Raw genomic sequence first — 43,615 nt, 5'->3', positions numbered from 1 at the left:
ATCACATGCGTAATGGCGTGACGATCATTAATCCTGAGCAAACCTACATCAGTGTAGATGCTGAAATCGGCCGCGATACAATCTTACAGCCAGGCGTCATGATTGAAGGACGCACAATTATCGGTGAGAGATGTACAATCGGTCCAAACAGCCATATAGACAATAGCATAATCGGCAACGAAACAACGATTCATTCGTCAGTCGTGCGAGATAGCAAAATTGGTTCCCATACAACAGTTGGGCCGTTTGCTCATATCCGTCCGGATTCCAATCTCAGCGACAATGTTAAAATTGGCAATTTCGTCGAAGTGAAAAAATCGACACTCGGTGAAGGCAGTAAAGTATCCCACTTAAGTTATATCGGCGATGCGCAAGTTGGTTCCCATGTAAATGTTGGCTGCGGGTCGATCACAGTCAATTACGATGGAAAAAACAAGTTCCAAACGATAATTGAAGATGATGCTTTCATCGGCTGCAATTCCAATTTGGTAGCACCTGTTACCATTGGAAAAGGCTCATTTATCGCGGCTGGATCGACTATAACAAAAAATGTACCAGAATCTTCACTTGCAATTGCACGCACTCGACAGGAGAATAAAGAAGGCTACATCTCTAAATTAAATCTTAAAAAACCATAGGGGGACCATGATGGCTAATCATTATCCTAATGATAAACTCAAAATCTTTTCGTTAAATTCCAACCAATCGCTTGCGCAACAGGTAGCGGATGAAATCGGGCGTCCGCTCGGTAAATGTTCTGTAAAACGATTCAGCGACGGAGAAATTCAAATCAATATTGAAGAGAGCATTCGGGGATGTGATGTATTCGTAATTCAATCTACATCCAACCCAGTAAACGATAATCTCATGGAACTTCTCATCATGATTGATGCGCTTCGACGTGCATCAGCTCGGACAATTAATGTCGTTATGCCTTACTACGGCTACGCACGCCAAGATCGTAAAGCTCGTTCCCGCGAACCGATTACGGCTAAGCTAGTTGCAAATATTTTGGAGACGGCAGGTGCGAATCGTGTGATCGGTCTCGATCTACACGCACCACAAATCCAAGGTTTCTTCGATATTCCAATCGATCACCTTGTCGCAGAACCGATTTTAACAGAGTACTTCAAGAGCAAAGGGTTGGAAGGTGATGATCTTGTCATCGTATCTCCTGACCATGGTGGAGTGACACGTGCCCGCAAAATGGCGGATCGCATGAAAGCGCCGATTGCGATCATTGATAAACGCCGTCCGCGTCCGAACGTGGCGGAAGTCATGAACATCGTCGGTAAAGTAAGAGGGAAAACGGCTATCCTAATCGATGATATTATCGATACAGCCGGTACAATTACAATTGCTGCCAACGCGATTATCGAAAGTGGAGCGAAGGAAGTGTATGCTTGCTGTACACACCCTGTCCTATCCGGTCCTGCAATTGAACGGATCGATAATTCACAGATCAAAGAATTGGTTGTTACCAATTCGATCGACTTGCCTGAATCTAAAAAATCACCTAAGATCAAACAATTATCGATTGCGAAGCTGCTTGGAGATGCAATTATCCGGGTGTTCGAAGAAAAATCGGTCAGCACATTGTTTGAATAATAGTCCTTATCCGCAAAGTTAAGGGGAATGTTTCTGTTTAATGTCGTCTGATGTTGGGTATTTCAATAGTTAGAATACTTTTTTTCAGGAAAGGTGACTACGCATATGAGTACAGCAATACAGTCGAAATTAAGAGAAGTTAAACCAAAATCTACATTAACTAAGCTTCGAAATGAAGGGTTCATCCCTTCCGTGGTGTATGGATACCAAATCGAATCCATGCCTATCGCAGTGAAAGAAAGAGATTTGATGAGCACATTGCGTGAGGTCGGCCGAAATGGCGTACTTAAAATAAACGTAGATGGAAAAGACCTGAATGTCGTACTAGGGGATTATCAAGAGAACGCGCTGAATGGCGAAATCTTTCATGCCGACTTTCTCGCCATCAATATGACAGAGGAATTGGAAGTCAACGTGACGGTACACCTTGTAGGAGATGCGCCTGGTGAAAAAGAGGGCGGCGTCCTGCAACAGCCGATCCGGGAAGTAACTATCAAAGTAAAACCTTCCGACATTCCGGAATCATTTGTTGTTGATATTTCGAACCTGCAAATCGGCGAGTCGATTACAGTTAAAGAGATCCGGGAGTCGTCCAATTTTGAACTTCTCAACGACGATGAAGAAGCGCTTGTCGTCATCTCGGCTCCACGTGCTGAGACGGATGAGGATGCAGATGAATCGGAAGAAGCAGCTGCACCTGTAGAAGAAGTGAACGACGCGGAATAATGAACTGAGCAGGCATTGAATCCTTTCATGCTTCCCGGTTCCAAGGAATAAACAGAAAAGCTATAAGGCGTACGGTTGTTGCCGTGCGCCTCTTTTCTGCATTATGGGTTTGAAACGAGCTATAGGAGAGAACGTTTATGAAAATGATTGTGGGGCTCGGAAATCCGGGTAAACAATATGAACACACTCGGCACAATATCGGATTTCTCGTTATCGATGAATTGGCACGTCGGTGGGATGCTCCTCCGGCCCAGTCGAAATTCAACGGGGCCTATTCGGTGATCCATCGTCCGGAAGGCAAGGTCATTCTGGTAAAACCGTTGACCTATATGAATCTTTCGGGAGAATGTGTCGGTCCACTAATGGATTACTATGGCGTGGAAGACGATGAAATTGTCGTATTATATGATGATCTCGATCTGGCGCCAGGAAAACTCCGGCTCCGTCAAAAGGGTAGCGCGGGTGGCCATAATGGCATGAAATCGCTGATTGCCCATATGGGAACAGATCAGTTCAATCGCATCCGCATCGGCATCGGACGTCCAACAGGCGGCATGAAGGTACCCGACTATGTGTTATCCAATTTCGGCAAAGAGGAAATACCGGTCATGGAAGATATGATCAAGAAAAGTGCGGACGCTTGCGAGGCCTGGCTTAAAGCGCCTTTCTTGGAAGTCATGAATGATTACAATGGATCCTAAGGAATAAACCCCTGTGATTCCGCCTATACTTTCATAAAAAGGGGCGGATCATCATGATGGTCGTACGATATACATGTAAGCATTGCAATACGGAAATTGGAAGTATTCCGTTCGATTCGGCAAGAGATGTCATTCGACAGCTTCAGGAAAACGATGAGAAAGAGAAGGAACGATTTCTGGATACCGATGATAAAGGTGCGATGACGATCCGTTGCATTTGTGAGCAATGTGAGCAATCATTGCGGATGTTCCCGGACTTATATCATCTTGAAAATTGGAAACAGTGACATCTGCTTTGGCGTAGCATTACGCACAAAGCTTTTTGCACTTTTCTACGAAGGAGGAGCTTGCCATCTGTGCAAGCCCTCTCTAAAATATTTAATCGGCTTTATGAAAATGAAACCAAAGACTCGATGATGAGGTTATTATATAAAAAAGCGTACCTGATGCCTGAAACCGCGTAGAAAGGAAATGGATGAGTGGAAACACTAATAAAATTGCTTTTACAAGAAAAAGAGATTGCTAATGTGATGGAGGAGCTAAAGGGTGGACAGGACCGTCAATTGATCACGGGTCTTTCGGGCGGAGCAAAACCGATGTTCTTCCATGCACTTCAACGCTCCATCGATCAACCGATCATGATTGTAACCCCCAATATGCTTCAAGCGCAGCGTGCATATGATGATCTTGTGAAAATGGCCGAAGATCCATCCCTTGTCCATCTATATCCTGCGGAGGAGTTGATCGCAGCCGATTTTTCCGTATCCAGCTATGAATTGAGAGCATTGCGGATTGATACACTCGATCATATGGCAAGGGTCGGGAAGGGCATTTACATTACTCCGCTAGCCGGCATGAAAAAGTTGTTGCCCGCAAAGGAGAAGTGGAAATCCGCCATCCTCACGGCCCAAGTAGGTGACAGCATTCAAATCGAGGACTGGCTGAATAAGCTCGTTCTCATGGGATACTCAAGACAGGATATGGTAACAACGCCGGGCGATTTTGCATTGCGTGGCGGTATTTTTGATATTTATCCCCTGACGGAGGATGATCCAATCCGAATTGAGTTATTTGATACGGATATTGATTCCATCCGTACGTTCTCGGCAGAAGATCAAAGGTCGACCGGCAAATTGGACACGGTAACGATTTTGCCTGCGACAGAGTTTGTCTGGAGCCGCCTCGATCTCATGCAAGTCGCTGAGCATCTGGAAGTCGCACTTAGTACCAGCTTGAAGCGAATGAAGAATGACGAGGCAAAAGAGGCCCTGACAGCTTATATAAGCCAAGACATCGGGTTGTTACGGGACGGCATTGTGCCGGAAGGTATGATGAAATACATTTCATTCTCAGAAGAGCCGCCATCGTTTCTCGGTGATTATTTTCCATCCAATGGACTCGTGCTGCTTGATGAAATCGGAAGAATCCATGAAGTGTCCACCTCTCTGGAAGCAGAAGAGAAAGAATGGTTCCTGTCCTTGCTGGAGGAAGGAAAGATTGTCCATGATGCCAAAATCACTTTCTCCTTCGAAGAGGTGCAAGGCATGATGGAGCAAAAAAGGGCGTACTTCTCCCTGTTCACAAGAGCAGTTCCGGGCATTACGTTAAAGAAAACCGTTTCGTTTTCCTGTAAGCCCATGCAGGAATTCCACGGGCAAATGAACGTGCTGAAGCATGAGATGGAACGCTGGAAGCAAGGGAATTTCGACGTCTTTGTGGTTGCAGACGGCAATGAAAGAATGAAAAAAGTGCAAGGTATATTGCAAGACTACGAGATAAGCGGAACCGTAAACGGCACGCCGACGGGCAAGGGGAATGTCATCATTGTCGATGGCGATCTGTCCGCCGGATTTGAGCTGCCGTTCCAGCGTCTAGCCGTCATTACGGATGCCGAATTGTTCAAAGGGAAGGCCAAGCGGAAAACACGTGCGAAGAAGATGACGAATGCCGAGCGGATCAAGAGCTACTCGGAGATCAAACCCGGTGACTATATCGTCCATGTCCACCACGGAATCGGGAAGTATTATGGTGTTGTGACGCTCGAAGTGAACGGCGTTCATAAAGATTATTTGGATATTCGATATCGAGCCGAGGATAAGCTATTTGTCCCGGCAGATCAGATTGATTTGATCCAAAAATATGTGGCATCGGGTGAAAAAGAGCCGAAACTGCATAAACTAGGCGGAGCAGAATGGAAGAAGACCAAATCGAAGGTTTCCGCGGCCGTTAAAGATATCGCAGATGATCTGATCAAACTGTATGCCAAGCGTGAATCGGAAAAAGGTTATGCTTTTTCTCCTGATGATGATCTGCAGCGTTCTTTTGAAAATGCATTCCCATATGATGAGACAGAAGATCAGCTCCGTTCGATCACCGAAGTGAAGCAGGACATGGAGCGGGAGCGGCCGATGGACCGGTTGCTTTGCGGGGATGTCGGATATGGAAAAACCGAAGTTGCGATACGTGCGGCATTCAAAGCAGTTGCGGACGGTAAACAAGTAGCCTTCCTCGTCCCGACGACCATTTTGGCCCAACAACATTATGAAACAATGAAGGAACGGTTCTCTGGCTTCCCTGTCGAGGTCTCCTTATTAAATCGATTCCGTTCTAAGAAAGAGCAGACAGAAACATTGAAGGGCTTGAAAGTGGGTACGGTTGACGTTGTCGTCGGCACACATCGTCTTCTCTCGAAGGATGTGATATATAAAGATCTAGGGCTTTTAATTGTCGATGAAGAGCAGCGGTTCGGCGTGACGCATAAAGAGAAGATCAAGCAGCTGAAAACGAACGTGGACGTGTTGACGTTGACGGCGACACCAATTCCGCGGACATTGCATATGTCCATGCTTGGAGTCCGGGACTTGTCCGTCATTGAAACACCGCCGGCAAACCGTTTTCCTGTACAAACCTATGTGATGGAACATAATTTTGGACTCGTCAAAGAAGCGATTGAACGCGAGTTGGGACGCGGCGGCCAAGTATTTTACCTATACAATCGCGTGGAAGACATGACGAAAAAAGTGGAAGAGATTAAACAGCTCGTACCAGAGGCGAGAGTGGCGTTTGCCCATGGGCAAATGTCAGAATCGACGCTGGAGGCTGTCATCCTAAGCTTCTTGGAAGGCGAATACGATGTCCTCGTAACGACTACAATAATCGAAACGGGCATTGATATCCCAAATGTGAACACATTAATCGTTCATGATGCCGATCGGATGGGCTTGTCCCAGTTGTATCAGCTCCGTGGGCGTGTTGGCCGTTCCAACCGGGTGGCCTATGGCTATTTCTTGTACCAACGGGATAAGGTGCTCACGGAAGTGGCGGAAAACCGTTTGCAGGCAATCAAGGAGTTCACGGAATTAGGATCTGGATTCAAAATCGCGATGCGTGACTTATCCATTCGCGGCGCGGGGAACTTGCTCGGTGCCCAGCAGCATGGATTCATCGACTCGGTCGGATTCGATTTGTACTCCCAGATGCTCCAAGATGCAATTGAGGAGAAACAAACAGGTATATCGAAGGCGGATATCATCGACGTTGAAATTTCATTGCCGATCAATGCCTACTTACCTGACACATATATTAAAGACGGCTTCCAAAAGATTCAAATGTACAAACGAGTGAAAGCGATCGAATCCGAAGAGGATTACGCGGAGTTGTTCGATGAAATGACGGACCGCTTTGGCGATCTGCCGTTAGAGGCCGATTTGTTGCTACGGGTAGGCCGCATCAAAGCGTGGGGCCGCCACGCGGGAGTCGAATCCATTAAGAAACAACGAAATGTCATCGAGATCCGCCTATCCAAAGAAGGAACCGAAAATATGGACGGCGCAAAAATTGTGGCAGACACGATGAAATTTGGCCGGGCTGTCGGTTTTACTATGGAGGACGGCCAGCTCATTCTAACTGTGGATGACCGCCATACCGGTAAAATGACGGAATTTGATGTACTGGAACAAGTGATGGAACTGCTGAGCCAATCGATAAAAGAAAAAGCAGAAGTCGATGCCGGCTAAAGGGTCTATTGCATAAAATGTCCATCCATGATGCATACTAAGTCCGAACGGAAGACGGTTATCAATTTTGGAAAGTGAGGCATCATGGATGAAAGCAACAGGTATCGTGCGTAGAATTGACGATTTAGGCAGGGTCGTTATCCCGAAGGAAATCAGAAGAACACTACGCATCCGCGAAGGAGATCCGCTAGAAATTTTCACAGATCGGGATGGGGAAGTCATCTTAAAGAAGTATTCCCCGATATCCGAATTAGGGCAGTTTGCAAAAGAGTATGCGGAAACGTTATACGAGACACTTGGCACCCCGGCCCTTATCAGCGATCGGGACGAAATGATCGCCGTATCCGGAGTATCGAAAAAAGACTATTTGAACCGCCAGCTATCACCAGACGTCGAGGATGTTTTGGCAGGCCGTACGATGGTGATGGAAAAGATGGAGAAATCCGTCGAATGGGTTCCTGGACAAGTCGAGCAGGTGAAATCGTATTGCATCATGCCAATCGTGGCAGGCGGCGATACAATCGGCGCCGTCTATTTGCTCTCCAAAGTCCATTTCCTCGGCGATGCCGAACAAAAAGCTGCCGAAACGGCCGCCCATTTCCTTGCGAAGCAAATGGAGCAATAAAAAACAGCCTACAAGTACCGGAAGTGACGGTGCGTGTGGGCTGTTTTCAATGAGAGGGATCTAATTCTTTTACATCATGGCTCCCTGGGAATTTACTTAAGTGATCGAGCAGATCGGTCGGATGATGAGAACCGAATTAGGTGTTAGTACATTTAAATATTCATCCCAGTTTAGCGATATTTTCTAAAAGTAACTGTCGTAAATACGATAAGTAAGTAAATGATGCTCGATGTGGCAATCCCAATTGCAACGCCAACCAATGAAGTGTCTAACATAATTGAAATAATCGTGCTTACGATAATACCACTGACTAAAGACAAAGTTGCCCATATCGCAACTTCTTTTAGAAATTGAATTCTTATCATTTTTTCAGTCCATCCAATAACATGGTACATCTTAAATTCTTCCCGTCGTGCAAAAAGAATTCCACCAATGGCTTCTACCAACACGGATACACTTAAAAGGATGGTGGCAATAACGATGAGGAACCGAATCGATAACCCTTCATGTAAGATAAATATGCCTAATGTAGTTTCTGATGATTTGGTCCATAGTTCATAAATGGATGATATTTGTAGTTGGCTAATACAAACGGCTAAGAGTAATACAAGCATCGTAGGGATCAATAATGATTTATAATGTTGAATGCTTGCAAAAAATCGATATCTGGTTGAACGAGTGCTTTGTCTGGGATTTACGTAAAATACAATAGCGATTAGGAAGATACTTATAAGCATGAAACAGCCTATTACAATAAAAGCTAATGAACTTAACCTCAAAATAAGTGCTAGGACCGCGCTGAACAGGCTTGAAATGAATACGAGAATCAGTTGCTCGGTCATATTTTTAACACGGATACTTCTTTTTTGCCAGCCAAGAAAAGTTAATATTTCATTTTCAGCATCTAAACGATTGCGTTCAAAACTGAGATGGCTGAAAAACCAAAACACACCAAAAAGAATAAATAAACGTATACTTAGAGTCGTATCTAAATTCCAAGCGTTCGATAATAATTGCGAAACGCCTAATGTTGTCCAAGGTGAAGTAACTTCTCCGATACCTTCAACAAACATATTTACATTTTTAAAGGAGGACCCGGCAACGATATCGACTACATACCCTTCATTGGACAATTCGGTTGCTAACGCTTCAATTCGTTTTTGTGCTTCCTCATCATATGCTGTAATATTATTCAACTTAATTCTAATGGCATCAATGGGGTGATCCCCTTTTATTAGACTGGCAGCTTCTAAAGTGGTCATACCGGCAGTAGGTGCTGCTATAAAGCTTCCCGGGGTAATGGTTGGAGTTATATTCGTATCATCTAAGGTCTTTACTTTATTGGTACTGTATATTCCTAAAGGACTTGAAGTAAGCGAGCTATCAATAGCCTCTGCTGTAAATTTCCCCATTTGCCATATCATAAAAGGAGCTTCCCAATTATTTAAATAGCTATTTCCTGCTTCTTTAACCTCCTTATAGGCAGGTGGGGGACCATCTTCAACTAAATTTACGTACATTTTGTTATCTTTAAACGAGTAATCGATTTTTGAAGCAGTAAAGTACTTTCCTGAATCGTTGTATAAAGTACCACCTTCATTTTGACCTATTCGTTTTAAATTAAAATCTTGGTCAAGAGATAAATGCTGAGCGTCAAAAGGGCTTTGATAATTCGTTAAGTCAATATTATAAGTATTTTGATTCAGAGTTTGTAGTTCCGTTAAATCATTTTCAAATTCCTTTCTTTTTTGATCATCAAAAAATTGCACCTCATAAATAATGGATTCATTACTTGGAATACCATATCTTTTATAGAGATCATCAAGGGACAAGTCCAATTTTTTCACAGTTACCTGTAAAGACAGAGGAACTTGAAAATTATTTCGTTGTAAAATAGGAACTACAGGGGCATTTCCTCTAAATTGAGAAAAAGTTTCTATTGTCTTTTTTTCTTCTTCTGTGAGCTCCCTAAACAGTTCTGAAAAATCTATTCCGGTAAGTAAACTCTCGCTTTCTGCATCGATTGCAGTTAGTAAGTTGTAACTCTGAGGAAAAGAAATATCTAGACCACTGTCGAATGGATTGTGATCTTTACTGATATCAGGATAAGTGTCAATTGCATATAAATTTTGGTTGTTGATGAACTGTAAATAGTAGACGCCATGGCTGGGAGTCACAGGGTATTTATTTATACCATCGCTAGTAAAAAATTCGTACTCAAACTTTACAGGGGAGTCAAAAGCAGGCAAGCGTATGGAGGCTGTGTTGCTTGTGAAATATCCTAAAGATGCAACCGGTGCTGCAATTTCTATTTCTGGGTGTTCTTTAATACGCTCCCATTCCAAAATAGAGATGCCACCTGATCCATCCCCTATGTAATTTTCTTCAACCGTTTTTAACTTCTTTTCTATATTAGTTCTGGCACCTTCCGGACGAACTAATATATCATAACTACCTCTACTGTAATTCTCTAAGTTGTGGGAAACAATCAATTTCGTTTCATTGGAAATTTGTATACCGAATGATGTTAGGAGAATAATTGCGGTGATAGAAATAATGGTCATTGCTGACTTAGATTTTTGATTACGAATTCTCCTCCAGCTTAAAGAGATCATAATTTACTCTCCACAACCTTTAACGAATAATTCTTTAATTCGTATATTTTATCTCCCTCATTCGCAACTTCATCATCATGAGTAACAACAATAATAGAATGCCCCTTCTTTTTCAACGTTGTTAAAATATGAAGCACTTGTTTTTTATTCTCATTATCTAAATTGCCGGTTGGTTCATCACATATAATTAACTTTGGATCATTTATCAATGCCCTTGCAATAGCCACTCTTTGTTTTTCACCTCCGGATAAGCTCGATGGCAAGCGATGAAAATAATTTTTAGTAATCCCCACTTGATCTAATAAAAGCTCAGCTTTTTGTTTTAACTGATCGATTTTTTTATCTTTTGTGAGCGGTAAAATGACATTTTCCAAAATACTAAAATACGGCAGTAACTTGAAATCCTGAAATACAAATCCGATTTGCAGTCTTCTAATGTCTGATCTATGACGTTCCGTCAACTGATGTATTGGAACACCGTCCAATTCTATTGAACCACCATCAACTGTATAAATACCGGCGATACAGTTTAATAATGTTGTCTTTCCCGTGCCCGAGGGACCTATGATACTGATCCATTCTCCTGGGTATACAGATAAACAAACATCTTGAAATAAAAAACTCCTGCTATTATTCAATACATTTTTATTAATATTATTCACTTTTAGCAATTAACCTTTACCTCCTAACTAAGTTATATCCGCGGTTGAGGAATTTTTTTATTACTTCTCAACTAATTAAATTTTTTCTCCATATACCTTCAGGAAGCTCATACTGCAAGGGATTGTTCTAATTTTCGTTTTCCAGCACATATAAACTATAACACTATTTACCATTCTTTTGCATTGCGATATTATACATTAAATTAATTCAACGTCTTATGCATGTAACTCCCTGAAATAATTTCCCTAGTTTTGATAACTCCCTAAAAATTTGAGAAAAAAGAACAAAACTTATTTTCAGTTGAACTTTTAAAAAAGTAATGATAATAGGGAAATTGAGATATATCTTGTTTCCAACAGTAGTATAGAGAAGGCGAGGTGAGAATAATTAGCTATTGGAAATAGATTTAAAAGGTTTGAGGGAAGTCGGTGGACTTACCCAAGTGGAAGTGAGTGAGGGGATTCTTTCTAATTCGTATTACTCTTATATAGAGCGCGGGCGATTTAAACCTTTGAACAGTACACTCGAACTCCTTGCGAACAGGTTAAAGGATTATACATATTAGTCATATCAAATATGTATAATCCTTTTTTCTTTAATTAAAGCACCCGTTCAGTTAAAAAAAGAACTGTACTATAAACATTACTGTTCAAAATTTGCACGTAACTTGGAATACAGTTCACCATCTTATAATAGTTAGGGTGACTATACTTTTTTTGTTAACGGAAATAAAACACAATCTTTACCTTTAGCCCTCCAAGACTCGCCACGAGTGAATGGCTAGTTCTTTCTCGACGGGAATCCCACTCATGGTAAGAAAGAGCACCAATAGATGTCTTTGGGTTTTCGCATCGTATTTCATGGTTTCATCTCAATATGGCCTCTTTCTACATGATCTTTCGTTTTACGTTCACTCTCAATAAATAAACTCAGCTGATGTGCACCTTGCTTTGTTGCACATCAGCTGAGTTTTTATTTTTATCACATGTAGAATCAAGAATTCACCCTTAAAGGACAATACGGACACATATCCGTGTCAGGCAATTCCTTATAAAGACAGCAAGTGGACCGCTTGTAGTGCTGGGAAGCTTCCTCTACCGATTCGCCTTGCAAGTAACGTTGAAAAGGGGAGCGGCGCATCGCAGGTTTCCAGCTATCATCTTGCAAGAGTAGGTTTAGATCGGCGTCTTTGTAGGGAGAGTCCAGATTGGCATACATCCAGATGACATAGCCCCAAACGTTTTCCCACAGTATCCATTTTGAAATCTTCGCCCGTTTGCTCAATTCTTCAACGAATGGATGGCCCCATTGGTCGAGTACGGACCGCAGGGCTTCCTCCCGATTTGTTACAGGCTGGCTGGCTGTTTCGGGGATAGTATAGTGAATGAGTCCATCTTTTAGGAATAGTCCTACTTCATCCACGCTTCTATGCCACAAGATTTGATGCTGGCTGATCGATAAAAAAAGGCCAGCCATGAAAAAGCCATGCCGCCTCATGTAAACGGAAGCGGCGACTGCTTCGGTCGGTGCTCCCGACAATTCCGTCGTCAGTTCCAGTATCCGATCGATTCCTGATTCCTTCAGCAAATCGTCCAACAAGAGCAAGGGAGCCGTATCGTTGTTTACATGAAGAGCAAAGCGTTCCAAGTCTTGCTGTTGTACGTCGGTTACCATCACGCGCCCGTCTCCGCCTTTAATTGCTGGATAATGCAGCGGCCCCGTCCGTACGGCACGCAAAACGGAGTTCCGAACAAAGGATCCGTCGTTACTTGGCATTCCATCCCGAAAACGTTACGCACTACATCACAAGTGATGATATCTTCTGGCTTCCCTTGTGCGTAAACAGCCCCGTCCTTGATGGCGACAATATTATGGGCATAACGGGAGGCGAGATTTAGATCATGCAATACCATTACGATCGTTCTGTTTTTTTGCTCGTTCAATTCAAATAGCAAATCCAATATTTCAATTTGGTGAGTCATATCCAAATAGGTCGTAGGCTCATCCAGCAAAATGACATCTGTATCCTGAGCAAGCGTCATGGCAATCCACGCGCGTTGTCGCTGGCCGCCTGACAATGAATCGATGGCTCGGTCGCGCAAGTCGCTGATCTTCGTCGCTTCCATTGCAGCTTCCGTCTTTTCCGTGTCTTCCTTTGTCCAGCGGGTGAGCCAGGAATGGTGTGGATAGCGCCCTTGTTTTACGAGGTCATGAACAGTCAATCCTTCCGGGGATACAGGTCCTTGCGGCAGGATGCCCATCTTCTTTGCCACGTTGCGTGCTGACATGGAATGAATGTCTTTCCCTTCGAGGAGTATGCCGCCTTCAGAAGGTTTCAATAGACGGGCGATCGATCGCAATAATGTCGATTTACCACAGCCGTTGCTTCCGACAAATACAGTAATCTCTCCGCGAGGCAAAGATAGATGTAAATCCTCGAAAAGAATTCGGTCATCATAGCCGATCTTCAAACCGTCCGTCCTAATTACAGGTTGCATATCCATATGACTTCCTTTCTGCTCGTTCTCAGTTTTCGTTACCGCTAGCATAACATAGATACAATCAATTGAGAATGATAATCACTAATTTGACAAAAACGCTTTACAAACTATATAGCTTACATATACACTACTAATTGATAATGATTATCAGTATTTAAGACGGAGGCATGCGAAATGAAGAAAACAATAAAACCGCTTTTTATAGTTATGATGTTATTTGCAATTGTACTTGCAGGGTGCTCAGCCAAAAAAACAGATGATAACGCGGGTGGCGAGAAGGACAAGGCAAATGAGAGCATTACAATTACAGGTTCTAATGGGGACGTTACGTTAAAAGAACCGGCAAAGAAAGTAGTAGTTCTGGAATGGACGTATGCAGAAGACCTTCTGGCACTCGGAATGCAACCAGCCGGAATGGCGGATATCCAAGAGTATCATAACTGGGTAAACATCGACGCGGAACTTAGTAAAGATGTAGCAGATGTCGGCGGTCGCCAAGAACCGAACTTAGAGGCAATTGCGGCACTGGAACCAGATTTAATTATCGGCGTGAGCTTCCGGCACGACAATATGATCGCGGAACTTGAAAAAATCGCACCGACCGTCATTTTCAACCCATATCCAGAAGACGAATCAATTGATCTATATAAAGAAATGACAACAACTTTCCATGAAATCGCGAAAGCAGTTGGTAAAACGGATAAAGCTGACGAAGTAATGAGCGACTTGGATAAAAAATATGAAGAAGCAAAGGCGAAAATCGACGGAGCTGACTTGAAGACGAAAGACGTCATTCTGACTCTTGCTTATTCAGGACCACAGGCACCGGAAATCCGCGTCTTCACACCGAACTCGATGGCGTCTCAAATCATTGAGAAAATCGGTTTGAAGAATGTCCATGTGCCAGATCAGTTCGAAGTATTCGGCTCCAGTACATTCAATGTGGAAGGCTTGACGAAATATGAGGACGCGAATTACCTCTATATTGTACAAGACAACGACAATGTTTATGAAAAACAATTGAATGGAAATCCGGTTTGGCAAAACTTGAACTTTGTCAAAGAAGGACGTCTATATGAATTAGGCGGAGATACATGGCCTTATGGCGGTCCACTTTCCGCTGAAACGCTGCTCAATAAAATCGTGGACACTATGGTAGCCAAATAATGCACGCCAATACGAAAGGAACAAGGTCGCTGATAGTCGCTATCGTCGGCCTTTTCCTGTTACTTGTCCTATCATTTATTCATTTAACACAGGGCCAGGCGGATTATACAGTTTCTCAGCTGCTGGAAGAAGTGTGGTTTGAAGGCAGGGTGCAGGACATTGTGATGTCTCTTCGGTTGCCGCGCCTCGCCATCGGAATTATAGCAGGAGGGGCCTTGGCGGTTGCAGGGACGTTATTGCAGACATTGACAAAAAACCCGCTTGCATCAGCGAGCACACTCGGTATTAATGCCGGGGCCTACTTCTTTGTCGTGTTGTCCATGATCTTTTTTCCATCCGTCCTCGGGCAATTCCCATTTTTCGTCGCACTCGCCGGGGCGATTCTCTCCTCGGCACTCGTCGTGTTACTGGCAGGGAAGCAGATGGAGCCGGTTCGGGTTGCACTGACAGGGATGATCATTTCGTTGCTGTTCTCCTCCATAACAGGATCCCTCCAGCTCCTTTTTGAAAACCAGACGAACGGACTGTTTCTCTGGGGAGCGGGAACCTTGGTCCAACTCAATTGGAATGGGGTCGCGTTTGCGGCACCGATGATTGCTGTTCTATTCATTGTGGCGATTTTTTTAGCCAAACCAATGGACGTCCTTTCGTTAGGAGAAGATACTGCCTCCTCACTTGGACAAAATGTCCGTGTTGTTAAAATAGCTGCATGGGCGGTTGCGATTCTGCTCGCAGCGACGACTGTCAGCGTCATCGGGCCGATTGGTTTTGTCGGCTTGATGGCCCCGCATATTGTTCGCATGCTCGGAATCCGGGGGCATCTGCAAGTCATCCTGCAATCATTCTTATGGGGGAGCGTCATTCTCATCGGAGCGGATGTGCTTGGGCGATTGATTGAGCCAGGACAGGAAGTTCCTGTCGGGGCGATGACCGCATTGATAGGCGGTCCTTGGCTCTTGTATCTGGCATGGAAAACAGCCAAAACCCATTCAAAAGGCGATCGGCAAATGGGCGGCGCCTTAAAGCCAAAAAAACTGCCCGTTGTCGTGCCTGTCGTCCTTGCATTGATTGCGGTTGTCGTAGTGGTCGCCTTATCATTTAACGGATCCGCATGGTCAATGGAATGGACGAAGCCTGTCATTTGGAATTTCCGCGTGCCGCGTGTATTGACCGCTTTTGTCATCGGCGTGTTACTAGCAATTGCGGGGGTTTTATTGCAAGGCGTCCTGCGGAATCCGCTTGCAGATGCCAGTGTGCTTGGCGTTACTTCGATGGGAGGGGCTGGCGCTATGTTGCTATTAGTCATGATTCCATCCATCCCGGTTGCCTATATGCCGCTCGGAGCGGTAGTGGGTTCGGCAATTGCGCTGGGGATCATTGTCGGAACGTCTTGGAAAAATAACTTCCAGCCCATGCTCGTCGCCTTAATGGGGATTGCCATATCGGCATTCGGCTCCGCAGCGACTCAGGTGTTCGTCGTGAAAGCAAAATTGGCGGTAGCTGCGGCGCTCGTCTGGTTATCCGGCAGCACATACGCGAAAGGTTGGGATGATTTCCAGCTGGCGGTCATTTTCTTCCTCATCTTAATCGGTCCAGCCATCTATTTAACAAGAAGCCTGGATGCCTTGTCATTTGGGGACGATATCGCAGCAGGTCACGGAACGTCGGTGAAGTCTGTGCGTGTTTGGGCACTAATCATTGGTGTTGCCATCAGCACGGGTGCGGTTGCCATTGTAGGAACAATCGGCTTTATCGGCCTCGTCGCACCGCACATCGCCCGCCGTCTCGTCGGGTTCCGCCACTTGCCGTTACTGATCGTTTCCGGTCTACTTGGCGGTCTCCTGCTCATAACAGCCGATTTCGTAGGGCGGATTGTCATTGCTCCAAAGGATATTCCGAGTGGGCTGATTGTTGCGTTGATTGGTACGCCGTATTTGTTGTATTTATTGAGGAAGCTGAAGTAGTTCGAAATAAGCTTACCTTTTATGACCTCTTCTCTGTATGTTCGGAGAAGAGGTTTTAATTTGCGAATAAAGCATAAGAGTATTGAAGTGAAATGTACCGTTTCCAATCAAAGATAAGTACAACTGTTTGACCTCTTTTGGTTACCTCCATGTTAATGCGAAAGCTCTCAAGCCATTCCGATTATGGACACGGACTGCGCCCCAAAGAATGAATATAACAATTGAGATAACGAAGAAAATATAATAGAGATAGCCATTTTGCATATAATCATACGTTTTATACTCCCACTCCACGTACCCATGATCCTTGTAATTTATTTTCATCAGACGTGATTCCCCGATACCTTCTGTTCCTTGGCTTAATAATTTTCCAATCTTACCCTCTGCCTCGCTTTCCTTAATCAATGCGAAGTAACTAATATTCTCAAACCACTTTGAATTCCGATGAATTCCTTCTTGTAAGGCAAATTCATCTTCAAAAGTAAAGTCATCCTTTGTTAGATATATTTGTCCCAAATGTTCCATTAAAGCTGTGGTTTCACTGTACGATTTGTCCCTCATAAATAAGTTAGCTGCAAAAAATAAACCTACCAACACTAATAGGATGGCTGAGGATAAAAGCCATTTAGCAACCCTTTTTTGTAACTGAAACTTTTCTAATGGACCTTTGTTTTCTGCTCTGAACCTATCTATAGCAATCGTAAATGCTTCTTGCTCCGATTTTCCTTCTTCTTTTAACTCTCGAACAGTCACTAATAAATGTGAACGCATTTCTTGTTTCAGCTCTTTTGCTTCTTTCCTGCTCAAATGGGAAAATATCGAATTCCCAAGTTGCTCAATTTGCTTCATTACTGTACTCCTCCTTTGAGAAAAGAGTTTCGAATCTCCTCGAACAATTAAGTATGATAACTAAGTAAAGACTGTAAGTTCTTCCGGTATTTTCATTTAATAATAGCATTGTGAAGGTGGCGAGGCTACTGAACAGAAGGGGCTGATGATGTATTTACGAGTATTGAATGTAATGTATTTAGATTAAGCAATAGGGTACTTTAGATTCGGGTTGTTAGCCAAGGAAGTAATTATAGATTAACGGTACTCAGAGAAATTTCTTTTCTTTAAAATTCAAAAACAGACAGATCTGTGTCAGGTCTGTCTGTTTCTATCCTTAAAATGAATAAGATTCTCCATCGTTTGGTACGAACACGTTAGTTTCGATGCCTATATCAATTGTAAATTTTTTTAAGTCCTCCCTGGACAAGGCCCAATGATTTACAGCTTCCATATGCACAGCTATAATTTTGGCATTAGGAGCGGCTTTGTACACTTCATAGACGTCATTAATGCCCATTACGAGAGATCCGCCTTCAAAGAATTGGTTATCTCCTGCATTCACAACAATGATTTCTGGCTCATGTGTATGGATAGTGTCCTGAACTGCGTTGTACCAAACTGTGTCCCCAGCTACATACAATGTTTTTTCTGATGGATGCTTAAAGACTATGCCGCACACGAGACCTGCAAGTTGTAAAATTTCACCCCTTCCATGCTCTCCTTTTGTTTTAATTAATTGAATCCCTTCGAAGACAGTATTTTCTTGTAAAACCTCAACATCTTGGAATCCAGCATGTCGAATTTCCGTTGCATCCTCTTCATTTTGGGCAAAGAGTTTAATGTCTTTCGGCAATGCATCTGCAGCAGCCTCGTCCCAATGATCATAGTGCAGGTGGGTAACAATAACCGCATCAATCCCGTTAATAATTTGATCTACGGATATTGGCAGGTCTACTAAGGGATTTTTTTTATCTTGTCTTGGTGAATTGGGGAAAGGTGGGTAAACCCCTTTTTCGGCTAACATGGGATCAATTAAAAACTTTTTTCCAGCGTATTCGAGAACAACGGTTGCATTCCGAATTTGGTGTATCTTCATGTATAGTAACTCTCCTTTTGTTTAGATTTTCTTAGAACAATGTATAGTTTATACTGGGGGCTACTGACCGATACATGGATTAAATAAAGTGTTTTAGTCGTTTAACTTTAATAATGAAGGAGTTCTATACATGTTAGATAACACGGATAAGGAAATCTTAGAAGAACTGTCCAAGAATAGCCGGATTACAATGAAAGATTTAGGTAAGAAAGTTCATTTGACTGGACCCGCCACCTCAGCTAGAGTGGCGAAATTAGAGGAAAGTGGAGTGATTGAAGCATATACAATTCAAGTGAATCGGGTTAAATTGGGCTGTTACTTACATGCTTTTATTACCATTATTACAGAAAGTATTTTTCACCAACCTTACCTGTCGTTCATAAAAACGCAAGAGAACTATCTAATCAATCATTATAAGATTAGCGGCGATGGTTGTTACATTCTCGAATGTAAATTTCCTTCTACAGAAGTAATGAATCAATTTCTGGTGGAACTAAACAAGCATGCCAACTATAAATTATCCATTGTGATTGATAAGCAGTAACCTATGTTGTTGCAGCTAGTCTTATCCTAGGTAAAATCCTCTTTTAAAATTCAATACTCAAATTTGATCATTACCACTCACTCCTCAATCATTCAATATCTTGATTGTTAGAGCAGTCGTGGCCAACATTCTAAAAAAAACCTTAAGTTATTAAACGATAAATAAGTTATATAGCCACATACGGTAACTTACCTCACCGATATCCGTCTAACGATAGAGGAGGGATAAAAGTGAGTAATTAAAAAGGTGAAGAAAGACGAGGCCACTTCGATGAACACCTTTTGGTTAACGGTATCCTTTGCTTTAATCGTTTGGAGTATTGCAATTACAGCGATGACAGGCGGTGCAGGTTGAGAGTTTTTTAGGGGGGACTGTTGGAGTTAATTCATAAAATCAGGAGCAATAGTTGAACAAAGAATTACAAACGATACGGGAGATCATTCTCGTGTCATTTTTTATTGGGTGGTTTTTTCATCAAATGCCAATAGCAATTATATTTTAGTGTCTTGCTGACTTCACTTCGTGTAGCCTGTTTTTTGTGTTCTAGTACCCCGTTACATGGCTTGTTTTTCTAAGACACAGGCATTAATAATGCTATACTAATGATATTACACAACGAAAGAGGCTCAACTATGGCTAGTACGGATTGGAATATGAAGACGTTCACGAAGGGGGCATCGATCCTTGCGATTTCGGCGATTGTTGTCAAATTGCTTTCCGCGGTGTACCGGGTTCCATTCCAGAATCTTGTAGGGGATAAGGGCTTTTATATATACCAGCAGGTCTACCCATTCATCGGTATTTTCATTATATGGACTTCCTACGGTTTCGCGGTGGCTGTTTCTAAATTGCTCGCGGAGGAAAGGACGCCGGGAGAATCGAAGGCGATTATGCGGATTGCGTTTCTCTATTTGGCTTGTTTATCGGTTGCCGTTTTCTTCATTCTTATGGCGGGAGCGCCGTTTTTTGCAAATGCCATGGGTGATCCGAAACTGGTTTCTTTACTACGGGCAGGTGCGTATATTGTGCTGCTCATGCCGATGCTGGCCACGTTGAAAGGCACTTTTCAATCATCAGGCCGGATGACACCGGTAGCTATGTCCAATGTCGGCGAACAGGCCATCCGTGTAACTGTCATTTTAATTGGCACATGGCTTGCGATCCGTGCAGGGGCTTCTTTATATAAAGCAGGAGAAATTGCGATGTGGGGAGCGGTCATCGGACAGGCGGCAGGTGTCCTCATTTTGGCTTTTTATTATCGGAGTGCCTTCAAAGGGCCGATTGTTCAGATTGATCGTTTTCGGGTTGTGAAGGAGCTGACGGTTGTCAGTTTGAGCGTCAGCGCCAGTTCCCTCATTCTCTTGCTGTTTCAGCTGGTCGATTCGTTTACGATCTTTAATCTGCTTGTTTCGCAAGGGACTCTAGTAGAACGTGCCATGGAAATGAAAGGTGTCTACGACCGGGGCCAGCCGCTTGTGCAAATGGGCATCCTGATTGCTTCCACCCTTGCGCTTGCTATTGTGCCGCTAATAGCACATCATGCGTCAAAACAGGACGGACGAGGAGCAGTTCCCTTCATTCAGTTGACGTTCCGCACAGCATTCCTGTTCGGAACCGCGGCAACAGTCGGACTGGGCCTCGTGCTGCCGTTTATGAATGAAATGCTGTTCGAAACACGAGACGGCTCTGTCGCCTTGATTGTTTTCGTTATGCAAGTGTTCTGGCTCTCTCTCATCCTGCTGTTGACGGCTATTTTACAAGGGGCAGGGAAAGTGAAAATCCCGACACTGTTCCTGCTGGGCGGACTCGTTGTTAAAGCCATCGCGAATCAATGGCTCATTCCCCTATGGGGCATAACCGGAGCGTCGATAGCTGGAAATATTGGATTTGGGGCAATCTCCATCGCTTTGCTTCTTTACTTTAAGCGGGTATGGCCAGTGCGGCTTGCGCCTTCCCGCTTTTATGGCTGGACTTTTGCAGCAACGATATCGATGGTCGTTCTTGTCGTAGCCTGGTCGATCGTTGCAGATGTCTTCTTATTTGACGATTTGCCTTCACGCATTGGGGCAACACTGACAGCGTTGACATCTGTTATGATGGGAGCAGCTGTTTTCCTGCTCATCGTCATGAAGTCCAGAATCATGGTGGAGAAAGAGTGGTATTTATTGCCGTTTGGAAAACGATTGGCGAGATTACAATTACAACTTACGCGAAATAGAAGGTGAAACCATGCAGACGATTACCATTATCGGGCTTGGCGCAGGCGATTTGGAACAGCTGTCGCTCGGCGTCTATCGAAAAATAAAATCATTGGGGACCATTTTTGCACGTACCGAGATGCATCCGGTCGTACAGGAATTAAGAGAAGAAGGCGTTTCGATTGAAAGCTTTGATTCCATTTATGAGAAACATGATTCGTTTGAACAAGTGTATGAGGAAATTACGGAGCGGCTGCTGGCCATGGCGGCTGACGGACCGGTTGCGTACGCTGTCCCGGGACACCCGCTTGTCGCGGAGAGAACCGTGCAGTTATTGATTGAAAAAGAACGGGAAGGACTTGCGACCCTTCAAATCGTTGGCGGCAACAGCTTTCTTGACCCGATTTTCTCCGCTTTGCGGATTGACCCGATCGATGGCTTTCAGCTGCTTGACGGAACCGATATGGAGCGGGACGATGTGAATATGAAGCAGCATGTGCTCATTGGACAAGTGTATGACGCTTTCATTGCCTCGGAAGTAAAGCTGTCCCTCATGGAAAAGTATGCGTATGACCACCCCGTGACAATCGTGACGGCTGCTGGCTCCAAAGAAGAGAGAGTACGTACCGTGCCGCTTTTTGAATTGGATAGGGAAACAGAAATCGATAACCTGACAACAGTATACGTACCGCCTGTCACGGAGCGCGAAGGACGATTGAAGGAATGGTCGGCATTCCGGGAGATTATCGCGGCGCTGCGCGCGCCTGATGGCTGTCCGTGGGATCGGGAACAGACGCATGAGTCGCTCAAGCGGTATTTGATTGAAGAAGCACATGAGTTGATTCAAGCGATTGACGAGGAAGACGACGAAGGCATCATTGAAGAGCTGGGGGATGTATTGCTGCAAGTGTTCCTCCATGCCCAAATTGGCGAGGATGATGGATACTTTGCGCTGGAAGACATCCTGCAATCTGTTGGCGACAAGATGATTCGCCGTCATCCGCATGTTTTCGGCGAAATCGATGTGAAGAACTCGGACGAAGTGCTTGCCAATTGGCAGGACATTAAGCAGGCGGAGAAACCGCAGAAGACATCGCAATTGGATGGGCAGGACCGTTTCTCTTCATCGTTGCTCACCTCGTGTAATTACCAAAAAGCCGCGGCGAAGGTTGGATTTGACTGGCCCGATATCGACGGGGCATTCGAGAAGTTCGCGGAAGAATGGGAAGAGTTCCAAGTCGAGGTGCGCGGGGGCTCGAAAGAAGCGCAGCTAGATGAACTCGGTGATGTGCTGTTTACCATTGTGAATGTAGCACGCTTCCTGAAATTATCGCCGGAAGAAGCGATGGTGCATGCAAATCATAAATTCAAACAGCGATTTACATTCGTCGAGAAAAGTGTAAAAGAGGGTCGGGGTTCATTCGCCGACTATACGCTCGATGAACTAGAAGCATTTTGGCAACAGGCCAAGGGAAAGGGAGATGGACATGAGACTTGATAAATTTTTGAAAGTATCACGATTGATCAAACGGCGGACGTTGGCAAAACAGGTGGCCGACCAAGGACGGATTACAATTAACAGCAAGGTGGCAAAAGCATCTTCAGTTGTGAAAGAAGGGGACGAGCTCGCCATCCGCTTCGGACAGAAGATCGTCACTGCAAAAGTCGACCAATTGAAGGAATCAACAAAGAAGGAAGACGCCGCTTCTATGTATACGATTTTGAAGGAAGAGAAGCTTGCGAAGGTCGAACCGGAATTTATTGATGATGAAGATTGAGTAAGGTCCAGATTAATTGAAAAGAGCGACGCAGTTCGATGCTGCGTCGCTCTTTCCTATTTTACAAAGACGGGTTATTTCATAATTGAGAGATCAGATGGACTAATTTTATTTAAATCTGTGTCTTTAACTACGTTCAAAAAATCACCGTTTCGATCTTCTCTATAGATATGATTCGGCGACACCGGCGTAAATTGATTTCGATCGACCGGACTGCCATTTAAAAACAATAGATATGTCCCTGGTTTTAGCGACTCGGGCTCATCTACCAAGGCATACGTTGAATTTCCCGTTTTGAAAAATAAAGCACGGCTAACAGTCAGCTCGTCACCGATCGTAATCTCCTCAGTCAAATTATTGTGTAGCACGTCAGACACCCTCACTTGATAAAGATGCTCAGTAACTACTTTATCAGTAAGCTGTCTTTCGTATTCAGCAGGCTCCTCAAAAATCTCCCCTGTTATGACTAATTGTGAGGAGCCGGTCATCTCTTCAATACTGTCAAACATAATTGCTAAAGCTGTATTGGTGAACTGTTTTTCTTTAGTTGAACTGGATATTTTGTAACCAATGATGCCGATTGCCAAAGTAAATGAAAGAATTAGGAGTATTACTGGTCTTTTCATATTGTAAAGCCTCCTCAAAATTCCTTAATGAATTTTATTTTACATCCATTTTGGTGTTTAGCGGAGAAATTATAAATTCTTTGCTGTCCTATATGCACGGAGCAAAGCTGTCCCAGTCTTGCTTTAAAAAACAAAGCGTTTGGGGTAAAAGGAAAGGGGCTGCCTTCATTTCTATTAAATCTCAGAAATACGGCAAATTGAACCCTTCGTTGTTCGATTGGCTCAAGCCATGCCCGCGGAAAGCGAGCGCCGGAACGGAAAGTAACAATATGTTGAAATGAATATATATTTCTACTTAATTAGAAGTCACATAGAAAGTAATAAAACACTTTACTACAGGTAAGAAAGCGTCCGTCCGAAACGGAAATCAACTTGACCAGCAACAGATCATTATTAACAACCAACCGTTTATTATTTTTCTTTCGTTCAACAGCTCAGCATGTCAGTTTATTTCCCTGTCATGTTTTTAATTCTGCTGCATAAGATGGCAGTGAACGTACAAGCAAAGGAGGAATACAATGCAAATTCAAACAGACAGTCCAACGTACGCCATCCCTTCCGGCGATCATGTGGTAACAATGCGAAACCGGAAGCGGATGGATATCACATCTGTGAAAACAATCGACCGGTTTGACCAAGAAGAATTTATCGTAAGAACCTCACAAGGCATGCTGCAAATACGGGGGGAGGAGCTGCGTATCGTTCATCTCGACGTAGATAAGGGGCTGCTCACATTGGAAGGAACCATTGGCACTCTCCAATACGACGAAGAAGAATCAGGGTCTCGAAATTTCCTCCATAAATTGTTTGGATGAGTCTCTCCGTCCAGTTTCTTAGTTTGCTTGCCATGATTGGGACAGGCATTGGGGCCGGAGCCATTATGGATATGGTCGGCACCGGCGTTTCCCAGACAGGAAAGACATCCTGGATACGAAGATATGCCGCCTGGCTGGAAATTATTTGTTGGATATTGATCGGTTGCGGCGCCTTTTATGTTCTTTTCCTAGTCCGTGACGGTGCGTGGCGAATGTATGACCCCGTTGCGCAAGTGAGCGGGCTGCTCTTATATGCTGCTATTTTTCACAAGCCGTTTCGTTTTTTCGGACGGATGATTATCTTGCTGATCTTGAAGCCAATTTGGTTTATCCTGCGGCTGATCGCAAGGATCATTCAATTCTTTGTCCGGGTCATTATTCGAATTTTGACAGTCCTCGCATTTCCGTTCACGACTCTCTTCTTTTTCGTCAAGAAAAGACTCTTCAAAAATAGTGCTGAATAAGCTATAATTGATAGACTATTGAAGAGAACGGAAAGTAATGAGAGGAAGTGCAGGACATGGAGCAAAGGAAGAGCAAAGCAGCCGCAACCGTTGCATCGATTGAAACTGAATATGTCCGCTCGTTGCGCAAGAAAGAGGATTGGCGAAATAAGCAGAGGAAGCGGCTGAAGAGAAAGCTTACTATCTACGCTATTTTGGCGCTGCTCATTTTTGGTGCACTGACGAACACGTTTGTGCAGCAAAAAAAGGCGTTGGCAAAGAAAGAGGCAGAGAAGGCGGAAGTGCTGGCGGATCTGAAGGAAGTAACGGAAGAGCAAGAATCCTTGAAGCAACAGCTCGTCAAGCTCGATGATGATGAATATATTGCCAAGCTCGCGAGGAAACATTATTTCTTATCTGAAAAGAATGAGATCATTTTCTCGGTCCCTGAACATACCAAGAAAAAGGGAAAAAAAGAGTCCGGAAAAGAGTAGTCTTATTGACACTCTTTTTTTGTTGGCTATAATGAGAGTAAGGATCTTGCGCAAGCAAGTGTCGCCGATGTGATAAATAGGCTTCCGGCGAGAGCCGCTTAAATTTTTAAGGAGGAGCAATTTTTTTATGTCAATTGAAGTAGGCAGCAAGTTACAGGGGAAAGTTACAGGGATCACAAACTTCGGAGCATTTGTTGAGCTGCCGAACGGTTCAACTGGTCTAGTCCATATTAGTGAAGTCGCGGATAATTATGTAAAGGACATTAACGACCATTTAAAAGTGGGAGACATGGTTGAAGTTAAAGTGATGAACGTCGGAACAGACGGTAAAATCGGGCTCTCCATCAGGAAAGCAAAGCCTGAAGCAGAACGTCCTCAACGCCCTCAACGTCCTCGTCATGGTGGAGGCCGTCCTCAAACAGAACGACCTGAAAATTTCGAACAAAAAATGGCAAAGTTCATGAAAGATAGCGAAGAACGTCTTTCCACTTTGAAAAGAGCAACAGAGTCTAAACGCGGTGGCCGTGGCGCAAGAAGAGGGTAACTTGCTGGCTGTTTCAATTTAGGTCCATATATGTAATGTGAATTAAGCAATTTTGGTGGAATCGTCCACTGAGATTGCTTTTTTTATTTGGAAAAAAGGATTCCGTCTTCCTAGAAGCGAAGGAAAGGGAGAAAAGGGGGAATGACAATGGCTGAACACGTAATGAAAGGATTGCAGCAGTACATCGAGTGGGTGGAAGCGCTTCACACCCTGCCGGAAAAGAAGGCGGCCATGCCGTATGCGGACGGGAAATGGTCGCCCAAAGAGATTCTTATGCATATGGCGGAATGGGACCGTTACACGTTGGAAGAGAGACTGCCTTATATGAAAGAAAGCTCCAGCGTTCAGGAAGTCCTTTCGGATATTCCGTTCGACGAGTTCAATGCGGAAGCCGCACGACAGGCGAAGGACAAAACGTTTGAGGAGATTAGGGCGTATGCGGTTGACATGAGAGGCCGTTTGCTTAGCGAGCTTGCGCAGGTGAAGGAAGAGCGATGGGACGAGCCGATTCGTATTGGAGAGTTTACTATTACAATGCGTCAGTATTTTACCGATTTCATCGAACATGACCAGCATCATAAGAAGCAGATTGACTCGTTACGCGTAGCAGGATGAAAAAAGCGGCTCCCGGTAAGGGGAGCCGCTTTCGTCTCTTTCAGTATAGCGGCGGAGGGAGTCGAACCCACGACCTCACGGGTATGAACCGTACGCTCTAGCCAGCTGAGCTACACCGCCATGAATGTTCATGAAGTTTGCTTGCGCTACCTTTTTGAACAACAATCAACATATTACATGCGTTTGTGATACATGTCAACTACTCTTCAAGAAAAAGTAGAGAAATTGTCCGTAACAAGTCGAAAGATTTTTAGGCACCCTTGTCATGAACAGACAAAATCTGTTCCAAGTCCTATGTATACTTTGAGAAAAGCAGACATAGGGGGAATATGGAAATGAAGATGATAGGTAATTTGGAGAGACCGGTCAGTCAACAAATCCGCCATGCGGTCGAGTCGGTAATGAAGCGAAAACTGTATATTGCGCTGGCGGCTTTGTTCTTAGTAGGATCCTTTTTCTTATCACAAGCAATTTTATTCGACTCCGCAGTTCCTTTCTTTTTGCCGATTTGGGCATTGGCGCAGCTCCGTTTCCGTAAGCATCTCCTTTGGGCGTTCATTGGAGGCATGGCAGGGAGTGCTTTATTAGGGGTAGGACAAGCCGTCATTCATTTGCTGGAGCTGTTGCTTTTCAGTGTCGTTGTAAAGCAGCCGCTGCTACGCAAGTCCATCCCGCTCACAGTGGCCGGTTGTATTATTGTCGTCCAAGTCGTATGGCAATTTATTATGTTTGGCGGAAATCCTCCGGTGATTGTCCAGCTGACGATCGGGTTTGAGGCGGTGATCGCCCTTTTCATGACATTCTTCCTTCTTGTCGCCTTTCCTCATACGGAACGGATTTTGTTTGGCCAATGGTCTCCTGAGAGGCTGGGCGCCATTTGCATAGTCGGAACGATGGCGACAACCGGGATGGGCGGCCTGATGATTGGACCGGTGTCCATACCAGGAGTTCTCCTGCATTTAACTATTCTTCTTGCAGCTTTAGCGGGTGGTTTGCCGTTTTCTACGACAATCGCGATGATGATTGCGGCCATTGCTGGCATAGCGGAGCTTTCGTTTACAGGCATGATGGCGGTTTATGGAATGACCGGCTTTTTTGCGGGTGCCTTTCGCAGGCTCGGTAAGCTCGGAATTGCGACGGGAGGATTGGCCGTTTCCGTCTTCTTTCTGCTCTATGATTTAACATTGCCATTGGATGCGTCCCATTTTTATACTATCGCTGCCGCCTCGTTCTTATTTTTCCTTGTGCCTGCGAAAAAAATGGAACCGATCCGCAATATTTTTGTTACGGACAATCCGGATATGTCGGTTAAGCGGCAAAAATGGTTGACCGATCGGATGAACGAGCAATTAAAGGACTTTCAGCAATTTGCCAATTTCATGTCCACTTTAGTTAATGACCGCTTTTCGGATGATCAGGAGGAGCCGGATCGAGCGATTCCAACGATCTGCCAGTCGTGCTTCAGGTATTCAAAATGCTGGGAAAATAAGGATGAAGGGATGGCGAGGCTTCTTTACGAATGGGAATCAACGTATTCTGCAACGAAAAAAGCGGCCCGGCACCGGGTGGAGGAGAGAATTAAACAGAAATGCATCCGGTCCAACGGGCTGATTACTGAAATGGAAGAGCAGTCGACGAACCGGCTGCTGATGGGGCAATTGCAACACGGCAGAAAGATGCTCGCCCTTCAGCTTCGAGATATGAGCAGCCATTTGGAAAAAATCATGAGTGAAATAAAGGAGGATTTATCTGTTCATAAAGTGGCAGAGGAGGAACTGGCCAAACGAATGGAGCGGCAAGGTATCGAATTCTATCAAATTGATATCTTATCGGAGGTGAGAGGAGCCTATCAAATTGTCTGTTCAGTTCCGGAGAAACGGTCGGCATTTGAAACGGATACGACAGTTGCTGAAAGGTTGATTGTGCCCATTTTAGAAGAGATGTACGGAGAACCGTTCAAAGTGGCAAAATCTGTTGCGGAACAGCTTCCTTTTCCGCATCTTCAATTAACGTTCAGCTCGGCCGTCCGTTTCTCCATGGAATATGGCGTCGTTGCGACGGCGGGCACAGGAACTTTCTTTGCGGGAGATGCTTATGAAATTTTTCCGATTCATGACGGCTTGACGGCCGTCCTGCTCTCAGACGGAATGGGCCAGGATGTAAACGCTTACCGGGAGAGCCGAAAAGTGATCCGCCTGATGCGGGAATGCCTGGATCGGAAAATGGATCCCGAAACAGCAATGCATACGCTGCATTATATGATGTCGTTAAATGGGTTAGATGATATGTATGCGACGCTTGACTTGGCATTGCTCGATTTGCAGGATGGCAAGCTGTGGTCGTGGAAGGCCGGTTCCATGAGTACGTATATTAAGAGAGGTCAAGAATTCATTCGCCTCGATAGCAAATCGGTGCCCGTTGGCTTCCTTCCATCCTTCTCGGTAGAAGCCAAACATGAAGAATTGAAGTCGGGTGATTTGATTGTCATGTTGACGGATGGAATGTTTCATCCGAATGTTTCTATCGAAAAGCAGGAGCAGGCACTCTACCGGATTCTGGATACGCATGGGGATTTAAGTGCCGAAGTTGTGTCGGATAAAATCATGGCGGAAATGGAGAGGAAGTTTGGGATGGTGGCGGATGACAGGACGGTTCTAGTTATGAAAATCGATCATATTTTGCCGAAGTGGCAAACAATCCGTCCGCATGAACGAATTATTTCCCGGGAAAGGGTGGTAGTATAGAAGCAACAACTTGACGTAATGGAGGGTCCTAAATGGACAAGTTTGAACGAAAAGTGATGGACTATATAGAAAGGAGAGCTTTGATTGGAAGAGGGGACCGGATCCTCGTTGCTTGTTCAGGCGGCGTTGATTCGGTCGGCCTGCTTCTATTTCTCGCCAGGCAGCGTGAATACTTGGACATCGAACTCGCGGCAGTTCATGTTGATCATATGTTGCGAGGCGAAGAATCAAAAGAGGATGGGGTGTATGTAAGGAAACTTTGCACAAGGACTGATATTCCGTTTTACGGTGGCGAGGTGCCAGTGCCCGAACTGATAGAAAAGGACGGCGGCAATGTACAGGATATTTGCAGAAAGGAGAGATATGGCTACTTTGCAAAAGTGATGGAGGAAGGAGGTTATACGAAACTGGCGGTAGCGCATCATGCGGAGGATCAATTGGAAACGGTTCTCATGCAGCTGTCCAAAGGAAGTGTTCCTGTCGGGATGCGTGATGCAAGAAAGGTTGAAGGAGGAATGCTCATCAGGCCATTTATGGCGGTAAATAAATTCGAAATCCGTTCATTTATTGAAAAGCTGGGCGTTGCGCATCGTGAAGACCCGAGCAACGCCAGTGACAAGTATACCCGCAATTATCTCAGGCATCATGTGGTGCCTCCAATCCTAAAAACGAATCATATGGCAGCTGTCAACTCGGTCCGGATGGCGGAAAGTCTCCAGGAGGATGATGCATTACTGAATGGCATGGCAAGTGAGGCGCTTTCCGGGGTGCTTACATTGACAGCTGAGTGTCTTCCGTCCATTGAAATAAAGCGGTTTGCGCATATGCACCCTGCTTTACAAAAAAGGATGATTCCTCTACTATTAAATTATCTTTATCGTGGGGAAAAAATACCTGTCGAGTACAGTGCGGCACTTATCGAGCAGCTCCTGCGCCAAATGCAGACGGATGCTGGAAATGCGGCACTCCATTTGCCTGGCGGGTATCTTTGCATAAGGGAATATGGAGTTTTGCGGTTCGAAAAAAGCATTCAACAGCCGGAGCCCGATCCACCAAAGGAACTGCTGAAAGGCGTCTGGACAAGGTGGGGGGAGCAGTGCTTCTACTGGAATGCTGCTTCTGCGGAAAGCCTGCCGCCTTCCAGTGAATGCGAGGAGCGCATGTATTTTACGCTGCCTGCAGGGGAGTTGCCGCTTTTTGTAAGAGCAAGGAAAGACGGTGACCGGATTTGGCTGAAGGGAATGGCCGAACCGAAGCGGTTATCCCGCCTGTTCATTGATGAAAAGGTTGCTTCGCAGAAAAGGGAGAGACTCCCGATCATTGTAACTGCAAATGACGAAGTTTGCGCAGTGCCGAGCATTCGTTATGGAAAGTTGTTTTCCAGGCAGGCAAGTGGGGAAGAGTATGTATTCATGGTGAAATCAGTTGGCAAATGTTATGGTCCCGATCAGGAGTTGGCGGGTACATAAGTCCCTTCACTTCAATCAGTGGAGACGTATTTGTTTGTCCATCACATCATTTGGAAAGAGGAGGACTTTCGATGTTAGAGAAAGATATCGAAGAAGTATTGATTACTGAAGAACAACTTCAAGAAAAGATAGCGGAGCTTGGAGCTGTCCTGTCTGAGGAGTATAAGGATAAATTCCCGCTAGCCATCGGAGTCCTCAAAGGCGCTCTTCCGTTTATGAGCGATTTGATTAAAAGGATCGATGCATACATAGAATTGGATTTCATGGATGTGTCCAGCTATGGAAACGCGACAGTTTCTTCGGGAGAAGTAAAAATCGTCAAGGATTTGAATACGAGTGTCGAGGGAAGAGATGTCTTAATCATCGAAGACATCATCGACAGCGGGAAAACATTAAATTACCTTGTCGATCTGTTCAAATATCGCAAAGCAAAATCCATTAAAATTGTCACGCTGCTTGATAAACCGACTGGCCGGAAGGTGGACTTAAGTGCTGACCATGTTGGTTTCCTCGTTCCGGATGCGTTCGTTGTTGGATACGGACTGGACTACGCGGAAAAATATCGCAACTTGCCCTATATCGGTGTTCTGAAAAAGGAAATCTACTCTTTTTGAAAGCTTTCCGACAAGTCCTCCTCAAGGGCGACGGAAAGCTTTTTCCATAAGTCGTTTTCATTGTAGATTGGTTCCTATCTGTGTTAAGATTTACAATAGTTTTCTGTTGAAGAAATGAGGAGGCTTGGGATGAATCGAATACTTCGATACTTTCTATTATACGGACTGATTTTTCTTGCCATCATGGGGATTTTCAGTTCACTAAATAATCCGAATCCAAAGATGGAAGATATCACCACTGACAAATTTTATAGTGAGTTGGAAAAAGGCAATGTTGAGTCTATCACACTTCAACCGGTCAATTCCGTCGTGAACATCGTCGGGACGATGAAAGGGTATGAAGAAGGCAAGAAATTTACGACCAACATCCTGTCTAGTGATACAACAGTGATGAACCAGTATATGGATAAGGGTAAGGCGAAAAATCCAGAGCTGATTATCAAGCAAGCTCCTGAAACGAGCGCGTGGGTATCCTTCTTTACAGGACTTGTTCCATTCATCATCATTATCATCCTGTTCTTCTTCTTGCTGAACCAAGCGCAAGGAGGCGGCGGTGGCCGTGTCATGAACTTTGGTAAGAGCAAGGCAAAGCTTCATACGGATGAACGCAAGAAAGTGCGTTTTTCGGATGTTGCGGGTGCGGATGAAGAGAAGCAGGAATTGGAAGAGGTTGTTGACTTCCTGAAAGACTCCAGGAAGTTTGCCGAGCTTGGTGCTCGCATTCCGAAAGGGATCTTGTTAGTAGGACCACCGGGAACAGGTAAGACATTGTTGGCCCGTGCGGTAGCAGGAGAAGCGGGCGTGCCGTTCTTCTCGATTTCCGGTTCTGACTTTGTTGAGATGTTTGTCGGTGTCGGTGCATCCCGTGTTCGTGACCTATTCGAGAATGCAAAGAAAAATGCGCCTTGTATTATCTTTATCGATGAAATTGACGCGGTTGGCCGTCAGCGTGGCGCCGGTCTTGGCGGTGGCCATGATGAGCGTGAGCAGACTTTGAACCAGTTGCTCGTTGAAATGGATGGTTTCGACGGTAACGAAGGAATTATCATTGTCGCTGCGACGAACCGTCCAGATATTTTGGACCCGGCTCTTCTTCGTCCGGGACGCTTTGACCGTCAGATCACGGTTGGCCGTCCGGATGTAAAAGGCCGCGAAGCAGTGCTTAAAGTGCATGCGCGCAATAAGCCGCTTGATGAATCAGTTAACATGAAAGCTCTTGCGCAGCGGACACCAGGTTTCTCCGGTGCTGATCTTGAGAACTTGTTAAATGAGGCTGCACTTGTTGCTGCCCGCAGAGGAAAAGCGAAAATTGATATGGCGGATATTGATGAAGCGACAGACCGCGTTATTGCAGGTCCAGCTAAAACAAGCCGCGTCATTTCCGAAAAGGAAAAGAATATCGTCGCCTTCCACGAAGCAGGACACGTTGTTGTCGGCCTCAAGTTGGATGACGCTGAAATCGTCCATAAAGTAACCATCGTTCCACGCGGCCAGGCAGGCGGATACGCAGTTATGCTGCCGAAGGAAGATCGTTATTTCATGACGAAGCCAGAGCTTCTGGACAAAATCGCGGGTCTATTAGGCGGCCGCGTCGCGGAAGAAATCGTGCTTGGCGAAGTTTCGACAGGCGCGCACAATGACTTCCAGCGTGCCACGGGAATTGCGCGTTCTATGGTGACTGAATACGGAATGAGCGACAAGCTCGGACCGATGCAATTCGGCCAGGCGCAAGGCGGTAACGTGTTCCTTGGCAGGGATTTCAATTCCGAGCAGAACTATTCCGACTCGATCGCATATGAGATTGATCAGGAAATGCAAAGAATTATTAAAGAACAATACAATCGGACTAAACAGATCCTTACAGAGAATCGTTCACTTCTCGATTTGATTGCGACGACACTTCTCGACGTGGAAACACTTGATGCCGAGCAGATCAATCATTTGAAAGATCACGGTACATTGCCGGAGCGTTCGTATGAGCGGAATGGCAAAGAAGAACAAGCCGATGCGTCGAAAGATGATGCCGAATCAAAGGATGAAGTGAATCCGGATGTTACAGGTGCACCGAACGATCCATCTGTTGCGGATTTGCCGAAAGAAGCTGGCCCAGAACGTCCTCTTCCATCAATCGAAGAAGAACGCAGGGACTGATAGGAAACAGTCGACTGACTTTTATAAAAGCAGTCGACTGTTTTTCATTCCATCGATTATGGTATGATGTTCTGGAAAACCCGATGTTAGTGAGGAAACGATTATGATCTTAGTGTTGGATACAGGTAATACAAATATCGTGCTAGGCGTTTATGAGCAAGGCGTATTGAAATATCATTGGCGGATGGAGACCTATCGCCATAAAACGGAAGATGAATATGCGATGTCAGTAAAAGCATTATTCTCCCATGTCGGATTGGAGTTTAGCGACATCACAGGAATCATCATCTCTTCCGTCGTTCCGCCGGTCATGTTCCCGCTTGAACAAATGTGCCGGAAATACTTTGATATCCGTCCGTTGATTGTCGGTCCTGGCGTCAAAACGGGATTGAATATTAAATATGAAAATCCGCGTGAAGTTGGGGCGGACCGGATTGTCAATGCGGTTGCGGCGATCCATGAGTATGGAGATCCGCTCATCATCGTTGATTTTGGAACAGCGACGACGTATTGCTATGTCAATGAGAAGGGCGAGTACATGGGAGGCGCTATTGCTCCTGGTGTGGGCATTTCAATGGAAGCTCTTTTTGACCGGGCATCCAAACTGCCTCGCGTCGAACTGGTACGTCCGGAACAGGTGATTGGGAAGAATACAGTTGCTGCCATGCAGGCGGGGATTGTCTATGGCTATGTAGGACAAGTTGAGGGTATCGTCGGCCGGATTAAGGCGCAAAGTAAAGTAGAACCAAAAGTCATTGCAACAGGCGGGCTGGCAGATTTAATTGCAAGCGAGACGGATGTCATCGATGTTGTCGACAGCTTTTTGACGTTAAAGGGACTTCATTTGATTTATGAACGAAATGTGTAAGAGGAGTGTAAATGATGAGTGATTATTTGATCAGAGCGCTAGCGTTCGATAATACAATCCGGGCCTATGCGGTTCGTTCGACTGAGACGGTAAGCGAGGCGCAGCGGCGCCATTATACTTGGCCGACTGCAACCGCTGCATTAGGTCGATCCATGACAGCTACTGTCATGATGGGTGCCATGCTGAAAGGTGAAGAGAAACTGACGGTTAAAATTGAGGGGAATGGCCCTCTTGGCCCGATTGTCGCCGATGCGAATGCAAAGGGTGAAGTGCGCGGGTATGCGACACACCCGCAGACTCATTTCGATTTGAATGAAAAGGGCAAACTTGATGTCCGCCGGGCTGTTGGGACCGAAGGAATGCTCACTGTCGTGAAGGATTTGGGGCTTCGCGATTATTTTACAGGACAGGTGCCGCTCGTTTCTGGTGAAGTTGCGGAAGATTTTACGCAGTATTTTGTCGTATCTGAACAAGTGCCATCCGCAGTTGGGTTAGGTGTGCTTGTGAATCCGGATAATACTGTGAAAGCAGCAGGTGGATTTGTTATTCAAGTCATGCCGGGTGCAACAGATGAAACAATTACAGAGCTCGAGAAGCGTATTTCTACCGTAGAGCCGATCTCAAAATTGATCGACCGCGGATTGACACCAGAAGAAATTTTGGAGGAAGTGCTCGGTCGTGATAATGTACAAGTAATTGACCGGATGCCGGTAACCTTCAGTTGTAATTGTTCGAGAGAGCGTTTTGGCAATGCGATTATCGGTCTCGGAGAAAAAGAGATCCGCGACATGATTGAGGAAGATGGCCAAGCGGAGGCGGAATGCCACTTCTGTTTAGAAAAGTATGTGTATACGAAAGAAGATCTGGAAGGTTTTATTGATGAAATACGGTCACAGGCGTGAAGCGCAGGATGCGACCCATCCGGCTAAGCGTCGGCTGAAGACAAAGCCCTTGCTTATCTTAATCGGCGTTTTGCTGTTCACGAACTTGCTTTGGTTCATCGGGTGGCTGATTCCTGATAAACGGCCAATCGAAGCGACAGAAGAAGTCGCTTCGATCGCCGGCAAGCCGATCACGCGGGCAGACTGGCTGCGGGCGATGGAGAAGAAAGTGGGCCGTGATGTGTTGCTGGAGCTGGTGAATGAACGGGTCATGGAAGAAGCGGCAAAAAAGTATGGAATTAAAGTGACCGACGATGAAATCAATCTCGAGTTGGCACTTATTTCAGCAGTAGACGGGCAAACCCATTCGGGCCTGGATGCTGAGGAGACGAGGCAGAAAATTCGCTCCAATCTCATCCTGGAAAAAGTATTGACGAATGATGTCGTGATTACGGATAAAACGGTCAAGGCTTACTATAAGAAAAACGAATCCTTGTATAATATCCAAACGGCTTATCGGACGGCCGCCATCTTCTTGCCGACAGAGGAAGAAGCGAAGAAGACTGTCGAGGAATTGGAAAAGGGATCTGATTTCAATGCCCTTGCCAAAGAACGTTCCACAGATTTGGCGTCTGCCAGCCTGGGCGGGGATTTAGGCTACTTGAACGCATCTTCAGAAACGGTAGATGGAGCAATCGTAAAAGCCATTCCTACAGTAAAAGAAGGCGGTACAAGTGATGTCATCCGTTTGCAATCTGGTACATATGCAGTCATTCAAGTGAAGGAAGTCATCGAAGGCCGTTCTTTCTCTTATAATGAAGTGGAAGATCATATTCGGAGGGAACTTGCGCTTGAACAATTATCTCAATCTGTGACACCGGAAGCGTTCTGGAAGGAGTTTGACGCGGAATGGTTTTACGGAAAGTGACAGATAGCTCGTTTGAATAGAAGCAAAAGCGACGGAGGGGCGGCAGGCTCGGGCGTCGCTTTTTTATGTTTGGACGACACTTGGTGAGGGGATAGGGAAAAGTAATGGCATAAGAAGACGAGTGGATCCATAACTTGTATGGTCAGCGGTTGTTTTCATCGCATTTGGCTCCGAGTTGACAATTGGAACGAATAGGGCGTATTATTAATACTATAAAACATATGAAAGTAGTAGGGATTAGGAGAGGATACGATATGACAAAAGTGGGGAATTCTGTTGCGGACTTGGTAGGACAAACGCCGTTAGTTCGTGTAAACAAATTGACAGGTCCTGATGATGCAGAAATTTATTTGAAATTAGAGTATTTTAACCCGGGTTCCAGTGTAAAAGACCGGATTGCCCTTGCAATGATTGAAGCGGCAGAAAAATCCGGTGAATTGAAGGAAGACAGCACGATTATCGAACCGACTAGCGGCAATACGGGGATTGGTTTAGCGATGATTGCGGCGGCAAAAGGATATCGTTCTGTCCTTGTCATGCCTGACACGATGAGCTTGGAGCGGAGAAACCTATTGCGGGCGTATGGCGCTGACTTGGTGTTGACCCCGGGAGCCGAAGGAATGAAAGGTGCCATTGCAAAAGCGGAAGAGTTGGCAAAGGAGAATGGCTGGTTCATGCCACAGCAGTTCAATAACGAAGCGAACCCCGAAGTGCACCGTCTGACAACAGGTCCGGAGATTGCGAATGCGCTGGATCGTGTGGATGCATTCATTTCGGGTATCGGTACAGGTGGCACAATCACAGGTGTAGGCGGCGTGTTAAAAGAAAGATTCCCGGAAGTGAAAATTGTAGCTGTTGAACCGGAAGATTCCCCGGTATTATCTGGTGGCCAGCCGGGTCCACATAAAATCCAAGGTATTGGTGCTGGATTTGTTCCGAAGGTGTTGGATACGGATATTTATGATCAAATTATCCAAGTTTCTAATGATGATGCGTATGATACAGCCCGCCGTGCAGCGCGTGAAGAAGGCGTGCTGGGAGGCGTTTCTTCTGGAGCGGCCATTTTCGCTGCTTTGCAAGTGGCAAAGGAGCTCGGGAAAGGCAAAAAAGTGGTGGCTATCCTGCCGTCTAACGGAGAACGCTACTTGAGTACCCCTCTATATAATTTTGAGGAAAGTGAATAAGATGGAAAACAGCGGAGGGAGCGAACAGCCCCCTCCTTTTTTTATGCGTCTTTATTTTATGCTTTTTTTATAGTGGCGTGATTGCACTTTTTCGCGTTAAGATGAGGGTACCAAAGCAATAGAAGGAGAATGCGAGAATGGATACTCGGCAACTGGAATATGAAACTGCAAAAATGACGAGAGAGGCCTTTTTTTATGCATACAAAACGCTTGCAGGTGAAACAGAACGGCATGTTCTGCTGGAAAGCGGCCGAACCGGCAAACTCTGTATTGCCGGGATTAACCCGCTCGCTACCTTGCAGGCATCCGAAGGCAGCCCGTTGGAAGTGACTTGGCGGGATGGCACAACGGAAACAAAGTCAGGACAAGATCCGTTGGCAGCGATCGAGTCGTTTCTCAGCTCTTTTGAAGTTGGCTCTGTGCCTGAACTGCCGGAATTTCAAGGCGGAGCGATTGGGTTTGTCAGCTATGATTATGTTCGCAGGTATGAGACTTTGCCGTCTGTTGCGATAAATGATTTAGAGACACCGGATGTCTATTTTTATTTGTTTGATCAGTGGGCAGTGCTCGATACGGAGAATGAACAGGTTTATTTTATGGCATTGCCGGATTGTAGTGCATGCCCGAAGCAGATGAAGGAGAAATGGCTGGATGCTGCGGCAAAAGGGTTGGAGACGAGGAAATTCGATTTGCAGGTGAAGGCTGTTCCGACTGCGGTGCCTGAAGAGATCCGTTTTTCTGTCGATGCGGCGCAATTCGAGCGGATGGTGGTAGAAGTTCAGCGTTATATCGAGTTGGGAGACGTTGACCAGGTAAATCTTTCAGTCCGCCAATCTGCAATGCTGCAGGCAGATCCATTGGATATGTATGAGGCGCTGCGTGCCATCAACCCATCCCCTTACATGGCTTCAATCGGTTCACCTGATTTTGCCGTTGTGTCCGGTTCGCCTGAACTACTTTTGAAAAAGCGTGGAGATGTTGTTAGCACGAGGCCAATTGGAGGAACTCGGCCTAGAGGGAAAGATGAGGCAGAAGATCGGGAGCTAGAAGCCGAATTGCTGTCGAATACGAAAGAGACGCGAGAGCATAAAATGCTCGTTGACGTCGAGCTCGATGACTTCAGCCGGATCTGCGCTGAAGGGACTGTGGAGACGGATGAGTTCATGGTCATTGAAAAGTATTCGCATGTCATGCACTTAGTATCTAATTTGCGTGGAGTGGTGCGAGAGGATCAGACGAATGCCGACGTTATCCGGGGTGTTTTTCCGGGCGGGTCGATTACCGGAGCGCCTAAAGTCCGAACGATGGAATTGATCGAAGAACTGGAACCGACGCGGAGAGGATTATATACCGGCTCCATCGGCTGGATCGGCTTCAACGGCGACCTTGACTTGAACATTGTCATCCGCACTGCGTATATAAAAGGCGGAGAAGCCTTCATACAAGCCGGTGCAGGGCTCGTTTCGGATTCCATTCCGAAAGCCGAGTATATCGAGTCGTTGAATAAAGCGAACGCGCTATGGCAGGCGAAAGAAATGGCGGAAGCAGGCCGAGTGAAAAAAGGCATGCCGCTATGATTTGTTGGATGAATGGTGCGGTTTATCGAACGGAGGAAATTCTTATTTCTCCACTCGATCACGGTTTTTTATATGGCGTCGGTTTTTTTGAGACGTTCCGTACATACGGCGGCAAGGTGTTTTTATTCAAAGAGCATATGGCGCGACTGCGATCGGCTTTGAATGATTACAACATTTCTTTCCCCTATACGGATGCTGACATAAAGGATGCCGTCCGAATCTTGACAGAGAGATCGAATGGAGAGGACGGTTATTTCCGTTTGAACGTTTCTGCGGGCGTGCATGAAATTGGATTGGCCCCCTCAGCATACGACACGCCGAATGTCCTGTTATTTCGGAAAGAACTGTTGAAGACGGAGAGAGGGACGGAAAAGAAGGCGCAGTGGCTTTCAACGCCCCGAAACAAACCAGAATCAGGGGTGCGGCATAAATCACACGCCTACTTGAACAATGTCCACGGCCGGTTGGAAATCCAAAGCTTACGAGATCAGGAAGGCCTCTTTTTGACGCCGGACGGCTTTGTGGCGGAAGGCGTGACATCGAATGTCTTCTGGGTGAATAATGGACGGCTGTATACGCCGGCAGTCGGTACGGGGATTTTGCCGGGGACGACCCGGGCGTTCATTATCCAGCATGCTGCGCACCAGGCAGGGCTGGAAGTGACGGAAGGCTATTTCAGACAGAGGGAGCTGGAAGCTGCCGAAGAAGTGTTTATTACAAATGCCATCCAGGAGATCGTCCCGATCCGAAATATAGGGTCATATATGTTTGCGGGAAATGCGGGGCTTTATTACAAACGATTGCACCAGATCTACAAGGAAGCAATTGAAGCGATTGAGGAGTGACAACTGTGGAATTGACATATGCGAATGATGTGTACCGGTTTGGCCGTACTGAATTTGATTTTAAAAAAGAGACGGTTGTAATGGGCATTCTGAATGTAACGCCTGATTCATTTTCGGACGGCGGAAAATACGGCCAAATTGACGCGGCGCTGCGTCATGCGGAAGAGATGCTGCGGAATGGCGCGAAAATCATTGATATAGGCGGGGAATCAACCCGTCCGGGCCACCAGCCGGTTTCCTTGGAGGAAGAACTGGAGCGTACAATTCCGGTAATTGAGGCACTGGCTAGGGAGCTGGATTGTGTCATCTCTATCGATACCTACAAAGCGAAAGTCGCCGAAGAGGCATTGAAAGCAGGAGCTCATATTATCAATGATATTTGGGGAGCCAAGCGGGAGCCGGCTATAGCAAGTGTGGCAGCCGAGTTCGGCGCTCCAATCATCTTGATGCACAACCGGGAAGAGGCAGTATATCAAGGTTCTTTCCTGGATGAAGTCATCCGTGACTTGGAAGAGAGCGTGGAGATTGCAATCAAGGCGGGCGTTGCGCAGGGTGACATTTGGTTAGACCCCGGAATCGGGTTTGCGAAAAACACGCAGCAAAATGTGTGGACGATGCAGGGGCTGCGCAGAATCTCAGACTTGGGCTATCCGGTCCTGCTCGGTACGTCCCGCAAATCAATGATCGGCGCAATACTCGGCCTACCTGTCGAGGAGCGCATGGAAGGAACAGGCGCCACCGTCTGCTTCGGTATTGACAATGGTTGTCATATCATGCGGGTGCATGACGTGAAAGAAGTGGCACGCATGGCGAAAATGATGGATGTTCTGGCGAATAAAATGGAGGTTAAGTAAGGGGGACTTCACATGGATTATATTCATTTGCACGAAATGGAGTTTTACGGATACCACGGTGCGCTACCAGAAGAAAACCGGTTGGGGCAGCGCTTTCGGGCTACCGTGATACTGGCGGTTGATTTGCAAGAAGCAGGCCGCACGGATGATTTGAATAAAACGGTGAATTACGCAGAAGTATATGAACTAACTAAGTCAGTTGTCGAAGGGCGCCCGTATCAGCTGATCGAAGCGGTCGCAGAAGAAATTGCAGCACAAGTATTACGAGTATTTTCGGATAAGGTAACAGGCGTCCGGGTTGTTCTTGTGAAGCCGGATCCACCGATTCCGGGACATTACGCGGCGGTTTCCGTGGATATCACCAGGGGGCGTTTCGAATGAACACCGCTTATATTTCAATTGGCTCCAATATCGGGGACCGGCTTCATCAACTGATGGAAGCTGTACGTGCGTTGCATAGCCATAAAGGGGTTACTGTCGTCAACCTTTCGTCTGTGTATGAAACGATTCCAGTTGGGTATACCGACCAAAGTGACTTTTTAAATCTCGTCGTGAAGGTGGAAACAAGTTTAAAAGCGCAGGATTTGCTGTCAGTTTGTCAACAAATTGAAAATGAACAAGGGCGCGTTCGAACGGTCAGATGGGGCCCGCGGACGGTTGACCTTGACATTCTGCTCTATAATAACGACAATATTGAATCAGAGAACCTGCTAGTGCCGCATCCTCGCATGCGTGAAAGAGCTTTTGTTCTCATTCCGCTGCTGGAAATGGAGCCGCTCATCGAACATCCGGTGACAGGATTGCCTTTTGCGGCAGAGCCTGCTGTATTGGACAGCGGAGTGGTACGTTGGATGGAAGCTAAGAGGCTTATGGATTTTTGGAGCAAGCCGGAATAAAGAGTTTCTTCTATATACGGTGTATATTTATATATGAAGGATGAAGAAAAGCCGTCATCTCTCGTGGCGGCTTTTTTTACATAGGCACTTTGTGTACAATAAGGTTATGCCATAAGAGTTATGTACGAACAATGGTTAAAAGGAGTGAACGAAAGAAATGTCCCATTTGGATGAATTGAACGATCAACTATTGGTGAGACGCCAAAAGATGGATGAGTTGAGAGGGAAGGGCATTGATCCGTTCGGCATGCGATTTGAACGGACGCATCTTTCCAATGAAATACAAGAAGCTTATGAAGGCGTTTCGAAAGAGGAGCTGGATGAGCAGGCAATTGAAGTAAAAATCGCTGGACGGATCATGACGAAGCGTGGAAAAGGGAAAGCCGGCTTTGCGCACGTGCAAGATCTTGGTGGCCAAATTCAAATTTATGTGCGTCAAGATGCGGTAGGCGAAGAGGCATATGAATTGTTCGATGATGCAGACCTTGGAGACATCGTCGGTATTAAGGGGCTAGTATTCAAAACAAAGGTCGGAGAACTTTCCATTAAGGCGAAAGAATTCACGGTCTTGACGAAAGCGCTGCGTCCTTTGCCTGATAAATTCCATGGCTTAAAGGATATTGAACAACGGTATCGCCAACGCTATTTAGACTTGATTTCTTCTGAGGAAAGCAAAGAGACATTCATTACAAGAAGCCGTATCATTCAATCGATGCGCCGTTACTTAGATAACCAAGGCTTCCTTGAAGTGGAGACACCGATGCTCCATTCTATCGCAGGAGGCGCAAGTGCGCGCCCGTTCATTACGCACCATAACACGCTTGATATGGAACTCTATATGCGTATTGCAATTGAATTGCACTTGAAACGCCTAATTGTCGGCGGCCTTGAAAAGGTATATGAAATCGGACGTGTATTCCGTAATGAAGGAATCTCGACGCGCCATAATCCTGAATTTACAATGATGGAACTATATGAAGCGTATGCAGACTATGAAGATATTATGGAATTGACGGAGAACATGATCGCTCATATGGCTCAAGATGTGCTTGGCACGACAAAGGTTCAATATGGCGAGGACATGATCGACCTGGCTCCGGGTTGGAAGCGACTCCATATGGCGGATGCGGTTAAGGAATATACAGGTGTAGACTTCTGGAAAGAGATGTCGAAGGAAGAGGCACATGCCCTTGCCAAAGAACATGGTGTTCAAGTAACAGCGATGATGGAAGTGGGACATGTCTTAAATGAGTTCTTTGAACAAAAGGTAGAAGAGCAGCTAGTTCAACCTACATTCATTTACGGTCATCCAGTCGAAATCTCTCCGCTGGCGAAGAAGAATCCAAAAGACGAGCGCTTCACGGATCGTTTTGAGTTGTTCATCGTACGGAGAGAGCATGCGAATGCCTTCACGGAATTAAATGATCCGATTGACCAGCGTGCCCGTTTTGAAGCGCAGCTGGTGGAAAAGGAACAAGGCAACGATGAAGCACATGAAATGGACGAAGATTTCATTGAAGCGCTTGAATATGGTTTGCCGCCTACAGGTGGACTCGGCATCGGTATCGACCGTCTTGTCATGTTGTTGACCAACGCCCAGTCGATTCGCGATGTATTGCTATTCCCGCAAATGCGTTCAAAGGATTAACTACCTGCCCGCATAACACGTAAAGTACGTTGTTATGCGGGTTTTCATAACTTCTTATGAAAAAACAAATGTTTTTTTGAAATAGGTATTGCAAACAAGTTAGAGAGCTGTTATATTAGATAACGTTGCACTTCCGATAAACAAAAACAACAAAAAACGGTTGAAAAAGAAATCGAAAAAAGTTGTTGACAGGAAATCAACAGAGTGGTAAGATATAAGAGTTGCTGCTACGAGCTAGCAACGAAATGAACCTTGAAAACTGAACAGCAAAACGTCAACAATAAAGTCGGAACCCGGCCCTGTCGGGAAGAAGACAAACATGAATCTTCGGATTCAAAATTGACATCTTAAATGATGCCAGCAAGAAACTCGAGCTATTCGAATTT

40 protein-coding genes and 1 tRNA gene are annotated in these 43,615 nt (G+C 45.4%); 33 read left to right on the top strand and 8 right to left on the bottom strand.

Features of this window, described 5'->3' with window-relative positions:
* From NCCP2222_RS19400 to spoVT, 7 genes are all read left to right on the top strand, one after another.
* On the top strand, positions 1-638 hold a 638-nt coding region (locus NCCP2222_RS19400), incomplete at its 5' end, for a DapH/DapD/GlmU-related protein (protein ID WP_282570739.1).
* A gap of 10 nt (positions 639-648) precedes the next feature.
* The gene (locus NCCP2222_RS19395) at positions 649-1,608 is read left to right on the top strand and encodes a ribose-phosphate diphosphokinase (protein ID WP_248514047.1); all 960 of its coding nucleotides are present in this window, start codon (positions 649-651) and stop codon (positions 1,606-1,608) included.
* Between the two features lie 105 nt (positions 1,609-1,713).
* On the top strand, positions 1,714-2,334 hold the full coding sequence (locus NCCP2222_RS19390; protein WP_248514045.1) for a 50S ribosomal protein L25/general stress protein Ctc: 621 nt from the start codon (positions 1,714-1,716) through the stop codon (positions 2,332-2,334).
* Positions 2,335-2,471: 137 nt separating this feature from the next.
* Entirely contained in the window at positions 2,472-3,035 is a 564-nt protein-coding gene (pth, locus tag NCCP2222_RS19385; RefSeq protein ID WP_248514044.1) for an aminoacyl-tRNA hydrolase, read from the top strand.
* A gap of 53 nt (positions 3,036-3,088) precedes the next feature.
* On the top strand, positions 3,089-3,322 hold the full coding sequence (locus NCCP2222_RS19380; protein WP_248514043.1) for an anti-sigma-F factor Fin: 234 nt from the start codon (positions 3,089-3,091) through the stop codon (positions 3,320-3,322).
* A 192-nt stretch (positions 3,323-3,514) separates the two neighbouring features.
* Positions 3,515-7,051, top strand: a complete 3,537-nt coding sequence (gene mfd, locus NCCP2222_RS19375; protein WP_248514042.1) for a transcription-repair coupling factor — start codon at positions 3,515-3,517, stop codon at positions 7,049-7,051.
* Between the two features lie 88 nt (positions 7,052-7,139).
* Positions 7,140-7,676 (top strand): stage V sporulation protein T, encoded by a 537-nt coding sequence (gene spoVT, locus NCCP2222_RS19370; protein ID WP_238079146.1) that lies wholly within the window; start codon positions 7,140-7,142, stop codon positions 7,674-7,676.
* A gap of 170 nt (positions 7,677-7,846) precedes the next feature.
* Here the strand turns inward: spoVT and NCCP2222_RS19365 are convergent, their stop codons facing one another.
* Complete coding sequence (locus tag NCCP2222_RS19365) at positions 7,847-10,291, bottom strand: ABC transporter permease (RefSeq protein ID WP_248514041.1); 2,445 nt, start codon at positions 10,289-10,291, stop codon at positions 7,847-7,849.
* The gene (locus NCCP2222_RS19360; protein WP_248514087.1) at positions 10,288-10,953 is read right to left on the bottom strand and encodes an ABC transporter ATP-binding protein; all 666 of its coding nucleotides are present in this window, start codon (positions 10,951-10,953) and stop codon (positions 10,288-10,290) included. The genes NCCP2222_RS19365 and NCCP2222_RS19360 overlap by 4 nt, the downstream gene beginning before the upstream one ends.
* A 395-nt stretch (positions 10,954-11,348) precedes the next feature.
* On the opposite strand from NCCP2222_RS19360, the gene NCCP2222_RS20920 reads away from it, so the two are divergent.
* Positions 11,349-11,519 (top strand): helix-turn-helix domain-containing protein, encoded by a 171-nt coding sequence (locus tag NCCP2222_RS20920; RefSeq protein WP_375709227.1) that lies wholly within the window; start codon positions 11,349-11,351, stop codon positions 11,517-11,519.
* 428 nt (positions 11,520-11,947) lie between these two features.
* Here the strand turns inward: NCCP2222_RS20920 and NCCP2222_RS19355 are convergent, their stop codons facing one another.
* Positions 11,948-12,628 carry a hypothetical protein gene (locus tag NCCP2222_RS19355; protein ID WP_248514040.1) on the bottom strand — a complete coding sequence of 227 codons (681 nt, stop codon included), beginning with the start codon at positions 12,626-12,628 and terminating at the stop codon, positions 11,948-11,950.
* Entirely contained in the window at positions 12,628-13,452 is an 825-nt protein-coding gene (locus tag NCCP2222_RS19350) for an ABC transporter ATP-binding protein (RefSeq protein WP_238079139.1), read from the bottom strand. The genes NCCP2222_RS19355 and NCCP2222_RS19350 overlap by 1 nt, the downstream gene beginning before the upstream one ends.
* A gap of 177 nt (positions 13,453-13,629) precedes the next feature.
* Between NCCP2222_RS19350 and NCCP2222_RS19345 the strand changes: the two genes are divergently transcribed.
* Together NCCP2222_RS19345 and NCCP2222_RS19340 are read left to right on the top strand one after the other, a co-directional pair.
* On the top strand, positions 13,630-14,622 hold the full coding sequence (locus NCCP2222_RS19345) for an ABC transporter substrate-binding protein (RefSeq protein ID WP_248514039.1): 993 nt from the start codon (positions 13,630-13,632) through the stop codon (positions 14,620-14,622).
* Positions 14,622-16,586, top strand: a complete 1,965-nt coding sequence (locus tag NCCP2222_RS19340; protein ID WP_248514037.1) for an iron ABC transporter permease — start codon at positions 14,622-14,624, stop codon at positions 16,584-16,586. The genes NCCP2222_RS19345 and NCCP2222_RS19340 overlap by 1 nt, the downstream gene beginning before the upstream one ends.
* A gap of 141 nt (positions 16,587-16,727) precedes the next feature.
* Here the strand turns inward: NCCP2222_RS19340 and NCCP2222_RS19335 are convergent, their stop codons facing one another.
* Both NCCP2222_RS19335 and NCCP2222_RS19330 read right to left on the bottom strand, forming a co-directional pair.
* Positions 16,728-17,435 (bottom strand): permease prefix domain 1-containing protein, encoded by a 708-nt coding sequence (locus tag NCCP2222_RS19335; RefSeq protein WP_248514035.1) that lies wholly within the window; start codon positions 17,433-17,435, stop codon positions 16,728-16,730.
* Positions 17,436-17,751: 316 nt separating this feature from the next.
* The gene (locus NCCP2222_RS19330) at positions 17,752-18,513 is read right to left on the bottom strand and encodes an MBL fold metallo-hydrolase (protein ID WP_248514034.1); all 762 of its coding nucleotides are present in this window, start codon (positions 18,511-18,513) and stop codon (positions 17,752-17,754) included.
* A gap of 130 nt (positions 18,514-18,643) precedes the next feature.
* On the opposite strand from NCCP2222_RS19330, the gene NCCP2222_RS19325 reads away from it, so the two are divergent.
* The 4 genes from NCCP2222_RS19325 (at position 18,644) to NCCP2222_RS19310 (ending at position 23,033) form a co-directional block, all read left to right on the top strand.
* A complete protein-coding gene (locus tag NCCP2222_RS19325) occupies positions 18,644-19,057 on the top strand; it encodes an Lrp/AsnC family transcriptional regulator (protein ID WP_248514032.1) in 414 nt (137 codons plus the stop codon).
* Between the two features lie 632 nt (positions 19,058-19,689).
* The gene (locus NCCP2222_RS19320; RefSeq protein WP_248514031.1) at positions 19,690-21,282 is read left to right on the top strand and encodes a putative polysaccharide biosynthesis protein; all 1,593 of its coding nucleotides are present in this window, start codon (positions 19,690-19,692) and stop codon (positions 21,280-21,282) included.
* 4 nt (positions 21,283-21,286) lie between these two features.
* Complete coding sequence (gene yabN, locus NCCP2222_RS19315) at positions 21,287-22,753, top strand: bifunctional methyltransferase/pyrophosphohydrolase YabN (protein WP_248514030.1); 1,467 nt, start codon at positions 21,287-21,289, stop codon at positions 22,751-22,753.
* A complete protein-coding gene (locus NCCP2222_RS19310) occupies positions 22,743-23,033 on the top strand; it encodes an RNA-binding S4 domain-containing protein (protein WP_238079128.1) in 291 nt (96 codons plus the stop codon). The genes yabN and NCCP2222_RS19310 overlap by 11 nt, the downstream gene beginning before the upstream one ends.
* Positions 23,034-23,107: 74 nt before the next feature.
* Here NCCP2222_RS19310 and NCCP2222_RS19305 read toward each other — a convergent pair whose 3' ends face one another.
* Positions 23,108-23,659 (bottom strand): hypothetical protein, encoded by a 552-nt coding sequence (locus NCCP2222_RS19305; RefSeq protein ID WP_248514028.1) that lies wholly within the window; start codon positions 23,657-23,659, stop codon positions 23,108-23,110.
* 518 nt (positions 23,660-24,177) lie between these two features.
* Here NCCP2222_RS19305 and yabP point away from each other — a divergent pair.
* The 5 genes from yabP to NCCP2222_RS19280 all read left to right on the top strand — a co-directional run bounded on the left by yabP (position 24,178) and on the right by NCCP2222_RS19280 (position 26,570).
* Positions 24,178-24,474: a sporulation protein YabP gene (yabP, locus tag NCCP2222_RS19300; protein WP_184212190.1), complete on the top strand. Its 297-nt coding sequence runs from the start codon at positions 24,178-24,180 to the stop codon at positions 24,472-24,474.
* Positions 24,471-24,938 carry a spore cortex biosynthesis protein YabQ gene (gene yabQ / locus NCCP2222_RS19295; protein ID WP_375709226.1) on the top strand — a complete coding sequence of 156 codons (468 nt, stop codon included), beginning with the start codon at positions 24,471-24,473 and terminating at the stop codon, positions 24,936-24,938. Before yabP ends, yabQ begins: the two co-directional genes overlap by 4 nt.
* A gap of 56 nt (positions 24,939-24,994) precedes the next feature.
* On the top strand, positions 24,995-25,411 hold the full coding sequence (locus NCCP2222_RS19290) for an FtsB family cell division protein (protein WP_248514026.1): 417 nt from the start codon (positions 24,995-24,997) through the stop codon (positions 25,409-25,411).
* 127 nt (positions 25,412-25,538) lie between these two features.
* On the top strand, positions 25,539-25,955 hold the full coding sequence (locus NCCP2222_RS19285; RefSeq protein WP_238079125.1) for a S1 domain-containing RNA-binding protein: 417 nt from the start codon (positions 25,539-25,541) through the stop codon (positions 25,953-25,955).
* 147 nt (positions 25,956-26,102) lie between these two features.
* Entirely contained in the window at positions 26,103-26,570 is a 468-nt protein-coding gene (locus NCCP2222_RS19280) for a DinB family protein (protein WP_248514024.1), read from the top strand.
* Positions 26,571-26,616: 46 nt separating this feature from the next.
* Here NCCP2222_RS19280 and NCCP2222_RS19275 read toward each other — a convergent pair.
* Positions 26,617-26,690, bottom strand: a tRNA-Met gene (locus NCCP2222_RS19275).
* A gap of 215 nt (positions 26,691-26,905) precedes the next feature.
* Between NCCP2222_RS19275 and NCCP2222_RS19270 the strand changes: the two genes are divergently transcribed.
* The 14 genes from NCCP2222_RS19270 to lysS all read left to right on the top strand — a co-directional run bounded on the left by NCCP2222_RS19270 (position 26,906) and on the right by lysS (position 43,229).
* Positions 26,906-29,314, top strand: a complete 2,409-nt coding sequence (locus NCCP2222_RS19270) for a SpoIIE family protein phosphatase (RefSeq protein WP_248514023.1) — start codon at positions 26,906-26,908, stop codon at positions 29,312-29,314.
* 32 nt (positions 29,315-29,346) lie between these two features.
* Positions 29,347-30,783 carry a tRNA lysidine(34) synthetase TilS gene (gene tilS, locus NCCP2222_RS19265; protein WP_248514021.1) on the top strand — a complete coding sequence of 479 codons (1,437 nt, stop codon included), beginning with the start codon at positions 29,347-29,349 and terminating at the stop codon, positions 30,781-30,783.
* A 71-nt stretch (positions 30,784-30,854) separates the two neighbouring features.
* Positions 30,855-31,397 (top strand): hypoxanthine phosphoribosyltransferase, encoded by a 543-nt coding sequence (gene hpt, locus NCCP2222_RS19260; RefSeq protein WP_184212206.1) that lies wholly within the window; start codon positions 30,855-30,857, stop codon positions 31,395-31,397.
* Between the two features lie 129 nt (positions 31,398-31,526).
* Positions 31,527-33,548, top strand: coding sequence for an ATP-dependent zinc metalloprotease FtsH (ftsH, locus tag NCCP2222_RS19255; protein ID WP_248514019.1), 2,022 nt, complete (start codon positions 31,527-31,529; stop codon positions 33,546-33,548).
* A 103-nt stretch (positions 33,549-33,651) separates the two neighbouring features.
* Complete coding sequence (locus tag NCCP2222_RS19250; protein ID WP_248514017.1) at positions 33,652-34,416, top strand: type III pantothenate kinase; 765 nt, start codon at positions 33,652-33,654, stop codon at positions 34,414-34,416.
* Positions 34,417-34,430: 14 nt separating this feature from the next.
* On the top strand, positions 34,431-35,318 hold the full coding sequence (gene hslO / locus NCCP2222_RS19245; RefSeq protein WP_248514014.1) for an Hsp33 family molecular chaperone HslO: 888 nt from the start codon (positions 34,431-34,433) through the stop codon (positions 35,316-35,318).
* Complete coding sequence (locus NCCP2222_RS19240; RefSeq protein WP_248514013.1) at positions 35,296-36,225, top strand: peptidyl-prolyl cis-trans isomerase; 930 nt, start codon at positions 35,296-35,298, stop codon at positions 36,223-36,225. The genes hslO and NCCP2222_RS19240 overlap by 23 nt, the downstream gene beginning before the upstream one ends.
* A gap of 254 nt (positions 36,226-36,479) precedes the next feature.
* Positions 36,480-37,409, top strand: coding sequence for a cysteine synthase A (gene cysK, locus NCCP2222_RS19235; protein WP_248514011.1), 930 nt, complete (start codon positions 36,480-36,482; stop codon positions 37,407-37,409).
* A gap of 137 nt (positions 37,410-37,546) precedes the next feature.
* The gene (locus NCCP2222_RS19230; protein WP_248514010.1) at positions 37,547-38,986 is read left to right on the top strand and encodes an anthranilate synthase component I family protein; all 1,440 of its coding nucleotides are present in this window, start codon (positions 37,547-37,549) and stop codon (positions 38,984-38,986) included.
* Entirely contained in the window at positions 38,983-39,831 is an 849-nt protein-coding gene (pabC, locus tag NCCP2222_RS19225; protein WP_248514008.1) for an aminodeoxychorismate lyase, read from the top strand. Before NCCP2222_RS19230 ends, pabC begins: the two co-directional genes overlap by 4 nt.
* Positions 39,832-39,836: 5 nt before the next feature.
* Positions 39,837-40,685, top strand: a complete 849-nt coding sequence (gene folP / locus NCCP2222_RS19220) for a dihydropteroate synthase (RefSeq protein WP_375709225.1) — start codon at positions 39,837-39,839, stop codon at positions 40,683-40,685.
* Positions 40,686-40,697: 12 nt separating this feature from the next.
* On the top strand, positions 40,698-41,066 hold the full coding sequence (gene folB / locus NCCP2222_RS19215; RefSeq protein ID WP_248514007.1) for a dihydroneopterin aldolase: 369 nt from the start codon (positions 40,698-40,700) through the stop codon (positions 41,064-41,066).
* Positions 41,063-41,581: a 2-amino-4-hydroxy-6-hydroxymethyldihydropteridine diphosphokinase gene (gene folK / locus NCCP2222_RS19210; protein WP_309295980.1), complete on the top strand. Its 519-nt coding sequence runs from the start codon at positions 41,063-41,065 to the stop codon at positions 41,579-41,581. The genes folB and folK overlap by 4 nt, the downstream gene beginning before the upstream one ends.
* A 157-nt stretch (positions 41,582-41,738) precedes the next feature.
* A complete protein-coding gene (gene lysS / locus NCCP2222_RS19205; protein ID WP_248514006.1) occupies positions 41,739-43,229 on the top strand; it encodes a lysine--tRNA ligase in 1,491 nt (496 codons plus the stop codon).
* The last annotated feature ends 386 nt before the right edge of the window (positions 43,230-43,615 follow it).

This window comes from Sporosarcina sp. NCCP-2222 (assembly GCF_023168145.1).
GTDB lineage: Bacteria > Bacillota > Bacilli > Bacillales_A > Planococcaceae > Sporosarcina.
This window is presented reverse-complemented; position numbering and strand designations above follow the sequence as displayed.

What these genes read in the sequence shown, in the direction of transcription:
- NCCP2222_RS19395 (WP_248514047.1), top strand. Translation starts at nt 649, where the DNA reads ATGGCTAATCATTATCCTAATGATAAACTCAAAATCTTTTCGTTAAAT.
- NCCP2222_RS19390 (WP_248514045.1), top strand. Translation starts at nt 1,714, where the DNA reads ATGAGTACAGCAATACAGTCGAAATTAAGAGAAGTTAAACCAAAATCT.
- pth (WP_248514044.1), top strand. Translation starts at nt 2,472, where the DNA reads ATGAAAATGATTGTGGGGCTCGGAAATCCGGGTAAACAATATGAACAC.
- NCCP2222_RS19380 (WP_248514043.1), top strand. Translation starts at nt 3,089, where the DNA reads ATGATGGTCGTACGATATACATGTAAGCATTGCAATACGGAAATTGGA.
- spoVT (WP_238079146.1), top strand. Translation starts at nt 7,140, where the DNA reads ATGAAAGCAACAGGTATCGTGCGTAGAATTGACGATTTAGGCAGGGTC.
- NCCP2222_RS19365 (WP_248514041.1), bottom strand. Translation starts at nt 10,291, where the DNA reads ATGATCTCTTTAAGCTGGAGGAGAATTCGTAATCAAAAATCTAAGTCA.
- NCCP2222_RS19355 (WP_248514040.1), bottom strand. Translation starts at nt 12,628, where the DNA reads ATGGTAACCGACGTACAACAGCAAGACTTGGAACGCTTTGCTCTTCAT.
- NCCP2222_RS19350 (WP_238079139.1), bottom strand. Translation starts at nt 13,452, where the DNA reads ATGCAACCTGTAATTAGGACGGACGGTTTGAAGATCGGCTATGATGAC.
- NCCP2222_RS19345 (WP_248514039.1), top strand. Translation starts at nt 13,630, where the DNA reads ATGAAGAAAACAATAAAACCGCTTTTTATAGTTATGATGTTATTTGCA.
- NCCP2222_RS19340 (WP_248514037.1), top strand. Translation starts at nt 14,622, where the DNA reads ATGCACGCCAATACGAAAGGAACAAGGTCGCTGATAGTCGCTATCGTC.
- NCCP2222_RS19335 (WP_248514035.1), bottom strand. Translation starts at nt 17,435, where the DNA reads ATGAAGCAAATTGAGCAACTTGGGAATTCGATATTTTCCCATTTGAGC.
- NCCP2222_RS19330 (WP_248514034.1), bottom strand. Translation starts at nt 18,513, where the DNA reads ATGAAGATACACCAAATTCGGAATGCAACCGTTGTTCTCGAATACGCT.
- NCCP2222_RS19325 (WP_248514032.1), top strand. Translation starts at nt 18,644, where the DNA reads ATGTTAGATAACACGGATAAGGAAATCTTAGAAGAACTGTCCAAGAAT.
- NCCP2222_RS19320 (WP_248514031.1), top strand. Translation starts at nt 19,690, where the DNA reads ATGGCTAGTACGGATTGGAATATGAAGACGTTCACGAAGGGGGCATCG.
- yabN (WP_248514030.1), top strand. Translation starts at nt 21,287, where the DNA reads ATGCAGACGATTACCATTATCGGGCTTGGCGCAGGCGATTTGGAACAG.
- NCCP2222_RS19310 (WP_238079128.1), top strand. Translation starts at nt 22,743, where the DNA reads ATGAGACTTGATAAATTTTTGAAAGTATCACGATTGATCAAACGGCGG.
- NCCP2222_RS19305 (WP_248514028.1), bottom strand. Translation starts at nt 23,659, where the DNA reads ATGAAAAGACCAGTAATACTCCTAATTCTTTCATTTACTTTGGCAATC.
- yabP (WP_184212190.1), top strand. Translation starts at nt 24,178, where the DNA reads ATGCAAATTCAAACAGACAGTCCAACGTACGCCATCCCTTCCGGCGAT.
- yabQ (WP_375709226.1), top strand. Translation starts at nt 24,471, where the DNA reads ATGAGTCTCTCCGTCCAGTTTCTTAGTTTGCTTGCCATGATTGGGACA.
- NCCP2222_RS19290 (WP_248514026.1), top strand. Translation starts at nt 24,995, where the DNA reads ATGGAGCAAAGGAAGAGCAAAGCAGCCGCAACCGTTGCATCGATTGAA.
- NCCP2222_RS19285 (WP_238079125.1), top strand. Translation starts at nt 25,539, where the DNA reads ATGTCAATTGAAGTAGGCAGCAAGTTACAGGGGAAAGTTACAGGGATC.
- NCCP2222_RS19280 (WP_248514024.1), top strand. Translation starts at nt 26,103, where the DNA reads ATGGCTGAACACGTAATGAAAGGATTGCAGCAGTACATCGAGTGGGTG.
- NCCP2222_RS19270 (WP_248514023.1), top strand. Translation starts at nt 26,906, where the DNA reads ATGAAGATGATAGGTAATTTGGAGAGACCGGTCAGTCAACAAATCCGC.
- tilS (WP_248514021.1), top strand. Translation starts at nt 29,347, where the DNA reads ATGGACAAGTTTGAACGAAAAGTGATGGACTATATAGAAAGGAGAGCT.
- hpt (WP_184212206.1), top strand. Translation starts at nt 30,855, where the DNA reads ATGTTAGAGAAAGATATCGAAGAAGTATTGATTACTGAAGAACAACTT.
- ftsH (WP_248514019.1), top strand. Translation starts at nt 31,527, where the DNA reads ATGAATCGAATACTTCGATACTTTCTATTATACGGACTGATTTTTCTT.
- NCCP2222_RS19250 (WP_248514017.1), top strand. Translation starts at nt 33,652, where the DNA reads ATGATCTTAGTGTTGGATACAGGTAATACAAATATCGTGCTAGGCGTT.
- hslO (WP_248514014.1), top strand. Translation starts at nt 34,431, where the DNA reads ATGAGTGATTATTTGATCAGAGCGCTAGCGTTCGATAATACAATCCGG.
- NCCP2222_RS19240 (WP_248514013.1), top strand. Translation starts at nt 35,296, where the DNA reads ATGAAATACGGTCACAGGCGTGAAGCGCAGGATGCGACCCATCCGGCT.
- cysK (WP_248514011.1), top strand. Translation starts at nt 36,480, where the DNA reads ATGACAAAAGTGGGGAATTCTGTTGCGGACTTGGTAGGACAAACGCCG.
- NCCP2222_RS19230 (WP_248514010.1), top strand. Translation starts at nt 37,547, where the DNA reads ATGGATACTCGGCAACTGGAATATGAAACTGCAAAAATGACGAGAGAG.
- pabC (WP_248514008.1), top strand. Translation starts at nt 38,983, where the DNA reads ATGATTTGTTGGATGAATGGTGCGGTTTATCGAACGGAGGAAATTCTT.
- folB (WP_248514007.1), top strand. Translation starts at nt 40,698, where the DNA reads ATGGATTATATTCATTTGCACGAAATGGAGTTTTACGGATACCACGGT.
- folK (WP_309295980.1), top strand. Translation starts at nt 41,063, where the DNA reads ATGAACACCGCTTATATTTCAATTGGCTCCAATATCGGGGACCGGCTT.
- lysS (WP_248514006.1), top strand. Translation starts at nt 41,739, where the DNA reads ATGTCCCATTTGGATGAATTGAACGATCAACTATTGGTGAGACGCCAA.